General features: G+C 45.4%; 49 protein-coding genes and 2 pseudogenes. 34 read left to right on the top strand and 17 right to left on the bottom strand.

What is annotated here, in order from left to right; translation table 11 throughout:
- The first annotated feature begins 71 nt into the window (after positions 1–71).
- The 17 genes and pseudogenes from CCVT_RS08170 (at position 72) to CCVT_RS08095 (ending at position 18,045) form a co-directional block, all read left to right on the top strand.
- Positions 72–281, top strand: a complete 210-nt coding sequence (locus tag CCVT_RS08170) for a hypothetical protein (RefSeq protein ID WP_009650953.1) — start codon at positions 72–74, stop codon at positions 279–281.
- A gap of 10 nt (positions 282–291) precedes the next feature.
- Positions 292–558, top strand: a pseudogene (locus CCVT_RS09970) (twin-arginine translocation signal domain-containing protein); the annotation flags it as partial.
- Positions 541–3,270, top strand: coding sequence for a formate dehydrogenase subunit alpha (locus CCVT_RS08165; RefSeq protein ID WP_265094884.1), 2,730 nt, complete (start codon positions 541–543; stop codon positions 3,268–3,270). The pseudogene CCVT_RS09970 and the gene CCVT_RS08165, both read left to right, overlap by 18 nt.
- Before the next feature lie 11 nt (positions 3,271–3,281).
- On the top strand, positions 3,282–3,854 hold the full coding sequence (fdh3B, locus tag CCVT_RS08160; protein ID WP_018135987.1) for a formate dehydrogenase FDH3 subunit beta: 573 nt from the start codon (positions 3,282–3,284) through the stop codon (positions 3,852–3,854).
- 150 nt (positions 3,855–4,004) lie between these two features.
- Positions 4,005–5,945: an FTR1 family iron permease gene (locus CCVT_RS08155; RefSeq protein ID WP_018135988.1), complete on the top strand. Its 1,941-nt coding sequence runs from the start codon at positions 4,005–4,007 to the stop codon at positions 5,943–5,945.
- A 20-nt stretch (positions 5,946–5,965) separates the two neighbouring features.
- The gene (locus tag CCVT_RS08150) at positions 5,966–6,487 is read left to right on the top strand and encodes an iron transporter (protein WP_009650791.1); all 522 of its coding nucleotides are present in this window, start codon (positions 5,966–5,968) and stop codon (positions 6,485–6,487) included.
- A gap of 60 nt (positions 6,488–6,547) precedes the next feature.
- The gene (locus tag CCVT_RS08145; protein ID WP_018135989.1) at positions 6,548–7,915 is read left to right on the top strand and encodes a Fe-S-containing protein; all 1,368 of its coding nucleotides are present in this window, start codon (positions 6,548–6,550) and stop codon (positions 7,913–7,915) included.
- Positions 7,912–9,204 (top strand): ABC transporter permease, encoded by a 1,293-nt coding sequence (locus CCVT_RS08140; protein WP_018135990.1) that lies wholly within the window; start codon positions 7,912–7,914, stop codon positions 9,202–9,204. Before CCVT_RS08145 ends, CCVT_RS08140 begins: the two co-directional genes overlap by 4 nt.
- Positions 9,191–10,333: an ABC transporter permease gene (locus tag CCVT_RS08135; protein WP_018135991.1), complete on the top strand. Its 1,143-nt coding sequence runs from the start codon at positions 9,191–9,193 to the stop codon at positions 10,331–10,333. Before CCVT_RS08140 ends, CCVT_RS08135 begins: the two co-directional genes overlap by 14 nt.
- Before the next feature lies 1 nt (position 10,334).
- Positions 10,335–11,009 carry an ABC transporter ATP-binding protein gene (locus CCVT_RS08130; protein WP_018135992.1) on the top strand — a complete coding sequence of 225 codons (675 nt, stop codon included), beginning with the start codon at positions 10,335–10,337 and terminating at the stop codon, positions 11,007–11,009.
- Complete coding sequence (locus tag CCVT_RS08125; protein ID WP_018135993.1) at positions 11,006–11,503, top strand: TlpA family protein disulfide reductase; 498 nt, start codon at positions 11,006–11,008, stop codon at positions 11,501–11,503. Before CCVT_RS08130 ends, CCVT_RS08125 begins: the two co-directional genes overlap by 4 nt.
- Before the next feature lie 9 nt (positions 11,504–11,512).
- On the top strand, positions 11,513–12,085 hold the full coding sequence (locus CCVT_RS08120; RefSeq protein ID WP_018135994.1) for a hypothetical protein: 573 nt from the start codon (positions 11,513–11,515) through the stop codon (positions 12,083–12,085).
- 368 nt (positions 12,086–12,453) lie between these two features.
- A complete protein-coding gene (locus CCVT_RS08115; protein ID WP_018135995.1) occupies positions 12,454–14,331 on the top strand; it encodes a TonB-dependent receptor domain-containing protein in 1,878 nt (625 codons plus the stop codon).
- Positions 14,332–14,496: 165 nt separating this feature from the next.
- Positions 14,497–15,459: an ABC transporter substrate-binding protein gene (locus CCVT_RS08110; RefSeq protein ID WP_018135997.1), complete on the top strand. Its 963-nt coding sequence runs from the start codon at positions 14,497–14,499 to the stop codon at positions 15,457–15,459.
- Complete coding sequence (locus CCVT_RS08105; RefSeq protein ID WP_018135998.1) at positions 15,456–16,253, top strand: ABC transporter permease; 798 nt, start codon at positions 15,456–15,458, stop codon at positions 16,251–16,253. The genes CCVT_RS08110 and CCVT_RS08105 overlap by 4 nt, the downstream gene beginning before the upstream one ends.
- Before the next feature lie 3 nt (positions 16,254–16,256).
- Positions 16,257–16,946, top strand: coding sequence for an ABC transporter ATP-binding protein (locus tag CCVT_RS08100; RefSeq protein ID WP_018135999.1), 690 nt, complete (start codon positions 16,257–16,259; stop codon positions 16,944–16,946).
- Positions 16,939–18,045, top strand: coding sequence for an NnrS family protein (locus CCVT_RS08095; RefSeq protein WP_018136000.1), 1,107 nt, complete (start codon positions 16,939–16,941; stop codon positions 18,043–18,045). The genes CCVT_RS08100 and CCVT_RS08095 overlap by 8 nt, the downstream gene beginning before the upstream one ends.
- Before the next feature lie 7 nt (positions 18,046–18,052).
- Here the strand turns inward: CCVT_RS08095 and CCVT_RS08090 are convergent, their stop codons facing one another.
- From CCVT_RS08090 to CCVT_RS08080, 3 genes are read right to left on the bottom strand one after another with little or no spacing between them, the layout of a single operon-like run.
- Positions 18,053–19,186, bottom strand: coding sequence for an ABC transporter permease (locus tag CCVT_RS08090; RefSeq protein ID WP_018136001.1), 1,134 nt, complete (start codon positions 19,184–19,186; stop codon positions 18,053–18,055).
- Entirely contained in the window at positions 19,187–20,254 is a 1,068-nt protein-coding gene (locus CCVT_RS08085; protein WP_169765140.1) for an ABC transporter ATP-binding protein, read from the bottom strand.
- Entirely contained in the window at positions 20,251–21,195 is a 945-nt protein-coding gene (locus CCVT_RS08080; RefSeq protein ID WP_018136003.1) for an HlyD family secretion protein, read from the bottom strand. The genes CCVT_RS08085 and CCVT_RS08080 overlap by 4 nt, the downstream gene beginning before the upstream one ends.
- Positions 21,196–21,300: 105 nt before the next feature.
- Here CCVT_RS08080 and CCVT_RS08075 point away from each other — a divergent pair, with 105 nt between their 5' ends.
- A complete protein-coding gene (locus tag CCVT_RS08075; RefSeq protein ID WP_018136004.1) occupies positions 21,301–21,774 on the top strand; it encodes a hypothetical protein in 474 nt (157 codons plus the stop codon).
- A gap of 855 nt (positions 21,775–22,629) precedes the next feature.
- Here CCVT_RS08075 and CCVT_RS08070 read toward each other — a convergent pair.
- Positions 22,630–23,847 (bottom strand): saccharopine dehydrogenase family protein, encoded by a 1,218-nt coding sequence (locus CCVT_RS08070; protein ID WP_018136007.1) that lies wholly within the window; start codon positions 23,845–23,847, stop codon positions 22,630–22,632.
- Between the two features lie 94 nt (positions 23,848–23,941).
- On the opposite strand from CCVT_RS08070, the gene CCVT_RS08065 reads away from it, so the two are divergent.
- Positions 23,942–24,667, top strand: coding sequence for a hypothetical protein (locus CCVT_RS08065; protein WP_018136008.1), 726 nt, complete (start codon positions 23,942–23,944; stop codon positions 24,665–24,667).
- Positions 24,668–24,729: 62 nt separating this feature from the next.
- Here the strand turns inward: CCVT_RS08065 and CCVT_RS08060 are convergent, their stop codons facing one another.
- Positions 24,730–25,353 carry a LysE/ArgO family amino acid transporter gene (locus CCVT_RS08060; RefSeq protein ID WP_018136009.1) on the bottom strand — a complete coding sequence of 208 codons (624 nt, stop codon included), beginning with the start codon at positions 25,351–25,353 and terminating at the stop codon, positions 24,730–24,732.
- A gap of 136 nt (positions 25,354–25,489) precedes the next feature.
- Positions 25,490–26,146, bottom strand: coding sequence for a non-canonical purine NTP pyrophosphatase (locus CCVT_RS08055; RefSeq protein ID WP_026175404.1), 657 nt, complete (start codon positions 26,144–26,146; stop codon positions 25,490–25,492).
- Positions 26,147–26,410: 264 nt separating this feature from the next.
- Between CCVT_RS08055 and CCVT_RS08050 the strand changes: the two genes are divergently transcribed.
- Positions 26,411–27,712 (top strand): MFS transporter, encoded by a 1,302-nt coding sequence (locus CCVT_RS08050; protein ID WP_018136010.1) that lies wholly within the window; start codon positions 26,411–26,413, stop codon positions 27,710–27,712.
- Positions 27,709–28,860: an aminoacetone oxidase family FAD-binding enzyme gene (locus CCVT_RS08045; protein ID WP_018136011.1), complete on the top strand. Its 1,152-nt coding sequence runs from the start codon at positions 27,709–27,711 to the stop codon at positions 28,858–28,860. The genes CCVT_RS08050 and CCVT_RS08045 overlap by 4 nt, the downstream gene beginning before the upstream one ends.
- Before the next feature lie 783 nt (positions 28,861–29,643).
- On the opposite strand, the gene CCVT_RS08040 is transcribed toward CCVT_RS08045, so the two are convergent.
- The 4 genes from CCVT_RS08040 to CCVT_RS08025 all read right to left on the bottom strand — a co-directional run bounded on the left by CCVT_RS08040 (position 29,644) and on the right by CCVT_RS08025 (position 32,843).
- Positions 29,644–30,135, bottom strand: coding sequence for a LysE family transporter (locus tag CCVT_RS08040; RefSeq protein ID WP_211205625.1), 492 nt, complete (start codon positions 30,133–30,135; stop codon positions 29,644–29,646).
- A 19-nt stretch (positions 30,136–30,154) separates the two neighbouring features.
- Positions 30,155–30,583: a GNAT family N-acetyltransferase gene (locus CCVT_RS08035; protein WP_018136013.1), complete on the bottom strand. Its 429-nt coding sequence runs from the start codon at positions 30,581–30,583 to the stop codon at positions 30,155–30,157.
- Positions 30,584–30,590: 7 nt separating this feature from the next.
- The gene (locus CCVT_RS08030) at positions 30,591–31,577 is read right to left on the bottom strand and encodes a DUF2156 domain-containing protein (protein ID WP_018136014.1); all 987 of its coding nucleotides are present in this window, start codon (positions 31,575–31,577) and stop codon (positions 30,591–30,593) included.
- 66 nt (positions 31,578–31,643) lie between these two features.
- On the bottom strand, positions 31,644–32,843 hold the full coding sequence (locus CCVT_RS08025) for a molybdopterin molybdotransferase MoeA (protein ID WP_018136015.1): 1,200 nt from the start codon (positions 32,841–32,843) through the stop codon (positions 31,644–31,646).
- Between the two features lie 207 nt (positions 32,844–33,050).
- Between CCVT_RS08025 and yedE the strand changes: the two genes are divergently transcribed.
- Positions 33,051–34,118, top strand: coding sequence for a YedE family putative selenium transporter (gene yedE, locus CCVT_RS08020; RefSeq protein WP_018136016.1), 1,068 nt, complete (start codon positions 33,051–33,053; stop codon positions 34,116–34,118).
- Positions 34,119–34,521: 403 nt separating this feature from the next.
- Here the strand turns inward: yedE and CCVT_RS08015 are convergent, their stop codons facing one another.
- The 4 genes from CCVT_RS08015 to CCVT_RS08000 form a co-directional block, all read right to left on the bottom strand.
- On the bottom strand, positions 34,522–36,171 hold the full coding sequence (locus tag CCVT_RS08015) for an ABC transporter ATP-binding protein/permease (protein WP_018136017.1): 1,650 nt from the start codon (positions 36,169–36,171) through the stop codon (positions 34,522–34,524).
- A 51-nt stretch (positions 36,172–36,222) separates the two neighbouring features.
- A complete protein-coding gene (locus CCVT_RS08010) occupies positions 36,223–38,439 on the bottom strand; it encodes a TonB-dependent siderophore receptor (protein WP_018136018.1) in 2,217 nt (738 codons plus the stop codon).
- 619 nt (positions 38,440–39,058) lie between these two features.
- Positions 39,059–39,493 carry a molybdopterin synthase catalytic subunit gene (locus tag CCVT_RS08005; RefSeq protein WP_018136019.1) on the bottom strand — a complete coding sequence of 145 codons (435 nt, stop codon included), beginning with the start codon at positions 39,491–39,493 and terminating at the stop codon, positions 39,059–39,061.
- A gap of 1 nt (position 39,494) precedes the next feature.
- Entirely contained in the window at positions 39,495–39,722 is a 228-nt protein-coding gene (locus CCVT_RS08000) for a MoaD/ThiS family protein (protein ID WP_018136020.1), read from the bottom strand.
- A 93-nt stretch (positions 39,723–39,815) separates the two neighbouring features.
- Here CCVT_RS08000 and nspC point away from each other — a divergent pair, with 93 nt between their 5' ends.
- The 10 genes and pseudogenes from nspC to CCVT_RS07950 all read left to right on the top strand — a co-directional run bounded on the left by nspC (position 39,816) and on the right by CCVT_RS07950 (position 51,788).
- On the top strand, positions 39,816–40,958 hold the full coding sequence (gene nspC / locus CCVT_RS07995; RefSeq protein ID WP_018136021.1) for a carboxynorspermidine decarboxylase: 1,143 nt from the start codon (positions 39,816–39,818) through the stop codon (positions 40,956–40,958).
- A gap of 165 nt (positions 40,959–41,123) precedes the next feature.
- On the top strand, positions 41,124–42,068 hold the full coding sequence (locus CCVT_RS07990) for a formate dehydrogenase subunit gamma (RefSeq protein ID WP_018136022.1): 945 nt from the start codon (positions 41,124–41,126) through the stop codon (positions 42,066–42,068).
- A gap of 304 nt (positions 42,069–42,372) precedes the next feature.
- Positions 42,373–42,745: pseudogene (locus tag CCVT_RS07985) on the top strand (winged helix-turn-helix domain-containing protein); the annotation flags it as partial.
- Between the two features lie 136 nt (positions 42,746–42,881).
- A complete protein-coding gene (yedF, locus tag CCVT_RS07980; protein WP_018136024.1) occupies positions 42,882–43,484 on the top strand; it encodes a sulfurtransferase-like selenium metabolism protein YedF in 603 nt (200 codons plus the stop codon).
- Positions 43,481–44,521 (top strand): selenide, water dikinase SelD, encoded by a 1,041-nt coding sequence (gene selD / locus CCVT_RS07975; RefSeq protein WP_081605501.1) that lies wholly within the window; start codon positions 43,481–43,483, stop codon positions 44,519–44,521. Before yedF ends, selD begins: the two co-directional genes overlap by 4 nt.
- Positions 44,522–44,603: 82 nt before the next feature.
- Positions 44,604–48,683, top strand: a complete 4,080-nt coding sequence (locus CCVT_RS07970) for an EAL domain-containing protein (protein ID WP_018136026.1) — start codon at positions 44,604–44,606, stop codon at positions 48,681–48,683.
- A complete protein-coding gene (locus tag CCVT_RS07965) occupies positions 48,676–49,536 on the top strand; it encodes an ATP phosphoribosyltransferase regulatory subunit (protein ID WP_018136027.1) in 861 nt (286 codons plus the stop codon). Before CCVT_RS07970 ends, CCVT_RS07965 begins: the two co-directional genes overlap by 8 nt.
- Positions 49,537–49,550: 14 nt before the next feature.
- A complete protein-coding gene (locus CCVT_RS07960) occupies positions 49,551–50,801 on the top strand; it encodes an adenylosuccinate synthase (RefSeq protein WP_018136028.1) in 1,251 nt (416 codons plus the stop codon).
- Between the two features lie 41 nt (positions 50,802–50,842).
- Positions 50,843–51,229 (top strand): flagellar export protein FliJ, encoded by a 387-nt coding sequence (locus CCVT_RS07955; RefSeq protein WP_227898158.1) that lies wholly within the window; start codon positions 50,843–50,845, stop codon positions 51,227–51,229.
- Entirely contained in the window at positions 51,222–51,788 is a 567-nt protein-coding gene (locus CCVT_RS07950; RefSeq protein WP_018136030.1) for a MotE family protein, read from the top strand. The genes CCVT_RS07955 and CCVT_RS07950 overlap by 8 nt, the downstream gene beginning before the upstream one ends.
- Here CCVT_RS07950 and CCVT_RS07945 read toward each other — a convergent pair whose 3' ends face one another.
- Positions 51,789–52,694: a LysR family transcriptional regulator gene (locus tag CCVT_RS07945; RefSeq protein WP_009650901.1), complete on the bottom strand. Its 906-nt coding sequence runs from the start codon at positions 52,692–52,694 to the stop codon at positions 51,789–51,791.
- Positions 52,695–52,820: 126 nt separating this feature from the next.
- Between CCVT_RS07945 and CCVT_RS07940 the strand changes: the two genes are divergently transcribed.
- A complete protein-coding gene (locus CCVT_RS07940) occupies positions 52,821–54,347 on the top strand; it encodes a flavocytochrome c (protein ID WP_009650854.1) in 1,527 nt (508 codons plus the stop codon).
- 209 nt (positions 54,348–54,556) lie between these two features.
- Positions 54,557–56,113 (top strand): flavocytochrome c, encoded by a 1,557-nt coding sequence (locus CCVT_RS07935; protein WP_018136031.1) that lies wholly within the window; start codon positions 54,557–54,559, stop codon positions 56,111–56,113.
- Between the two features lie 24 nt (positions 56,114–56,137).
- Here the strand turns inward: CCVT_RS07935 and CCVT_RS07930 are convergent, their stop codons facing one another.
- Both CCVT_RS07930 and surE read right to left on the bottom strand, forming a co-directional pair.
- Positions 56,138–56,797, bottom strand: coding sequence for a tRNA threonylcarbamoyladenosine dehydratase (locus CCVT_RS07930; RefSeq protein WP_018136032.1), 660 nt, complete (start codon positions 56,795–56,797; stop codon positions 56,138–56,140).
- Positions 56,794–57,564 (bottom strand): 5'/3'-nucleotidase SurE, encoded by a 771-nt coding sequence (surE, locus tag CCVT_RS07925; RefSeq protein WP_018136033.1) that lies wholly within the window; start codon positions 57,562–57,564, stop codon positions 56,794–56,796. The genes CCVT_RS07930 and surE overlap by 4 nt, the downstream gene beginning before the upstream one ends.
- Between the last annotated feature and the right edge of the window lie 107 nt (positions 57,565–57,671).

Below are 57,671 nucleotides of genomic sequence, written 5' to 3'. Positions count from 1 at the left end.
TTTGCCTGCGTTTGCGCTGAAGCGGGATCGAAACGCGCGAGATTTACGTATTTTTAGAAAGGTTGTCCGGAATGAAACAAGACAGACGGGAATTTTTAAAAAAATCCCTAAAAGCTACGACGATAGCTGGTGCTGCCGTTGCCGCGACGTCTCTTGCCGCTACTTCAAAGTCCGCTTTGGAGGCTGATGATAATGGCGTAGTGATCGGCAAGTCGAACAAAAAAGAGGTGCTCTATAGAAAAACACAAGCGTGGGAGCAATATTATAAGGTCGCTTATTAGGAGATAAATTATGAGTGATGCAAGAGTTGCGAGACGTTCGTTTTTAAAACTTGCCGCGCTTGGTGCTGGTAGCGCCGTCGCTTTTGGCAGTGAAAACGAAACTATCAAGAAAAAAGACGAGTTAAATGGGATACCAGATCCGTATCCGGGTTCAAAAACAGTAAGGACGATATGTTCGATATGTTCTGCTGGCTGTGGTATCGAGGCTGAGGTGCATGATGGTGTTTGGGTCCGCCAGGATATGGCTGTGCACCATCCTATCTCACAAGGAAGCCACTGCTGCAAGGGAATCGATCAAATCGATCTAACAAAAAGTAAGCAACGTATAAAATATCCGATGAAAAAAGTAAATGGTAAGTGGGAGCGTATCAGCTGGGAGACTGCCATAAATGAGATCGGCGATAAGATGCTCGAGATCCGTAAAAAACACGGACCAGATTGCGTCGAGTTTTTAGGTTCGGCTAAATTTAACAACGAACAATCATATTATTTTAGAAAATTTGCAGCTTTTTGGGGCACGAACAACAACGATCACGTAGCACGTATCTGACATAGCGCAACAGTCGCCGGTGTGGCGAATACTTGGGGTTATGGCGCGATGACGAATCACTTTGGTGATATGGCTGCGAACTCAAAAGCTATTTTATGTATAGGTGCAAATTCTGCCGTTGCAAATCCTGTCGGAGGTATGAAACACATGCTTCAAGCTCGCGATAGAAATAACGCAAAGATAATCGTTGTAGATCCTATATTTACAAAGACTGCCGCTAAAGCCGATCATTTCGTAAGGCTTAGACCAGGAACCGATATAGCGTTTATATATGGCATGCTTCATCTTATCTTTAAAAACGGCTGGGAGGACAAAGAGGTCATAAGGACTCGCTCTTACGGCATAGACGAGATCAGAAAAGAGGCCGAAAAATGGACTCCTGAAGAGACTAGTAACGTTACTGGTGTTCCCGTAGATCAATTGATAGAAGTTACAAGAATTTTTGCTACAACTAAGCCGGCTACGCTTATTTGGGCTTTGGGTATCACTCAACACTCCGTAGGAAGCTCAAATACCAGAATTTTATCCATCTTGCAGCTAGTGCTAGGAAATATGGGTAAGCCAGGTGGCGGATGTAACATCATCAGAGGACACGACAATGTTCAAGGCTCTACCGATATGGGCAACCTTGCTGATACATTGCCGATGTATTACGGTCTTGCTGATACTGCGTGGAAGCACTACTGCAAAGGCTGGGGCGTTGATTTTGATGAATTCGTAAAACGCTTTGCGGTCTCGACAAAAGAGCCAAAGCAGGGCGGTGCACCGGTAAAAGGCACTAAATTTGAAGAGTATTATTATCACGATCCAAAAAATCCTGAAGATAGAAACTGGCGAAATGAAAAAGGCTGGTCACTATCAAAATGGTGGCAGGGCGTGCTTAAAGAAGAAAAGACTTTCTCCAGCGGCGAGCTAAAGGTTCTTTGGGTGCAAGGAACGGGTCTAACATCTATGGCTCATACGGTCAAAATTCAAGAAGCTCTTAGTAAGCTTGATATGCTTGTTGTTGCAGAGCCGTTTGTCAATGAGATCGCGATCCTTAGCGATAGAAAAGATGGAGTTTATATCTTACCAGTCGCAAGTGCTTTTGAAAACGAGGGTAGCGTAAATGCGACAAATCGTGCAGGTCAGTGGAGGACTCAAGTCGTAAAACCTTTATATGAGAGCAAAGGCGACCATGAGGTCATGTTTGAGTTTGCAAAGAAATTTGGCTTTTATGAAGAGTTTACTAGGGCACTTCGTATGAGGATCGTCGATGGCGAGCCAAAAGAGGTCAATAAAGACTTTGTATGGCCTGACGACGCTACTCGCGAGATAGCTATGACAGGACATTCTATCGGTATGCAAGGACGAACTCCGGAAAGACTAAAGAGGCATCAAGCAAACTGGGAAAATTTCGACCCTGATACGCTTATGGGCATAGGCGGAGAGGTCAAGGGTGAGTATTATTCGCTTCCATGGCCTTGCTGGGATGAAAAACACCCTGGCACCCCAATACTTTATGATATCAGCAAGCCTTATGCTGAGGGCGGAAGTGGCTTTAGAAATCGCTTTGGTTTGGAGCATAACGGAGTTAGCCAGTTGGCTGATGAGAGCGTGACTGTAAAAGACTCTAAGATCAAAGGCGGACACCCTCAGATCACAAAAGATAATATCGAAAAAGTGCTTGGTATCACTCTTACAGAAGAAGAAAGAGCAAAGATCGGAAATAGCTGGAGCGATGATTATAGCGGTATTATCAATGCTAAATGCCGTGAATTTGGTATCGTGCCTTATGGTAACGCAAGAGCGCGTGCGATCGTTTGGGAATTTACAGATCAAATTCCAAAACATCGCGAGCCTATCCACTCTCCGCGCTGGGATCTGGTCAAAAAATATCCTACGTTTGACGATCAAGCGCGAAATTTCCGTGTTGCAAGTAGGTTTATCAGCGAACAGCAAAAAGAGGACTGGAGCAAGGACTTCCCGACTATCATCAGCTCTATGCGCTTAGTAAATTTAAGTGGTGCAGGCATGATCGAGAGGACTAGTAAATATCTATCTGCGATCACGCCTGAGATGTTTGCATATGTAAATCCTGAGCTTGCTATGGATAAAGGCATAAAAGATGGTGACATGATATGGATACATAGCCCGCAAGGCACAAAGATAAAGGTAAAATGCTTCCATAATCATACGGTCACCCCGGATCGTATCTGCTTGCCTTATAACTTTGCTGGTATCATGCAAGGCGTTGATTTATCAGATAGATATCCTGAGGGAACTAAGCCTTATGTTATAGGCGAGAGCTCAAATACCGTCACAAACTACGGCTTTGACCCTGTTACTCAAATTTCAGAATTCAATGCCGGACTTTGCAGGATCGAAAAGGCTGATGAAATGGGCTTTAAGACAAAATTTTTCAATGAATACGGCGAATCTGATCCGCACAATGGCTAAGGAGGTGAACAATGGCAAGAATGAAATTTTTCGTAGATGATAGCAGGTGTATAAGCTGCTTTGCTTGTCAGGTGGCGTGCTCCTCGGCTCATGAGCTTCCAGTTGGTCTTTATCGCCGTAAGGTCATAACATTAAATGACGGTATCGAGGGCAAAGAGGTTTCCACCACTATCGCTTGTCAGCACTGCACTGACGCACCTTGCGAGCAAGTATGTCCGGTGGATTGTTTTTATATCAGGGCTGATGGCATCGTCCTTCATGATAAGCATAAATGTATAGGCTGTGCATACTGCCTATACGCCTGCCCGTTCGGAGCTCCGCAGTTCCCACGCGACGGAGCGTTTGGCATAAAGGGCAAGATGGACAAATGCACCATGTGTGCAGGCGGTCCTGAGCCTACAAATACCCACGAGGAATTCGAGCTATACGGACAAAATCGTATAGCGGAGGGTAAAGTGCCTATGTGTGCGGCTGTATGCTCCACAAATGCACTCCTGGTCGGCGATGCTACGGACGTTTCAAACATTTATAGGAAACGTGTGATGCTCAAGGATGTAGGTATCGTTTCAAATACAGTACAATAATCAAAAAGAGGGCGCCAGCCCTCTTTGCTGCGAAATTTGATCTCTTTTCAAAAACTCTTACTTTATGATAATCATTTTTATTTTGGTTAAAGCCAAAATATGGTATCTTTCCACTCAATTTGTTATTTTAAATTTATTGGATTTGTAAACATGAAAAATTTCATAAAATTCCTACTCATCATGCTGTTGCCTTTATGGCTAAACGCAAAGAATGAAGACTACGCCCAGGTAGCCGAACAGATCAAAACTTCACTCGAAAAAGTCCTAGCCGAATATAAAGCCGGCAACACCCAAGATGCCGTCACTCATACGCAAGAGGCCTACTTTGGCTTGTTTGAAGATGTCGAAGGCGCTATACGTATAAATTTAGGTCAAAAAAAGGCCTACGATATGGAAAAGCAGTTTGGCGAGATCAGAAAGGCTATCAAGGCCGGAGAATCGGTAGATGATGTCACTGCCAGGATAGAAAAGATAAATTCTCAAATCGCCGAAGTCCTACCTGCGATCATAAGCGGACATAGACTTGTAGGAGAGTATTCGGATACTCCCGCTGCACCGGCAAGCAGTGGCTTTGACACGTCCAAATTTGTACCTGAGTGGAGAGTAGCGTTTGAAAGTATGTCAAAGGATATAAATAGCGCTATCGATGCTTATGATAACGATAAAAAAGATGACGCTCAAAGAGATGTGGAGAATGCTAAATTCGTAGATTATCGCAATACAAAACTCGAGATCGCCGTGCGTCAGCATATAGATAACGGCAAAAGCGTAGATGCCGATATACAAAGAAAGATGAGCGAAGCGATAAGCGGCATAAGCAATGGCATCAGCAAAGACGATTTTAAAAGCAAACTAAATGAAGTGATAAAAATAACCTATGATGCGGTAGCTAAACTACCTGCAGATACCGCTAAGATCGCTGCCGTGGATATGAGTAACGAAACCAGCGACGAAACAGATACTCAAACTGATTACACGCCAGTCGTTAAAAATATCAACGATAAAATCGCCGCTGCGATACAAACCTACAAGGCCGGAGACGCTAAAAAGGCGATCGCTGACGTGCAGGATCTATATTTTGACGAGTTTGAGGGCAGTGGTATGGAAAACAGCGTGGGAGCTCGCGATGTAAATTTAAAAACCGCTATCGAGGGAAGCTTCGGTGCTATCCCGGCTTTGATGAAATCAGGTGCGAGCATAGATAAGATAGAAGCCGCCGCAGCTACTATGAGCGATCAGCTAAATACAGCTCTGGGCAAAACCAGCACTCCGACTTCGCCTTGGTTTTTATTCATCTCGGCATTTACTATCATCTTGCGTGAGGGCTTTGAGGCTCTCATCATCGTAGCAGCCGTGGTCGCATACTTAGTAAAAACCGGCAATGACGCCAAAATGGGCAAGGTCGTATATAGCTCAGTCGGCGTAGCAGTCGTTTTAAGTTTTGTCATGGCGTGGATCATGAACCTCATTTTTGGTCAAGCAGCCGGTCAAAAGCGCGAGCTGATGGAAGGCATCGTCATGCTCATAGCCGTAGGACTGCTCTTTTACGTGGGCTTTTGGCTACTATCAAATGCGGGTGCTAAAAAATGGAACGAGTATATCAAGTCTCATGTGACTGAGTCGCTAGCCAATGACTCGGCTATGGCGCTTTGGTGGACGGTATTTTTAGCCGTATTTAGAGAGGGTGCAGAGACAGTGCTCTTTTATCAGTCGCTTATCTTTGATGCCAAAGACAGCAGCGGCTACTCGGCTATCGGTGCTGGTTTCATCGCCGGTCTCGTGATACTGCTAGTCGTATATTTTGTATTTAAGAGATTTTCTATTAAAATTCCTATCAAGCCGTTTTTCGTCTTTACATCAGCGATCATATTTTATATGTCGATCGTCTTTGTCGGTAAGGGCGTGATGGAGCTGGTCGAGGGTAAAATTTTTGTTCCGACTATCATAAACGGACTAGAATTCCCGCAATGGATGGGCGATTGGTTTGGCTTGAAGCCATACTATGAGAGCTTGATACCGCAAATTTTGATGATCACGGCTTTGGTCGTTGGCATAATCATAATGAAAAAAAGAAAAGAAAAAACAAACTAATCTTATCAAAAGGAGAAAGTATGAATAAAATTTTAAGTTCAGCTTTGGCGTTCAGCCTTGCTGCAAGTTTCGCGGTTGCGGGGGAGCACCCTATCGGCGAGCCTGTTGAGGCTAACGGTATGGAGATCGCCGCTGTTTATCTACAACCTATCGATATGGAGCCAAAAGGCGTAGATCTAGCTCCAAGCTTAGCCGACATGCACATGGAGGCTGACATCCACGCTATCGCCGGTAACAAAAACGGCTTTGGTGAGGGCGAGTGGATACCTTATCTAAAGATCAACTACGAGCTAAAAAACCTTGATAACGGCAAAGTCAAAAAAGGAACATTCATGCCTATGGTCGCTAGCGACGGACCTCACTACGGTGCAAACATCAAAATGGATACCGGCGTGGGCAACTATGAGCTGAAATTCCATATCGACAATCCTGAAAAACAAGGCTTTGGTCGCCATGCGGACAAAGAGACAGGTGTTGGTAAATGGTTCGAGCCTTTCACGACAACTTACAAATTCCAATGGACAGGTGGTCCTGTCAAATAATTTTAGGGCGAGCGATCGCCCTTTTCAAACCAAATTTAAGAAAATTCCTAGGGTTTAGTTATGTCAATCTACTTCGTTCAGGTCCTTTCCGCCCTGCTTGGTTTTGTCCTTTTTGCTGCTTTAAACAACAAAGATAAAAGCCTAAAAACCATATTTTTACCGTCATTTTTAGGTATCGTCGCCGGTATCTTGATCTTCAAGGTCGCTAGACATGCGCTAGTCGACGATCGCGTGAAAATGGTGTTTGATTGTATCACGCTTGGATTTTTGTTTTTGAGCCTTTTGTGGATATTTTTTGAGTTTAAACCAGCAAAAATTCTCACGTTTTTTGTATTGGGCGTCGGATACGGGCTAAATTATAGCGCCATCAGCGCGCTATTCCCGCTATTTAGCGGTGAGCTTTTGGACACGCAGTCTGTTATCAGCTTTTTCTTGATGCTTTTTGCGATGCTTTGTGTATTCGTTTTGTTCTTTTTGATATCGAATTTAAAAAGCTCGTTAAAGTCTTTAAATTTAAAAATTTTCAGCCTGCTGGTCTTGGCATGCCTTGTGATAGATAAGCTCTCAAGCGCTGCGCTCGAGCTCATGCGAGCCGGATCTTTGCAGACGCATCCGCAGATGCTCTCTATCGTGGCAAAAGGAATTTACGTCGCCACGTTTTCGGCGTATTTTTATGCTTTTATCATCCTTGTGCTGGCTGTTTTAAATTTCGCCTCTCGTCCTGCTATGACTGATAAAAATGCGGTCGGCTCGATATCTTTTCGCTTTACGAAAGCCGCTAGAGAAAAGATATCGACAAATGTAAATTTTTCCACCGTCATCATCGCCGTGTCGCTTGCATTCTCGCTTTACTACGACCTTTACGCATCTCGCCCGCCTCAAATTTCAGAGCCGGTACTAGTCGAACCACAGGGAGATAAATTTATATTTGATGTGGATATGCTAAAAGACAATGCCTTGCACCGCTTCGCATATATCACGGATGAGGGCAAACAGGTGCGATTTTTCTTGCTAAATCGCTTCCCTGATCGCCCGTCGCCGGTCATCGTCTTTGACTCGTGCATGATCTGCGGCGATATGGGCTATATCAAAAAAGGTGACGATCTCATTTGTATATCGTGCAATGTCAGGATATTTTTGCCGTCAGTGGGCAAAGAGGGCGGCTGCAACCCGATACCTATGCCGTTTACCTTTGACGGTAAGCATGTCATAGTCGATTATGCTACGATAGTCGGCGGCTCGAACTACTTTAGCAAGGTCGTCGAAAGGATGGTCTTAGATCCCGTAAGCCGCAAAAAAGTGAGCAATCTAAGCTCAAGGTCGTATCTATATTACGGCCACACATACTTTTTTGAAAACAACGAGACTCAGGCGAAATTCGAAGCCAATCCTGAAATTTACGTAGATACGAACGGAACACTAAAATGAAAAATATGCAATTAATGCTGATAAAAAGCTCGATCACCGGCTCGAAAGTGCAAAAGACGATGGCGTTTATCACGATACTGCTTGCTACGATCCTTGTTGCTTGCATGCTAAACATCACGCTAAAGATCGGCGATCAAGTCGCGGGTGAGCTTAGGAGCTACGGCTCTAATATCGTGATCTTACCACGCGGCGAGAGCCTAAGCATCGAGATAGAGGGTAAAAATTTCACTCCGCTTAAGTCTCAAAATTTCTTACCCGAGTCAAATCTATATAAGGTAAAAGAGATATTTTGGCGAAACAATATCGTAGCCTTTGCTCCGTTTTTAGATGTGGACGTTAAAGACGCGAGCGGTAGAGCATTCGTGCTTGAGGGGACATATTTTGATAAAAATATCGGGCTTAAAGACGAGCCGGAATTTAGCACGGGCGTTAAGAGCCTTTATAGATTTTGGGGAGTCGAGGGCGCTTGGGTCAAAGATGACAGCGAGGATGAAATTTTAGTCGGCGACGCCTTAGCCAGCCGTGAAAATTTAAAGCTCGGAGATACTTTGAAGCTAAGCGCTAAAAACGGCAGTAAAGAGATCAAGATCGTCGGTATATTAAAAGGAGCCGGCGAAGAGTCGCATAAGCTGCTGGGCTCGCTAAAGCTGGCCGGCGAGCTCTCGGGGCATGTGGGCGAGTATTCAAAGGCTGAAGTATCGGCTATGACCATACCTGAAAACGATCTTTCGCTAAAGGCCAGGCGAAATTTAGATAACCTAGATAGCGCCGAATACGACTTGTGGTATTGCTCGGCTTATGTGAGCTCGATCGCCTATCAGATAGAGGAGGGCATCCCTGACATCAGCGCCAAGGCTAGCCTTCAAGTAAGTGACGCAGAGAGCAATATCGTAAAGAAGATCCAAAGCCTGATGGGCATTGTGAGCATTTTGGCGCTCGTGGTTTCTGCCATCGGCATAACCTCTTTGATGACTAGCGAAATTTACCGCCGTAAAAAAGAGATAGGCCTTTTAAAAGCCATAGGCGCCAGCAATTTTGAAATTTACACGCTTTTTGCGAGCGAGAGCTTGGTGGTAGCGTTTGTAGCCGGTATCTGCGGTGCGTTTTTAGGATACGCGCTAAGCTACGTGATGGCTTATACGATATTTGCTCACGGCATCGGCATCGCATGGATCGTGCTTCCTATAAGCGTAGCCTTTGCGTTGCTCATTTCAGTCGTCGGCTCGCTCATACCGATGAGGAGCGTCGTAAAATTATTACCGGCGGAGGTGCTATATGACCGTAAATAGCAAATTCTTTTTCAATATTATTTATAAAAGCTTAAGGAACGGCTCATCTCGCGTGATGGTCATCGTAGTCTCGATACTTCTTGGCGCTTGCGTGTGCGGTGCGTTCATCAACGTATATCTTGACATCGACTCTAAGGTCTCGCGCGAGCTAAAAACGTATGGAGCAAATATGATCTTCGCTCCGGCAGATATAGCCGCTACTGATGATATGAACGAGACGGAATATAGCTCGATGATAGCTAAGATCCCATCTGATAAGCTGCTTGGAGATAGCGGATATATCTTCACTCAGGCAAACATCGGACCGACAAACGCCATCATCATGGGGGCTAAATTTAGCAAACTTAAGGTCGTGAAACCGTTTTTGGAGGTTCGCGACGGAGATATGATAAATATCGATTTTGACGATAAAAACGTCTTGATAGGTGTCGACCTGGCAAGACAGGCGGGCTTTAAAGTAGGCGACAATATAGAGATAAGAGCTATCGGTGCAAACGACAGCCAAAACGTAAAGATCAAAGGTATAGTAGCAAGCGGTGATAAAGAGGACGCACTGCTCATCACCTCTTTGGCGCTGGCTCAGAAGATAGCTAATAAACAAGGTGAGATAAACTACGGTGAGGCTGTCGTGTTGGGAAATTTTGACGAGATAAGCGCTATCTCGAAAAACATAAGCAACGCCGATATCGCAGCAAAACCGGTCGCAAAGGTCTCAAAATCAGAAGGCTTCATATTAGAAAAAATCAAGCTTTTGATGGCGTTAGTGAGCCTTGTTATCTTGCTCATCACGTCGATGTGCGTAAATACGACGCTAAGTGCGATCCTGCTCTCTCGTTCACGCGAGATAGCGCTACTTAGAGCCATAGGTGCGAGTAAAAGAGATGTGCTCAAGCTCTTTGGCTGCGAGACTTTCGCCACGGCTTTCGTTTCGGCGCTCATAGGCGCATTTTTGGGCTACTTGCTGGCTCAAATTTTAGGATACGCGATATTTGATTCGAGTATCGATTTTAGAATTTTGAGTATCCCTACAGCCGTCATCATATCGCTCATTTTTGCTACGATCGCAGCATTTTACCCGATAAAAAGGGCGCTTGATAACAAGATGGCAGATACATTAAGAGGAGAATAGTATGTCAAATGCATTGGAACTTAAACATATTTGTAAGAAATTTGGCGACGTAAGCGCGCTTGATGATATAAATTTCGAGGTCAAAAAAGGCGAGTGGGTCAGCGTGATGGGCCCAAGCGGTAGCGGTAAGAGCACGCTTGTAAATATACTCTCTTTGATGGATACGCCAACAAGCGGCGTTTATATGCTAGGCGGTGATGACGTGAGCAACCTAAACGCCGAAGATACGCTTAAATTTAGACGTGAAAAGATCGGGCTTATATTTCAGCAGTTTCACTTGGTGCCCTATCTTAGTGCGCTTGAAAATGTGATGATAGCGCAGTATTATCATAGTAGTGTCGATGAAGACGACGCTAAAAAGGCACTCGAAGCGGTCGGTCTGGCTCATCGCTTGACGCATAGACCAAGCCAACTAAGCGGCGGCGAGCAGCAACGCCTTTGTATCGCACGCTCGCTCATAAACGATCCTGAAATTTTGATAGCCGACGAGCCTACGGGCAACCTCGACGAAGCGAACGAAAAGGTCGTGCTGGAGCTATTTTGCAAGCTAAGAGAGCAGGGCAAAACGATACTTCTTGTCACGCACAACCCCGAGCTTGGCGAATACGGCGACAAGATCGTCTATCTAAGATACGGTAAGCTTGAAAATATCCGCACTCTAAAAAGAGACGCATGATGAAATTTTGGTTTAAAATTTTTATTTTTGCGGCGCTGATATTTGCAGGATGTGCAAAAGAGTATGAGAAACATCACATAATGCTAAACGATCCAAAAGGCATAGATACGCAGTTTTTCCCTAGTCAGCAGCGCCTGAAAATGGGCGATAAACCCTATATGCTTTTCTTTTTCGGTACGGATTGCGGAGTTTGTAAAAAGCAGATCCCGGACCTTAACGAGCTATATAAAATTTATGGTAACAAGATGGAATTTATCGGGGTTTTAGGCCCTAGTAAAGGCTTTGACAAAGATATGGCTCTGCTAAAGGAGCATGGCATAGAGTTTAAGACTACAAGCGATAAAGTCTCGGTCGATTATTTCAGCAAAGCCGTAGGCGGTGTCATGGGAGTACCCGTTGTGTATTTTTTCGATAAAAGTGGTAAAATGTCTGGTAAATTCATCGGACTTACACCAAAGAGCGTATTGGAGAGTGCTATAAAGTCCGCTTTATAAGGAGCTTTTATGAAAACTTTACTCGTCATATTTGCTGCGATTTTGTTTGCAGGATGCGCTTCTAACGCCCCGACTATCTCCTCAAGGACCAGCGCACCGATTTTTATAACTATGAAAGACGTTAATGCCAGTGTCTTTGTAAATTTTAAAAATACCGCGACCGGTGAGGACGTAAATTCTGAAATAATAGCCGAATTCGTAAAAAACGGCTTCGTCTCTACGTCAAATATGGCAAAGGCCGATTTTGTAGTGCTTGGCGACGTTCAGGGCTTTGATCGCTTGATAAGGCGCGATTTTGACTCCAGGTTTTACATGGGATACGGCTTTGGCAGGCGACCGTTTGGGATGTTTGGCTACTCTTTTGGCTTTCCGTTTGATGACGATGACTTCGTGACTAACAGCTACTTTTACACCATGCAAGCAAGCGTCTTGATACGCCAAAAGGGATATCCTGATAAAAGTACGAACATCACGCTCTATCAAGGTGGCAATACCTATTCCAAGAGCTACATTTGGCCGTATTTTAAAGAGCGTCTGGCTAGGCAGATCGTCGGATTTTTCTACAATACCCAGCAAAGGTAGCTAAATTTTAAAGGCTCTGTTATAATACATTGACACTTGCTTCGCTTCTGCTTTGCAGTTGCGAACGAAGTGAAGCAAAAACCCTGCTTGCTCCGCAAAGCACCGAACATATAGCACGATTTTCGCGTTCAGCCTGTGGCTTCTCTGAAAATCGGCGGCGATAGCGTCGCTTCACAAGGTTTGACTTCGCTCTTGAAAGTTAAAAATCAATGAAATATTGTAACAGAGCCATTTTAAAAATCAACACTGTGGCAAAAAGCTAAATTCGAATATTATTTAGGATAAAAATCATCTTGATTATTGTCAATCGTTTTTAAATGATTTAATGATATACTTTCTCATATTCAATTTAAAATTTAAGGCCAAACATGAGAAATATCTTATTTTCAGGCGCGATCGCGGTATCGCTTTTGGGTGCTGATAATATAGCTTCCAGCGCGGTCATAGCCCCCATAAAAGAGTTTGCTCCACCGCCTTTGATCACTCCAAATATCGCTCAAAGCGCATTCTTGGAAAATCAATTCGACAAAGCCGATCGAAGCAGATACTACTTCGTTACGAACAAGCTCGACGAATCTATGGATAAATTTCACCTAAGCTCGGGCATATATGGCGGCAGCTTTTACGGCTCGGCATTATATCGTTACAGAGGAGCGAATTTTTATACGATCTTAAACGCTCACTATACCAAAGCTAATGACTACAAAGACGGTGACGGCGATAAAGTCGGCCTTGGCTATAAGCGCTACGGGCAAAATTTCATCGTAGGTTACTTGCCAAACGATATCAGCGAGATCAGAGCTACGTTTTTGCACGACAGGATAGATGACGACAAGCAGCCACAGCACCAAATGGACGCGGTAAAGACCGAGCGATACGCGACGAAGCTTGATGCGAGGATCGGCGATGAGGCTCTTGGCAATACGCTAAATTTAGAATTCATGTATAGGCAAGTCGAGCGAGAGGCAAACAACTACGCCCTTCGCAACTCCTCGTCAAAGGCTCGCGTCGAGATAAAGCGTAAAATTTTTGATTTCGGTGCGAAATACGACACGGATATTAGCGACTTTCATAACCTCGCAGGCTTTAAGATAACCCGCGACAGACACGAGGGTAAGCGCTATACTCTGACAAACGCGGGCTTTGTGCATACGGGAAATAGATTTCCAAAAATCGATACTAAAATTTATCAAATTTATGACACCATAAGCTACGATCTAAACGAGCAAAATAGGCTGAGCTTCGGGCTTGATTACGTTTGGAACAAGAGCGAGACAAAAAGCCTTGACGAGGTTTTCGTGATGCCGGGCATGCCTGCTGCGATGTCAAATAACCTAAACACCACGAGGAAGCTTTGGCGAAGCATTTACAGCAAGGACTTTGATGGCAGCATAGATCACGACGGACTAAGCGGAGCGCTCAAGTATGAATTTAAGCCTAACGAAAAAGATAGCTATTCGCTTGCCTTAGAGAGCCTTTATCGAGTGCCTTCAAACATGGAGCGCTTCAACGCGCTATTTGGAGCGGGCGATAACGGCTGGATATCAAATCCTTTCTTAAAGCCGGAGCGTCACAACCGCGTGAAGGCCGACTTTAAATTTGCGAGCGAGGCCTATAAGAGCTATCTAAATTCCATGTATGGCGAGGATTCGTTCGCTTTAAAGGGATACCTCATAGCAGACGATGCAAACGACCTCGTGATATATGACCGCAGACACGGGGCTGCGAGCACACCGACCGTAAATAGGAATGCCGTCACTTCGCGCAACGTCGATGCCAGACTCTATCTTGCAAATTTGGGCGCCGAGCTAAATTTCGCTAGAAATTTCGGAGCTAAATTTAACGCGTATTATAGCTATGGACAAAACAAAACCGACGACAGACCTCTTTATCAGATGAGACCGTTTGAGGCCAATTTGCAGCTTGATTACCGCGACTACGCCAGCTTTGGCAGCTTCAACCTAGGCACGGCGCTACGATACGTAGCCAAGCAAACCAGAGGAGACTTTGATAAGAGCACGGGCTTTGGCATCGATCTAAAAGAGGCGGCGAAGTCCTTTACGACGATGGATATTTATAGCGGGATCGAGTTTAAGAATAGGGTCGGTATCAGGCTTGGCGTGAATAATATCTTTGATAAAAAATACGCCGAGTTTATCAGCGGTGCGCATGTAGGCGCGCTCGCTCCGAATTTAGTAAATGCACCGGGAAGGACGTTTTGGCTGAATGTGCATGCTAGTTTTTGATGGTCAAATTTTATGAAACGATTTGCACTACGCAAATCTGGCTTTTGAGAGAAAACCAAGCTCACGGCAGATTTTCGTGCCTAGTGTTCGCAACTGCCATCTTTGCCACTTTGCGTAGTGTATAAGATCTAAAACGAAGTTCAAAATTTAATAAAGGAGAAACAAATGAAAAGAAGAGAATTCTTAGCATTAAACGCTGCGCTTGGTGCGAGTGCTTTTGCTCCGAGCTTGTTTGCCAAAGAGAGCTTTGAGATGTGGGGAGCGCCCGCGATCCCAAGCGTCATAATGGCGGTCGCCAGCCAGCAAGGAGAGCTCGCCAAAAGCCATGACGTGAGCCTTAAAATTTGGCGTAGCCCTGACCAGCTGCGCGCCGGCGTGGCTAACGGCACGATCAAAGTCACGATGGCACCATCTAACGTAGGCGTAAATTTAGCCAACCAAGGGCTAAATTTTGCCATGTTAAACATCCTCACGACAGGGCTTTTAAACATCCTCGTAAAAGACGAAAAGATAAAAAGCCTCGAGGATCTAGTCGGCAAGAAATTCGTCATGCTGTTTAAAAACGATATGCCAGACCTCATCGTCCAAGCCCTATGCAAGAAGCGCGGGCTTGACTTTAATAAGCTAAATATCACCTACGCTCAGACTCCGCCGGAGGCTATCGGTATGTTTTTGCAAAAGGACTTTGACGCGGTGCTTTCGGTCGAGCCGATGAGCTCTGCTGCCATACTTCGTGGTAAAAAAAGCGGCATAGAGGTGATAAGAAGCTTCGAGCTGCCTAAGGTTTGGGGCGAGACATTCAATACAAAGCCTTTCATACCGCAAGCCGGCATCATCGTAAATTTAGAATTTTACGAGCAAAACCGCCCGCTTTTTGATACGCTTGATAGCGATCTTAAAAACGCTTTGGCTTGGATACTTGCTAACAAGCAAAGTGCCGCAGAGATCGGCGCAAACTACCTGCCAGCCCCGGTACCGGCTCTTGCAAACAGCTTTGAGCGGTCAAACCTCACCGTCATCAAAGCAAGCGAAATTTCAGACGAGCTGATGAGCTTTTTTGAAATTTTATTCGAGCTAAATCCAAAAGTGCTTGGCGGCAAAATGGCTGAAAAGAGGCTCTTTTTATGATACTAATCGACGGCATCAAGGCTCCTCGCGCCGCTATTTGGCGAGTGGTGGATTATCTGCTTTCAGGCCTTAGCGGGCTTGGTGTCATCTGCCTGGCTATCGCGCTTTGGCAGCTTGGCTCGCAAATTTTCGGGGAGTTTTTGTTGCCGTCTCCAAAGGTCGTTTTCGTGCGGGCGTATGAAATTTTAGCCGACTATAAAAGCAGCGATATCCCCGTGACGCTCTTTCGCGCGGTCGTTGGCGTCGGGGTTTCGTGCGTAGTAGGCATCACGCTGGGGCTCATCGCCGGATACTACAAGAGCTTTGCGGCGTTTTTAAAGCCCTTCATCACGATACTTTTATCGATGCCGCCGATCATTTGGGTCGTGCTCGCGCTGTTTTGGTTCAGCTTTGGTAATGTAAGTACCATTTTTACGATCATAATCACCAGCATACCGCTAACTTTCGCTAGTTCGATGGTCGGCATGATGAGCGTGAACGAGCAGCTTAAAGAGATGTTTGACGCATACGATCTTGGGATTTTAAAAAAGATCCGCCATCTTTATCTACCTCATCTTACCAGCTACATCATCAGCTCGCTAAGCGTGGCGGTCGGTATGGGCGTAAAGATCGTCATCATGGCCGAGCTGCTTGGCGCTAGCGACGGTGTGGGCTCAAAGATCGCAGACGCCAGAGTGATGCTAGATACTCCAAGCGTGATGGCTTACGTAGTGCTCGTCATTACGCTTGTGATGCTTTTTGAGTATCTCATCATCGAGCCGCTTAAAATTTTACTGATGCCGTGGAAGAGGTGAGATATGCTGGAGCTTAAAAATTTGGAGTATGAAATTTTAAGAGACCGCGTCGTGCGAGACTTCAGCCTTGAAGTAGGGCGAGGCCATGCAGTGACGCTCTTTGGCCCAAGCGGCTGTGGCAAGACCACGATACTACGGCTGATCGCCGGTCTAAACGACGCTAAACGGGGCAGAATTTCAAACGATTTTAAAAAGACGACCTATCTTTTTCAGGAAAATCGCCTGCTTGAGTGGAGAAACGCCCTTGAAAACATCAAGCTAGTCGCCGACGATGTGAGCGATGATGAAATTTACGCATTTTTGGCAAAATTCGGACTCTCAAAAAGAGACGCACTAAAATACCCCGACGAGCTGAGCGGCGGCATGAGGGCGCGCGTGAGCTTTGTAAGAGCGCTTGTAACGAAGCCTGATTTGCTGCTGATGGACGAGCCTTTTTCGGGACTGGACGCTGATATGAGAGAGATAATGATCGATGAAATTTTATCTCGCAAAGAGCGAGGCATGAGCGTCGTGCTCGTTACTCACGATAGATTTGAGGCTGTTAGGCTAAGCGATGAGATATATTTTTTAAGTCAAAAAGGCGCAAACGTGGAGCAAATTTTACGTATCGATACACCGGCTTGTGAGCGCGATTTTGATTTTATAAGCCGCATGGCTACTGAAAATTTTGGCTCAAGGATATATTTTGATTAACGATTTTTTCACTCATCCTATGCGGATATTTTTTCTAAGTAGCGTATTTTGCGTGGTGCTTGGCTGTCTTAGCTTTTTTGTAGCGGGGGACTTCGTCAGCTTTCATAAATTTGCCTTTTTGGGGCTCGTTTGCCCTTTGGCATACGGCGGGTTTTTATTTACGGCCGTGCCTGACTGGACGAATTTCCCGGGCGACCTTAAAAAGCACAGCGTGGCTATGTTCACGCTCTTTGTCCTCTCGCTTGTAGCGATGTTTCTTGATCTGAAATTTGGCTATTTTTTCATGGGCTGCTTTTGGCTTTATCTTACTGTATTTAGCCTCGTGCTCATCATCCGCGATAGAAACGATCAAAATTTCAGCGTCGCTAGCATCTTGATCGTATTTTGTGCGTTTGATTTTTTATACGTTTTTAGCGGCGATGAGAAATTTTTAAACGCTCAGATCCACCTAAATATGATCGCTATCTTGGTGGTGAGCTTTCGCGTGAGTATCGTGATGGCAAAGGAAGCTTTCAAGCTGGAGCCTGACATGAACGAGGCGGTGTTTGCGCCGAGCTTCGTTTATAAAAATTTAGCCATCAGCGCATTTGTTTTGCTTATCGCTGCGCTCTTGCTGGACGCTTTGAGCCAGATAGTGGGCTTTTTGGCTCTTGGATGTGGGTTTATCTTGCTGGCGCGCCTTAGCGAGTGGCATCATCTTTGCCTTTTGAGGCATCATTTCGTGATATTTTATTATCTGATCAGCCTTTTTTCAGGGGTTGGTTATGTCTGGCTGGGAGCTAGCGAAATTTTGGATCTGGCCCTTAGCAGCAACGCCACCCATCTCATCGCGCTTTGCGTCGTCATGGGCGTCATCATGCTTATATTCAATGTCGCAGGGCTTCGTCATAGCGGTCAAGAGCTCGTATTTTTGCGTCTTTCGCGCCTAGGCCTCGTGCTACTTTTTGCTGCAGGCATCTCGCGCTCGGTGCTAGCGATCTTTAGCGATAAATTTTACATCGGCGTACCTGCGGTTTTGTTTGCCGTCTCTTTCGTGCTTTGGGCGATAAATTTTTACGCGATATTTAGAGACAATGAATTTACCGAAGATCCGGAGTAAAGGGCGGTCAATCCAGCGTCCTTTTGTATCTCCAAAGCGAGATAGCCGTGCTGGCGCACAAAAAGGCGAAAATCGCCGCGATGTCGTAGCTAAATTCCATCGCGGAGGCGTTTTTGAGCCAGATACCGCGAATGATACGTAAAAAATGCGTGAGCGGAAAAATTTCGCCAAGCGCCTGCGCCCAAAGCGGCATGCCGTAAAACGGAAACATAAATCCCGAAAGCAAAAGCGAAGGCATAAAGAAAAAATAAGTCATCTGCATGGCTTGGAGCTGATTTTTCGCGAGCGTGCTAAATGTGAAGCCAACGCCAAGATTTGCGAGCATCAGCAGCGTCGCAGCGACGAAAAGCGAGCCCCAGTCCGCGATAGGCGGCAGTCCGAAAAGGTATCTGGCGATGAGAAATATCGCGTAAATTTGCCCGTAAGCGATAAAAAGATAGGGTAAAATTTTGCCAGTCATCACTTCAAGCGGGCGTAGCGGCGTGGCGAGGAGATTTTCCATCGTGCCGCGCTCATACTCCCTGGTCATCGAGATCGAGGTGAGCAAGATAGTCGTGAGTGTGAGCAGTATGCCTACAAGCCCGGGCACGATCTGATAGCGCGTTAGTAGCTCCGGGTTGTAGCGCGTATGCACGATTAGCTCGAATTCGCCCTTATCTGCACTTTGGCTCGCGGCCGAGTTAAATTTATCCCTCGCTAGAGCCTGAGCGAGCGCGATGTCTAGCGCCTGCGCGACCTGTGCCGAGGCGGAGGGGTCGGCTCCGTCGATGCTGATGAGTAGTCTTGGACGCTCGTCTCGCATGAGCGCGCGCTCTAAATTTGGCGGGAAATAGACGATAAACTGCACCGCGCCCATTTTCATCAAATTTTGCGCGTATCCTTCGTCGGCGCCGATGTATTTTAGTGCGAAATACTGCGTGTTTTCAAGCGCTTTCGTCATCGAGCGCACGAGCTCGCCGCCGCCGCTTGTGATGAGCGCGGTCGGCATGTGGCGCGGGTTTGTATTTATCGCGTAGCCAAAGAGTAGCATTAGCAGCAGCGGCATCGCCACTATCATCGCCAGAGTGCCTTTGTCTCGTAAAATTTGGCGAAATTCCTTTTTTATCATCGCTGCGGTGCGTGAGAGTGAAAACGCCTTCATCTAGTACCTACCGTCGCTACTGGCGCTCAAAAGATGCATGAAAACGTCTTCGAGGCTGGTTTTTATCCTGCGTAAATTTAGCCCCGTTGCGTTAAAATCCGCCATCGCTTTTTGTAGCCCGTCAGCGTCGTTTGCCACGATGTGATAGCTACTGCCAAAGACCGAGATGTCCTTCGCATAAGGCTCGTTTTTCAGCAAATTTGCAAATTTTGCCGCGTCCTTGCCGCTAAGCTCCCAGACGTCAAGCTCACTACTTGCTATGATCTCCTCCTCGCTGCCCCTGGCTAAAATTTTGCCGTAAGCGATGTAGATGAGCTCGACGCAGCGCTCGGCCTCGTCCATGTAGTGCGTCGAAACCAGCACCGTGATGCCGCCGTTTGCCAGGCGATGTATGATGTCCCAAAACTCGCGCCTGGCCTTTGGATCCACGCCCGCCGTGGGCTCGTCAAGCAGTAGTAGCTTTGGTCTGTGGATGAGACACATAGCAAGGGCAAGCCGCTGCTTCCAGCCGCCTGAAAGTGCGCCTGCAAGCTGGTTTGCTCTTTTTTCCAGTCCCATTTGCTCTAAAATTTCGCTCACCGCGCCCTTGATGTCAGCCATGCCAAAGAGCCGCGTGATAAATTCTAGATTTTGCCTGACGGTCAGGTCGTCGTACCAGCCAAATTTTTGCGTCATGTAGCCCGTGTTTAGGCGGATGAGCTCGGAGTCTCGCCGAAAGTCAAAGCCAAGACACTGCCCCTCGCCGCCATCTGCGCTCAAAAGCCCGCAAAGCATCCTGATCGTGGTCGTCTTGCCACTGCCGTTTGGCCCTAAAAAGCCGCAGACCGAGCCCTTTTTCACGCAGATATCGACGTTGTCGATTATGATACGTTTGCCAAATCTCTTTGACAGTCCTCTAACATCGATCGCAAATTCGTCTGAAATTTGAGTGCGCTCTCTCGGCTGGGTCGGCTGGGTCGGCTGGGTCGGCTGGGTCGGCTGGGTCGGCTGGGTCGGCTGGGTCGGCTGGGTCGGCTGGGTCGGCTGGGTCGGCTGGGTCGATGCGATGTAATGTAACATCTCTTTCATCTTAACCTAACTTCGACCGGCTGAGAAGGGTGTAAAAACTCGCTTGGCTCGTCCGGTACAGCCTCGATGCGGTATGTCAGCGTATTTTGCTGGTTTTGGGTGTAGATGACCGGCGGGGTGTATTCGGGCTGGGTGGCGACGTGACTGATGGTGGCGCTAAATTTCGGGCAGTTTTGGCAAGAAAGCTCCACTTTTTGCCCCTCTTTTAGTGTAGGCAGCACCGAGACTGGCACGAAAAACCTGACTTTTAGCTCATTTGGCGGTAGCAGCGAGAGTACGGGATGGGCGTTGCTCGCCCACTCGCCCTCTTTGTAAAACACGCGCTCTATTAGCCCGCTCTCATTAGCGGCGAGCCTCGTTTTGCTAAGCTCGTATTCGCAGCTTTGCACGTTAGCCTCGGCAGCTTTTATCTTTGCTTCGAGGCTTTTTATTTGATTGATACGCGCAGGTAAATTTGCCACTTCAAGGCTTGCGCCGAGCTGTTTTACGAGCGCGTTTTGGCGGTTGAATTCCGCCTTTGCGGTGTCAAATTCTTTTTGCGAGATGGAGCTTTGCTTTTTTAACGTGACGGCTCTTTTGTAGTTTTGCTCCGCCACCCAAAGCCCGCTTTTTGCCTCGGCGATCTGCGCACGGATCGTCTCTAGCTCCTGCTCGCGCTTGCCTAAATTTAGGTCGGCGAGCTCGGCTTTTAGCGCGTTTAAATTTTCATTTGCGGCGCTTAGATTTGCTGTTTGTGCGGTGTTTTCGAGCTCGAAAAGCAGCTCGCCCACCTTTACGTGCTGGCCCTCTTTGACGTTTATTTTTACGATACGGCCGCTGGTGGAGGGCGCTAAGTACCGATAATCGCCCTCCAAATAGCCGCTAAAATACTCGCTTTCATTTCCGTTTCCGCAGCCTGCAAGCAGCAAGCACAGGCATAAAATTTTAAAATTTACGCTCATATTTAGGCCTTTTAAAATGATGTAATAATTATATCGTTTTTAGTGCGGCGTTTGGGCTTTGGCGCTAAATTTAAGGTATAATCAGCGAAAAAATAAAGGAAAAATATGCGGATAAACGAGAATAAAAAGGGCGCAATGGCCGTGCTGGTGCTGTCTGTGGCGCTATTTGCGGCGGGATGTGCGGGGTATTTTTACTACCAGCTTGCGGGATCTGGCATTTTTACGATGATAATGGGACTGCTTTGCGCGGCGTTTTGTGTGAGAAAGATAGCTCAGGTCAGTTTTTTGCAGATCGACGATGATGGGTTTGGCGTGCAAAAAGGCGCGAAATTTACTAAATTTTATTTTAAAGATATAGAGGAGATCAGCGTCAAAACGATCGATGCCAAACGCAAGATCGATGTTTTAAACGTCAAATTTAAGCGCACGAAACTAGATCGAGACGCTGCCTACGGGCTTATACAACCTATCGGCGACAATGACGCCGTGATCTTAGACAAATACGAGCTTTCAAAGAGTGAGATTTTTAGGGAGTTGAAGGAGAGGTTTGAAAATATGAATAATATCAAGAAAAAATAAAATCAGAAAAAGAATAAAAATTTCAATTTTATTTTTGGATTATTCTTTAAAATTTCTTATGGTTATTAAAATGTCTCCATTATATTTTCTAGCCGATGATATCACTCCATTGTCGTGCAATATAACACGTTCCTCTTTTGATATACTTGGATATAAATGAGATGGATAATAGTCACAGTAATAGCTTAGCTCTTTTATGATGTATGGCATAAATCTTAAATTTTTGATGATAGTGTTTTCGGTTAAAAAAAGCAATAATGCAGTAAATACGATTGCTCCCAAAAGACGCCCATAGAATTCATTTTTTATGAGATTTTTAAATTTATATGGCGCGAAAAAGCTTATAAATCTATTTGATACAGGGATGATGTATTCTACTAATGGTAAAGCTAAACTTGCTATGAGACATAAAAACATTATAAAAAAGCATAAAAGTAATAATGCTATCGGTATATAAAATACGATAATCGTTAGTATTTCGGTTGTTAGCGGAAAGTCTTTTGGTGGCAATCCTATTATTTCAGCTATTAAATTTTGTGATAATGTTTTTGATAAAAAAATAGGTAAAAGCATTTAAAAGAATTATTAATGTTCTTCCAACCCAGTGAGGCCAAAATTTTTTAATTAAAGGTATAGCGCATAGTAAAAATCCCATACAAAAACAAGTAAGGCTCATAAAGGTAAAAGGCATTAGTATGGTTTTGTGTTCTGGAAATTTGATATTTATAAAACTAGTAATTATAAGGAGAGTAATGCCTATGATATAAAGCTTTATTTCAGTGTTGGTATTTATAAATTTTTCTAAAATATTTTTTAACGACATATACTCTCTTTCTTGATTTATAAATTTAAAATTTACTCCACCTCATACCTCTCCCCCGGCTTCATCTCGATGATCTCCCACGGTAAGCCCTGTTTATTTAGCTCGTCCATAAACGGCTTCGCGTCAAAATTCTCCATATTAAACACGCCTTTGTCGCTCCACACGCCCTTTGCAACCATCATCGCTCCGATCATCGCAGGCACGCCCGTCGTGTAGCTCACCGCCTGCGCGCCCGTTTCGGCGTAACACGCTTCGTGGTCGCAAACGTTGTAGATATACACTTGTCTCTCTTTGCTGTCTTTTACACCGCGGATCACGCAGCCTATATTGGTTTTGCCTTTCGTGCGAGCCCCCAGCGATGCAGGGTCGGGCAGCAGCGTTTTAAGAAACTGGATCGGCACTATCTTTACACCGTTATGCTCGACCTCGTCGATGCGTAGCATGCCGACGTTTTCGAGGCATTTCATGTGCGTGAGATAGCTCTGCCCAAATGTCATAAAAAAGCGGATCCGCCTTAGCCCCTTGATGTTTTTCACGAGACTTTCGAGCTCCTCGTGATAGAGCAGGTAGCTGTCTTTGACGCCCACTTTTGGGTAGTTCCATTTAAACGAAATCTCCATCGGCTCGGTCTCGATCCAGCCCTTTTCACGCTCCCAGTAGCGACCTTTTGCGCTGACTTCGCGCAGGTTAATCTCGGGGTTGAAATTTGTTGCAAACGCGTAGCCGTGATCGCCCGCGTTGCAGTCTAGGATGTCGATCTCGTGGATCTCGTCAAAGAGATTTTGCTGTGCGTAGGCGCAAAATACGTTTGTCACGCCTGGATCAAACCCGCTACCAAGCAGCGCCATAGTGCCAGCCGCCTTGAAGTCCGCGTCCTTTGCCCATTGCAACTTGTATTCAAATTTCGCGGTATCTGGGTGCTCGTAGTTTGCGGTGTCGATGTAGGCGATGCCTGCTCTCACGCACGCGTCCATCAGTGTTAGGTCTTGATACGGCAGTGCGACGTTTAGCAGTAGCTGCGCGCCCGTTTCGCGGATCAAATTTACCACTGCATCCGTGTCGTCAGCATCGATCTGCGCGGTTGCGATTTCAACGCCAAGTCGCTCTTTTATAAATTTTGCGATCGCATCGCACTTGCTTTTTGTGCGACTTGCGAGAGTGATTTTGGTGAAAACATCCGCGTTCATCGCGCATTTTACGGTAGCGACCTGACTCACGCCACCCGCTCCGATTATCAAAATATTTGCCATTTTTGCTCCTTAAATTTTTGCGAGATTATAGCAAATTTGCCCTAAAACTTGATTTTTACAAGGTATAATTATGGCTAAAATTTAAGGAGCCTTTATGAATTTCAAAATTTCCGTTCTTTGCGCCATTTTAGCGGCAGTTTTTGGCGGTTGCGGCTGGGTTATGGACGATCTGGCGGGACGTGATCCTAGCGAGCCGGCCGAGTGGATAGGCTATATCGAAAACAACGGCTCAAAAGAGCAGATGGGCTTTATCGCGCTATATACGGCGTATTCACAGGGGCAGTCTTCACAAGGAGAGCTCGTTGGAAAGGCGTTTTTAAAGAAAAATAGTGTCATGAAATTTTTGGGGCATATATATTCGCTGGCACCCGATAAAAGCAGCATCATTATAAATTTAGATACGCATAAAAACGTCGTGCCGCCAAATAAAGACGATATGGCGGAGCTTCGTGCGGCAAAGAGCTTTAAATTTTACGACATCGGTCTAGGCATAATCGAGTCCATCGTCTATGCCTCAAATAGCGATAAATCCGTCTGTGCAGCGTTTTTGGCAAACGAAAAAGTGAGTGCAAAAAGCGTGACGAACTACTACATTAGTGACGATAAAAAAGAGTATTTTACGACCGATATAAGCGCGACGATAGCCGCAAAAGATGGCGTTGATATAAAGACTGCGACCTTTTTGACGCCAAATTTAACGAGTGAAACTGACAAAAAGGACTTTGAAAACGTAAAATCAAGCAAAGAAAAGCTTTTTGAAAGCGATACTAGAAAGCAGGGCAGGATACTTTTTATGCTTTGCGATGAAAGGGCGCAGTAAAATTTAAAATCGCTAGCGATTTAACCCGCGCTACTTGTTTAAAGGCAGGTTTTGGACTAAATTTATAAATTTTCTATCACAAATTTCACGAGCAGTGCGCCAATGTAAAACATTATCGCCGCTGTCACCAGATCTAAAATACGCCATGTTTTGGGGCTTTTAAAAAGTACAGATGCTGCCTTTGCGCCGTATCCAAGTGCGAAAAACCACGCAAAAGACGCTACTACCGCGCCTAAAAGGAAAAACGCCTTTTGCGATGCCGGGATAGTCGCGGCGATACCACCCACGATGACGACGGTATCGATATAAACGTGCGGGTTTAGTAGCGTAATGGCAAGTGTTTTGGCTAGCGTCGTTTTTAGCGTGGCTCTTGCTTTTTGTACGTTTAAATTTATTTCACTCTGTGCCTTGAACGCCGATCTTAATGCGAGTGCGCCGTAAGCGAACAAAAATATAGCGCCCAAAACAGCGATGATGATGCTAAAAATTTTACTGCGCCCAAGCGTTTCGCCCACACCATACACGCCCATGCTAAGTAGCACCGTGTCGCACAGTGCGCACGTCAAACAGATGGCAAAGATATGATTTTTGCTTAAAGATTGCTTTAAGACGAATATGTTTTGCGCGCCGATAGCGATGATGAGACTAGCTCCCAGCAAAAAGCCACGTAGTAAGATTTCGCTCATTTTATCTCCAAATTCTCGCGGTAGTGTTTAGACGCATCAAAGTTGCCGTTTGCCTATGCCCATAGCTCGCACACTTGCTTTATTTACGTTTGCCATCAGCGACTTGATGTCTCGCGCCTTGAAGGCTTTTGCGCGCTCAAAATTTAAATTTGGCTCTGCTTGTGGCCGCCAGGTCGGCTGATTCAAATTTTTGCCGCAAATTTTTAAGTATAAATTTTGCTAAATTCAGCCCCTTTGAGCGGTGAGAGATTTTGAGCTTTGTCTCGTCGTCAAGCTCGCCAAGCGTCTTATCAAAGCCTTCCGGGATAAAAAGCGCATCGTAGCCAAAGCCGTTTTCTCCGCGCTCGGCCGCTATCGCAGTGCCGTGCATGAAGCCATGCGTGCTAAACTCGCCAAATTTTGACGCGACCGCGATACAGGCGGTGTAGTGGGCCTTTGAGCTGCTTAAATTCAGCTCTTTTAGTCGCGCTATGAGCTTTGCTCGGTTGCTGGCGTCGCTCGCACCCGCACCGCTAAAACGCGCCGAAAATATACCGGGCTCGCCGCCAAGCGCATCCACGCAAATGCCGCTGTCATCGCTAAGCGTGATGAACTCGTCTTGCAAATTCAGCTCGCAAATTTTGCTATAAATCGCGCGCGCCTTGATGAGTGCGTTTTGCTGAAACGTCGTGCCGTCCTCGATGATCTCAAACGGCTCGCAGATCTCGCTTAGAGCGTGGATGTCGTAGCCTTTTAAGAAGTCTTTGATTTCTTTGACTTTGCCTTGATTACTCGTTGCCAAAACTATTTTCATTTTTGAAATTCCCCATATCGGCTGAATTTTGAATAAAATTTATACGCTCGCGGCGGTCACGTATAGCCCATACGCTCCCTTGCCAGCGCATAAATTTTATCCAAACTACACACAATCTGTTTGGAATAAATTCCCAGCCATCTTACGCAAAATTCATCTAAAATTTTGCATGATTCTACCCTAAACCCGTTTAAAAACATAAGTGTTTTAAATTTAAATTAGCGTTTTGATGATAAAATTTGCACTCTTAGCAAAAGGAAATTCATGTTAAAAAGCGTTTTGCCGTTATCATTTATAGTTGGCAGCAGATTTTTTGGTATCTTTATCGTTCTGCCGGTACTTAGCCTTTATGCGCTGAATTTAAAGGGCGCAAATGAGTTTTTGATCGGGCTTTTGATCGGTGCGTATGCGATCATGCAAATGATCTTTCAGGTGCCTTTTGGCACGCTATCTGACAAGATCGGACGCAAAAAGACCCTGACAGTAGGCCTTTGTATCTTTATCGTCGGCTCATTTATTTGTGCAGGCGCTCAGGATATCTACACGATGATAGCCGGGCGGCTGCTTCAGGGCGTGGGTGCGATAGGCGCGGTGGCTACGGCGATGATAAGCGACTATACCAAGGAGGAGATCAGGTCGCGAGCGATGGCGATCATGGGCGCTTTCATAGGGCTTAGCTTCGCACTTTCTATGGTACTAAGCCCGATCTTAAGCGAGAGATTCGGCCTCGATAGCCTGTTTTATATAAGCGCCGCTCTTAGCGTGTTTTGCATCTTGCTGCTTTATATGGTCGTGCCAAGCGAGCCTATATTCGTCCATCACGACGAGAAAGTCCCGCTTAAAAAGCTTATCTTCCAAAAAGATCTGATGCTTATGAATGTCACCAGCATGATGCAAAAGATGCTCACTAGTGTCGCATTTTTGGCAATCCCTATCGTGCTTGTCAAGGAGCTTGGCTATGAACAGGCGCATCTGTGGAGGGTCTATGCCGTAAGCACGGGTTTTGGCTTTGTGGCGATGGGGCTTGGAGGTTTTTTAGGCGATGGCAAGGGCCTTAGTAAGGGTATTTTGATCGTTGGAGTGGCGCTTTTTATCATTTCTTACGGCGTTTTTGCGGTCAGTGGCACTGCTGGCATTTTTATCGTTGGCATAGTGATATTTTTTATAGGTTTTAACCTGCACGAGCCGATAATGCAGTCTTGCGCGACGAAATTTGCCAAGTCAAATCAAAAAGGTGCGGCCCTTGGCGTGTTTAATTCGTTTGGGTATTTTGGCAGTTTCATGGGTGGGGTGATCGGCGGACACATACTTCACGAGCACGATTTCAAGGTACTGGCGGTGATTTGCATCGTGCTTTGTGCGGTGTGGTTCGTGCTACTTTTTAGGCTAAAAGATCCGCGTGCGTTTAAAAATATCTATTTTGACGCCTCAAACGCGCCTGATCTTAGGCTTCTTGACGGTGTCAGGGGTATCGTAGAGTGCTACAAATCCGGTAAAAACCAAGTCGTGAAATTTGACAACACCATAATAGACGAAGCACACATAAGAGATATCTTAAAAGCGTGATATACGATGTTTTGATCATCGGAGGCGGAGCGGCCGGGCTCTTTGCGGCTGCGAATTTACGTGGTAAAAGCATCGCGATCCTCGAGAAAAACGCTACCACCGGCAAAAAGATCGTCGCAAGTGGTGGCGGACGCTGCAACATCACAAACCGCCACATCAGCGCAGAAAACTACGTGGGCGATTACGAATTTATCTCAAATATCTTGAAAAATCTAAAATTTAGCGACGTGTTGAAATTTTTTAACGAGCTGAAATTTAGCGAGCAAAAGCAAAGCCAGTTTTTCTGCGATAGCGGCTCGCGTGACGTTTTGGGCGTGCTTTTAAAGCGCGCCAGACAAAGCGGGGCGGAAATTTTTTATGGCATGCAAGTGGTGGCGGTATCTCAAAGTCAAAATTTAAGCGAAATTTTCGAGATTTTGACCGCTAGCGGTGAGAAATTTCACGCTAAAAACGTCGTCGTCGCAAGTGGAGGTGCGAGCTACAAATCGCTTGGAGCAAGCGACATCGCGCTTAAAATCGCGTCAAATTTTGGGCTCAAATTTAGCCCGTTTGTCCCCGCGCTCGTGGGATTTACCGTGCAAAGAAGCGAATTTTGGTTTAAAAATCTAAGCGGCGTTTGCTTTGGCGCGCTGGTGCGCGTGGCGGGGCGCGAGCTCGCTGGCGACGTGCTTTTCACGCACAAGGGCATCAGCGGACCTGCGATGCTAAACGCCTCTCTTTTTTGGCAAAGGGGTGCGATGAACGTGAATTTTGCGCCCAAATTTGACCCGCGAAACCTGCGTGGCACGAAGAAGCAAATCTCGACGCTCTTGCCATTGCCACGGCGTTTCACGCTTGGGTTTTTGCAAGCGATCGGCGTGCGTGACGGTGCGTTTGACGAGCTTAGCGAAGCGCAAAAGAGCGAGGTCTTGCGGCTTTTTGACTACGGCTTCGCGCCAGCCGGGACGCTTGGCTTTGAGCGGGCTGAGGTCAGTCGCGGTGGGGTCGATACGAGCGGGCTTAGCGCGAATTTAGAGTGCAAAAGCGTGCGCGGGCTTTATTTCATTGGCGAGGCGCTAGACGCGACCGGGATGCTTGGCGGATACAATCTGCATTTTGCCTTTGCAAGTGCGCTCACTGCGGCACGAGATATAAATTTAAAGCCTTAGTTCAAGAGGCGTTGATTTTTAAAATTTTAAAGGCTCTATTCTGACGAAGTATTGATTTTTAACTTTCAAGAGCAGGAGAATGCGAGCAGCATCCCTGTAAAAACCTTGTTAGCGAGCTTATCACCGCCGATTTTTCACTTCGCTATCGCTCGTGACGCTCTGCTGCAGTTGTGAGACGAAGTTGAAGCAAAACTACGCTACGAAGCAGAAGCCACAAGCTGAACGCGGTCTGCTTGCAGTCGTGAGTGCAACGAAACGAAAAATTAGGGAAGCCCGTAGGGGCTGAGTAGTTTTTTGCTAAGCAAAAAGATTTCCTTGAAACGCTGTTCTACTCGAATACTGTTCACATTCTCCTGTGCTAGGTCACTCCTGAAGCGAGTAAGGTTTTTCTGCTTTGCGTTGCTCGCAGCCCAAAGGGACGCTTCACTTCGTTCGCAACTGCAAAGCAGAGGCGTAGCGGGTATCAATAACTTTACTATAACAAAGCCAAATTTTAAATGTTTTGGCGTAGTCAAATCTTATGAAACGACGCTATCGCCATTGCTCTACAAATAATTTTACACGGTCGCTTCGCTTTCATTAGAAATGCCATTTGGGGTTTTAAAACAAAATAGATAAAAATAGCCTTATAAAAGCTGTGGTAAATTCTCTTATAGCTGCCTTTGTAGCGCGCTTTGAAGCAGTTTTAGCCCAAGTAGCCTTAGTAGTACGCCGGCTAGCTTGTCTATATAAGCGCCGCCTTGCCAAAGGCTGTCCGCACGCGCCTACCGGAAAGCGCCAAAACTATCGTCGCATCCCACAAAATACGAGCAGGCTCATCCACACTCCAAGTGCGACGCTTAACGCGAGGCTCACATTTGTCGTCAGGACGACCGAAAATAGGCTCAGACAAAAGATGATACTTTTTGGATTTGACAGACCCGAGAAAAGCCCCGGCGCAAATTCTTTCGCGAACGAGTTTTGCACTTTGCCGCTAGTCTCAAAGTCCGCTATAAACGCATATTCCTCGCGCTTTGCTCTTAACGCGCGATATGCGGCGCTTAGTAAAAACGCTCCGCCAAGTAGTTTTAGCACGCTTATTGGCACAAGCGAGCGAGCGATCACTGAGCCCACGCCGATGATACAAAGCACTAAGTATAGGACGTTTGCCGTGGCGATACCAAGCGCGGTGGCGATGGCGACCGATCTTTTGTTTCGAAGTGAGCTTCTGACCATAAACAAAAAATCAGGTCCGGGGCTGATGAGCGCCAGAAAATGCGCTGTTATGACGGTCAATACGATCGGTAAATTTTATTTATTTTGAGGCGATTTTGCTAAATTTCATCTCTATCCCGTCGCAACCGTCGTCGTAGTATCTTGGTAAAATTTTGCCTTTCTTAAAGCCAAAGCTTTCGTATAAATTTATCGCTTTTTGATTGTCGGTGCGCACTTCTAGCCTAAGCGTGTCAAATTTAGCTGTGACGGCTGCTAAAAGGGCTTTGCCGATGCCTTTGCAGCGGGCTTTTGGGCTGACGGCTAGCGAGTAGATGCGCGGGATATTAAGATAGGCAAAGACTAGGATGTAGCCTAAAATTTCGCCGTTTTGCCTAAAAACGAGGAGCAAATTTTTGCGTGCATGATAGATGAAGCTGCGCTTTGAAAGTGGGCTATTGAATTTATCAAAGACCTCATTTTCAAGGCGGCTAAGCTCGCTGGCGTCGCCTAAATTTGCCCGTTCTATCATCTAAATTTCACTTTTGAAAGATCGTGTATTTTATATCAAGGCGCTCGGGGCGGTAGCTCATCTTGACCTTTTTTAGGTTTTCAAAGCCCATATCATCGCCCACATTTATAAATTCGCAGCCGTATTCGCTCTTTAAAATTTTGCTAAATTCCCTGAAAATAAACTGCGCGCAGCCTAAGACCTCAAAATTCGTCTTTTCCAGGATGACGCTCGCTACGCCCTCGTTGATACGCTCACCGACCGTAAAGCCCTGCATCACGCCGTCGATGTAAAGCACGATGCCGATGAGCTCCAGCTTGTCGTAGTGATCCAGCATGCGTTTTATCGCGGCGTGCTCTTGATAGATACCCTCCATAAAGGCGTCGGCTTGCTCTTTTGGCATGTATTTCATGCGTTCCTTAGCCCATTTGTTTGAAAGCTCGATGATCTCGTCCTTGTGCTTTTCGGGTGCGAGCGTTTGGATGCTGAAATTTGGGTATGTGTTTTTAAATTTATTGATCTCGGTGCGCTTGGTGTGATAGGAGTTGCCTTTTAGCTCGATCAGGTTTTCGGCCTTATAAATGTAGTCTGCCAGCCGCTTTTCAAACAAATAATCCTCGAAAACGTCAAAGATATTGGCACTCTCGTCGATCGAGACGGCAAATTTCTCCAAAATACACTCCGCGACGTAGTCGATGTGCGAGAAATGCCGCGAGCTGTTGTTTTGATTCATTATCTCAAAGCACTTTTCTATCGCGGTTTTTAGGTTTTTGAGCCTACCGATAGGCGGAAGTAGCATGCTTAGCTCACTGCCGCTCATCGCAAACAGACAAAAGCACTCGCTCACGATCGCGTAAAATCCGCTGACGTTTGATAGCCAGATGTAGTTTGCGGCGAAGGTATAGTCGCTGATATCGACCTCTAGCTCCTCGCCAAGCTCGCAGAGGTATTTTTCCATTATTTCTTTTGAATCGATGTCGAATTTATAAAGGGCGTTTTCGCCGATTACGAGCATTTTCTTTCCTTGTAGTGAAATTTCGGCGTTATTTTACTGCGATTTTTGCAAATTTGAGTTAAAAATTCAGACCATTTTCAGCACTTCGACCACTTCGCCTTTGGCGAGGAGGTCCTTCTCCTGCGGGATGATTAAAAGCGCGGCGTCGTTTAGCAGGTTATTTACGATCGCTGAGCTGCCAAGCCTCTTGCCGTTTAAATTTACGAAATTTTTGCCCTCTCGGCTCGTTAAATTTACCGCCGTAAATTCCAGAAATGGCGAGCGTTTTTTGTAATCCTCGTCCATGATCGCCGTGATCCTGTGCTGCTCTCGCCCCAGCCACGCCTCCACCAGCACCCGCACATAAAGCGCGCACGTCACCATCGCCGTGTAGGGAAAGCCCGGCAGCGCAAAGACGTATCGCTCGCCAGCTTTTGCGACCTTGATGTGCCGCCCGGGTTTGATCGCTGCGCCCGTGATGATGAGCGTGAAATTTTCGCCCAGTGCGCCCTTTACGAAGTCGTAGTCGCCCATGCTCACCCCGCCCGTGGTGACGAGGATGTCGGCGGTTTTTAGGGCGTTTAGCATCGCCGTTTTGACCGCGTCCGCTTCGTCGCGAACGATCTCGCACAGCATTGGCTCGGCGCCCATTTTACGCACTATTGCAGCGATGCCGATGTGGTTTGAGCTGTGGATCTGCGCGGCGTTTAGTAGCGGCTCGCCAAGGTCTTTTATCTCGCTTCCCGTGGCTAATATCGCGACCTTTGGGCGCACGAAAACGCTGATGTGAAACAGCCCGAGCTCGGCTAAAAGTGCGATCTCGCCGTAGTTTAGGCGAGTGCCGCGCTTTATCAAAATTTCACCCTTTTTGTAGCTTTCCCCGACCTCGCGCACGGCAAAGCCCTTTTTGACGGGGATTTTGATGATGATCTTGTCGCCCGCGACCTCCACGTTTTCGACCGGGACGAGCGTGTCAGTGCCCTCGCTCATCAGCGAGCCAGTGAAGGTCTTTACGCACTCTCCGTGCCCTACGATGATGCCCTTGTCGCTACCTGCTGGTAGGTCGGCTAGCGGTGTGAGCTCACTCAAACCTTCGCTCCAAGCAAAGGCGTATCCGTCCATCGCCGAAGTCGCATGCGCTGGGTAGTTGTCCGCCGCGATGACGTCAAATGCGATGTGGCGGTCAAGCGCTTCGGTGATAGTGACCTTTTCTACGCGCTCCCACGGCGTTATCGTGCTTTTTAGCGTTTGTAGCGTCTCTTCGTAGGTTGGGAAATTTTGCTTCATTTTCTCTCCTAAATTTTTGGCTATTTTAGCATTTTTGCATTAAACCCTATTGATGATTTAGATGCGGGCTAAATTTGAGGCTTGTGTTATGATTTTTCGTCGCTAGTCCGTCAAAATGGCGCTCGATTTATTACTTTTTTATTTTTGGCGTATTAAAATATCGTTTAAGAAATCAGGTTGATTTTACTTCATTTTTAGGAAAATTTCATGAATTCTACAAAATGGTATGTGATCTCGGGCGGTGCGCTCGGAGTGCTTGGTGCGTTTTTGGTTTTTGCTGGAAACCCCGGCAATATGGGCGTTTGCGCGGCTTGCTTTTTGCGCGACATCACGGGTGCGCTGGGCTTTCATAGAGCCGGCGTCGTGCAGTATGTGCGCCCCGAGATCATCGGGCTCATTTTAGGCGGCTTTTTAGCGAGTCTTTTTTGGACGAAAGAGTTTGCGCCAAGCACGGGTTCATCGCCTTTTACGCGCTTTTTTCTGGGTGTTTTTGCGATGATTGGTTGTCTAGTTTTTCTTGGCTGCCCGTGGAGAGCGTTTTTGCGTCTGGGCGGGGGCGATATGACGGCGATAGCGGGCTTTTTGGGGCTATTTGCGGGCGTGGCGATCGGCGTTTTGCTCAAAAAGCGCGGCTATGAGCTAAGCGAGGGCGAAAGGGCGAATTTTGCCATTGGTATCTTGCCTGCGGTGATCGGCGTTTTGCTGCTTTTGGCACTTGTGTTTGGGCTTAAAATCGGTGAAAACGGGGCGCTATTTACCTCCGCAAAAGGCCCAGGAGCTCAGCACGCGGCGGTGTGGGTCTCGCTCATGGCTGGCGTGATCGTAGGTGGGCTCATGCATAAGAGCAAATTTTGCAGCGTTGGCGCGTTTGGCAGGCTTTTTAGGAAGGATTTTTCGATGTTTAGCGGTATCGTTAGCATCATCCTTTTTGCCAGCATCGCAAATTTAGCGCTCGGGCAGTATAAATTTGGCTTTGAAGGTCAGCCTATCGCGCACAACGACTTTGTTTGGAACTTCCTAGGCATGGTGCTCGCGGGACTTTGTTTTAGCCTGAGCGAGGGGTGTCCTGGCAAGCATCTGGTGCAAATAGGCACGGGCAATCTAAGCTCCGTGATCTTCATCATCGGCATGATGGCCGGTGCTGCGATCGCGCATAACTTTTTACTAGCAAGCAGCGGAGCAGGCATCACTGCTACGGCTCCGTGGACGGTGGCGGCAGGGTTTATTTTTGCTCTATATGTCGGGGTTTTCAACCGCAGAATTCCCAATGCTTAATTCCCCAGCTCGGGTAGATTTTAATTAAAATTTTATCTCCTTGCTGCAATCACGGACGATAAGTCCGCTCATTTGCAAGGAGTAAAATTTTAAATAAACTATATACAATCTGTCTGGAATAGTTTTGAAATTTGCTCCAGAATTTACCACAAATGACGGATTTTAATTTTGATTTCGCTCCCCACGTCAGTCACGTATAGAGCATACGCTTCTTCGTGGGGACAAAATCAAAAGTCAAACTACGCTGATTGTGTCTTGAATATTCTTAAATTCTGCCTATCAATGTCTGGAATATTTTTAAATTTTACTTGTGCGGACTACGGACGATAAGTCTGCTCATTTGCAAAAGGCTTTTTCAAGCGAAGTCAATTTACGAGGCGATAGTTCGTGCTGAATTTAGTCATTATTTGATCTTGATCGCCTCGTCAAATATATCTTTGAGCTCTTCTTGGTGCAGTATCGCCAGTACGCCAAGCTCGTTAAAATCGGCCTTTAAATTTATCAAAAGCTCGCGCGCAGAAGGCGAGTCAAGAGCCGAAGTCGCCTCGTCCATAAACAAAATTTTAGGCTCGTGAAAATAGATCCTCGCAAAACCTACGCGCTGAGCTTCGCCGCCGCTTAAAATTTTGGCGTAGTCTTTACGCTCGTTTAGATCGCTTTTAAATTTCGCCAGTCCCACGCGCTCTAAAATCCGCTCGAATTTCGCGTCCTCATCGCTTGGATCTTGCGGGTAGGCAATGAGCGCTTTTAGACTCATCTTGGCTAGATACGGCTTTTGCGGTAGGAACATCACGCCATCGCGCGGCATCGCCACCAGGCCGTTACCAAACTCCCAGATGCCAGCCAGATACCTAAATACGCTGCTTTTGCCGGCTCCGCTTTTGCCGCTTAGCACGAGCCATTTACCAGGCGTGAGCGTGAAATTTAGACCGCTAGTGAGCACTTTTTGATTTGGCGTCCTCACCTCTAAATTTTCACATTTGACGCTATTTTGAGTGTGATTAAATTCTAAAATTTTATGGCTTTGCTGCGTGGCGTGAGTGAATTTATAGATCCTCTCCACGCTCGCCGCGCAGGTCATGATCTGCTTGTAATAGTCCATAAACCACGCCAAGCCGTCTTGGACGCTATAAAACGCCGAGCGCGCCTGCATCATATCGCCAAAGCTCATCGTACGCGCGAAATATAGCGGCAGCGACGCAAATATCGGGATCAGGTTCGTGATCTTTAGATAGCTGGCAGAGAAGCACTCGAGGCGAAATTCCGTATTCATTATGACGCGCCAGTTTTTCACGATGTCTAAAAAGCCGCCTCTAAAGCGCTCTTTTTCCGCTTTGCTGCCCTTTAAAAACGCGACTGCTTCGGCATTTTCACGAGTGATGAGTAAATTTGCACGATAGTTCGCCTCGACTTGTTGCTTTTCATAGTTGAGGCCTTTTAAATTTTTACCGATGAGGTGCGTTATAAGCGAGCAAACGAGCGTGTAGATGACGGCGATATAGACTAAAAAGCCGCTCATCGTTATGTCGTATCCAAAGAGGGTGAAATTTACGACCTTTGACGCCTCCCACAAGATCGCGGTAAAGGCGACCAGCTTTGAGAGGTTGTAGACTAGGGACTTGACTAAATTTATGCTCATATCAGCTAGAAGTAGGCTGTCCTCGGCGATACGCTGGTCCGGGTTATCAAAGCTTTCGTTTTGTGAGAGACGGTAAAAATTCGCATTTTGCAGCCAGAGATTTTCCATTTTATCGCTTAGACTCTCTCGCCATGAGATCACGAGCAGCTTTTTAAACCAGCTGCCAAGCACTATGAAAAGCACGATAAATGCGGTATAAATGAGAAATTCGCCCACAAGTGGCAAGATGAGCTCTTTTTGAAAGTTACTCAAGGCGTCGTAAAATTTCTTGTCCCAGGCGTTCATGAGGGTGGCGACCTTGACGATAGCGAGGCTAAAGCCAAGCGTTAGAGCGAGCATGAGCCACGCTTTTATCGCGTCTTTTTTAAACCAATACCAGCTTATGATCTCGAAAAAATGCTTTAATGTATCCAAAATTTGACCCTGAATTTAGCTTTGGGATTTTACAACCCCAAAGCTAAAATTTTAGTAAGTGTAGTTAAGCGTAAGCATGAAATTTCGCGGATCGCCGTAATAGTTATTTTGTCCAGCAAGTCTATTTTGGGTATTTTTAAAGTATTTTTTATCCGTTATATTTCTAACCGCCAAGTTGATGTTGAAATTTTTATTTATGTAATAATTAACATTTGCGTCCCAAAGCGTGTAAGCCTTTTGTGCTGGCACATAGTTAGAATACGTTGTGTTGTATTGACTAGCTGTTTTGCTTTGGTATCTTATGCCAGTTCCTAGCACTACCTTTTGCTGACTTGCGATAGGTATTTCATAGCTTGTATAGAGTTTTAGTAGATGCCTAGGTATGTATTTTTTAGCATCTGCGCCTTTTGAGTAGTCCGTTCTAGCATTATTTTGCTCTGTCTCCATATATACGCTTTTATTAAAGGTATATCCGGTAAATACATTCCAGTGTTCATTGATCGCGCCTTGTATCTCCGCATCGATACCACGACTTCTTATTTTGCCTTCGGCTATTGAGTAGTCTGTGTTTATCGGATCAACTGCTGGTCTATTTTTTTGTATGACTTGGAAAAACGCAAGGCTGGTATTTAACGCTCCGTCAAGAAATTCTCCTTTTAATCCGGTTTCTAAGTTGTAGCCAACATACGGATCAAGTAGTTTTCTATCGCGAGTTTCATTTGTTTGTGGTTTAAAGATTTCAGCGTAGCTAACATACCAAGATAAATTTTTCGTAAAGTCCCAAACTAAACCAGCATAAGGTGTAAAGTGAGTATTTTTTGGTGAGTTTCGCTTGCCTGAATATAAAGGGTAAAATTTATAGTCGTGCTGATATCTGTCATACTCCACTCTAGCATATCGCCCGCCGATCAATAGATGCCACGTATCCGTAAAATTATATCGTGTGCCTAGGCTTAGGGCACGCTGATTGATTTTTGTGGTTTGCGTGTAGTCTTCTGCCAGTATGCCTCTATTATCCCAGTCTGGCTCAGGTATAGCCGACATACTCCAATTGTAAATTCCTATGCCATAAACGCTTAAAGCTTGATTTGGAGTCCATTTTCTGTTAGTTACAAATTTTTCATGAGACATAGAGCCATTGATAAAAAAGTCATGCTTTTGCCCGAAAAGCTCATATTTACCGTCAAATCCTGCTTGTAAATTAAACTCTTTCGAGTCGTTGTCATACTTTATGCGTCTTATAGTATGCGAATTCGTTCCGTTGTAGGCACTGCCATTGCCGCCCATCGCTCCAAATTTTGTCATACCTTCGCTATCTGTATAGTTTGCTCTGATGTAGGCTTTAAGATCATCGTTAAATTGATGTGAAAGTTCGCTATATACATTAAATTTTTCATATATTGTTTTATCCCAGTTTGACCCGAAGTAACTCTTGCGGTCTAAATTTAGCCTATTGCCATCTTTGTCAAAGAAAGGTATTCCATAAATATCGCGAACGCCTCTTGTTTTCTGCCACAAAAAGCCAACCGTTAAAAGCGTTTTATCGGTGATATCAAATTCAAGTGATCCGTTGATCGCCTCTCTATATCCATTTTTATAGTTTTTAAATGAGCCGGTTTTGCCTAAAATACCTATCAAGCGTCCTCTTATGGTGCTGTCTTTGTTTAGACCATTTGTAATATCAAACATGCCACGATAGTTATCCCAACTACCCATACTTAAGCTAGTATTAAAACCAAATTCGCCGCTTGGACGTTTGCGGACTAAATTTACCGTTCCACCCGGTTCACCATTGCTTTGTGTAAGCCCTGCAACACCACGTAACACTTCTATCCTATCGTAAAATTCAAGATCGGTAAATTCCTTTGTTTGTCCGACTGGGCCAAAAACAGAGGTTGAAACAGAAGAGGCGAGACCATCTTCTTGGATATTATCAATATAAAATCCGCGAGAGACGATCCTGTCTGTACCGGCATCGTTATTTAAAGATACTCCTGTTGCGTAGCTTGAAAGCGCATCTTCGGCTTTGTTTAAATTCATGTCTTTTATGATTTGATTTGACACGACGCTGACAGATTGCGGTGTCTCGCGGATACTTAAATTTAGCCCCGTTGCGGTGCTCATATTGCCCGTTGTGTATGAGCCAGTGCCTTCCGTCGTAGAGAGGTTGCCGTAAGTCGTTACCTCGCTTAAATTTACATCATCGGTAGCTAAAGCGAAATTTGACATCAGGCAAATCGACAGTGCTAAGGATAATTTGTATTTCATATTTCCTCCTTTGATTTTAATAATGATTATTGACGGAATTATATTATTCCCAAATTAAATTTCAATAAAAAATTAACTTTAAATTTACACTAGATGGTAAAATAGCTTAAAAAGGCGATTGAAGCTTCGTTTTTAAAAATTTTGAAATGATGAAAAATGATAAATTCATGTCATCTTGATAATTTAAAATTTATGAATATGTTATTTTATATAAAGGCTTCTGTTACAATATTTCATTGATTTTCAGCTTTCAAAGCAGGAGAATGCGAACAGCATTCGAGTAAAAACCTTGTGAAGCGACGCTATCGCCGCCGATTTTTACTTCGTGCTACGCACTCGTAACGAGACTTCGCTACGAGGACAGGGAGGCGGTAGCTGGCCGCGGTCTGCTTGCAGTTGCGAGTGGCGAGTGCAACGAAGCAAAAAATCGTGCTATATGTTCGGCTACTCGCTCCCGCATAAACGCTGTTTGCGTCTGTGCTAGGTCGCTCCTGGAGTGAGCAAGGTTTTTGCTTCACTTCGTTCGCAACTGCAAAGCAGAAGCAAAGCAAGTGTCAATGATTTATTATAACAGAGCCATTAAATTTAAAGCCAGCTTGGCGGGCTTAGCTTTGCTGCTTTAGGCTAAGATCCCAGCCCCTTTTATCATGTGGCTGCGCTCTTTGGCGTAAATTCGCTCGCCGCCCACGACGTCGTATTTCCAGATGGGCGCGTTTGCTTTGAAGTCCTCGACAAAGTCGTTTATGAGCGCGAGTGCGACCTTTCGCTGCGGGCTCACGACCCCTGCGACATAGGAGCTCGTATGCACTGCCACATCGCCCTTTGAGTGAGCAAAGAGCACCCACGCGCCTTGCGCCGCCGCCTTTTGCTCCCAGCCTTTTAGCCACTTCTCTAAAATGGGCTCATAGATGTCAAAGCTTAGCGCGCTGATGCCGTCCTCTTCGCGCACGATACCCACAAAAGTGATGAGCGCGCCGCAGTTTTTATCTTTAAATTCGTCGTACCAGCGGTTCGTGATCGCTTTTACATCGAGGCTTCCTTCGTAAATTTCCATTTTAGCCTCCGCAAACCGGCGGCAAGATCGAAATTTTATCCCCGTCTTTCAGCGGTGTCTCGAGTGACGTCACCACTTCGTCATTCACGGCTACGGCACAGATTTGCAGCCACTCTTTGAGATCAAGCTCGTTAAAGCCTTTGAGTGCATCTTTTAGCTCGCCTAAATTTGACGCCTCAAGCTTGATATTTTCAAATTTTATCGGTCCTAAAAACTCGACTTCGACCATAAATTTACCCTCATTATTAAAAATTTTTCTTGATTTTACTTAAAAAAAAATTTAGATATACTTATTTTCTATTTTTATGAGAGAAAGTGGATAATGAACGAAATTTTAAACGATATCAAAACCCCGGCTTACGTTTGCGAGGAGGCGAAACTTCGCGCAAATTTAGAGCTTTTAAAGCACGTCAAAGACGAGAGCGGGGCTAAAATTTTAGTCGCCCTCAAGGGCTTTGCGCTAAGCGGCGTGATGGATATGATCAGCCGTTATCTCGACGGAGCGACGGCTAGCGGGCTATATGAGGCGAAATTTGCAAAGGATTTCATAAAAGGCGAGATACACACCTATTCGCCGGCGTTTAAGGACGAAGAGATAGATGAGATTTTAAGCCTTTCAAGGCACGTAGTCTTCAACTCGCTAAATCAATGGCGTAAATTTAAAGACAAAGCCCTTGCTAGCGGCGTCTCGTGCGGGCTTCGCATAAATCCCGGAAGCTCGGCCTCGCCGACAGACGCGTATAATCCTTGCGCGAGATTTAGCCGTCTTGGCATCACGAGGGCGAATTTAGACAAATTCGACAGTCTTGATGGTATCGAGGGGCTACATTTTCACGCACTTTGCGAGGAGAGTGCGGAGAGTCTGGAGACCGTATTGATGAGCTTTGAGGAGAAATTCGGCTCTGAAATTTCAAAGATGAAATGGGTAAATTTTGGCGGCGGACATCACATCACAAGGGCCGATTATAACGTCCAGCTTTTGATAAATTTGATCAAAAATTTCCGCGAGAGATATGGCGTAGAGGTTTATTTGGAGCCCGGTGAAGCGGTAGGCTGGCAGACCGGATTTTTGATAGCTAGCGTGCTTGACATCGTGGAAAACGAGAAAAATATCGCGATCCTTGACACCTCGGCCGAAGCGCATATGCCAGATACGATCTTGATGCCCTATCGTCCGGCGGTGCGTGGCGAAAGCAGGAGCGGTAAATTTAGTTACCGATTTGGCGGAAATACCTGCCTAGCCGGCGATATCGTAGGGCAAGATGCCGGAAATGCGGACTATAAATTTAACGAGCCTCTAAAGATCGGCGACAAGGTCATCTTTGAGGATCAGATACACTACACGATCGTGAAAAACACAACTTTTAACGGTATAAAACTGCCTGATCTGCTACTTTTGAAGGAAAATGGCGAGATCGAAATTTTAAGAAAATTCGGCTACGACGAATACAAAAGGCGAAATTAAGTTTAAATTAAATTTACAAAGTAACATTTTTTACTAAAGATTTACTTGTGGTAACATCTGATATAATACGCAAGATTTGTCGAGTTCGGTCAGCGCAAGATCATGTAATGCAAAGACATTAAATAATCTCCGACTTGAAAGATCGCTATTTACAAAGGACAGAGTATGAGAGTATTTTTTGCTTTTATCTCCTGTATGATGAGCCTTTTTGCCCATGAAATGCCAACGGGAACTAACCAGTACGACAGCAATGTCTGGGCGGCGGCGAGGATCGAGAATATCAAGCCTTATGAAGACGGGCTTGGGCCGATTTTTACTTTTATTCAGGGGAACGACTACTTCGCTTACGGCGTTGTAATGCTTATTTTGGCGGTTATTTGTGCATTTACCTTGCATTTTTTGATAATCGGACCAAAGCACTTCAGCCACGACGGCAAAAAGGTTTACGCCTTTAGCATGATAGAAAGGATCGCTCACGGTATGGCTGCGATCTCGTGGATAGTGCTCGTGCCGACTGGTATCATAATGATGTGGGGTAGCACATTTGGCGGTGGAACTTTTGTTGATACTATGCAAAATTTACACGTTTTTGCTACGGTTTTGTTTGCGATCTCTATCAGCCCGATGCTACTTCTTTGGACTAGAAGGATGCTGCCGACTATATATGACATCAGATGGATGCTGATCGTAGGCGGCTATCTTTCAAAGAAAAAGCGCCCTGTGCCAGCAGGTAAATTTAACGCCGGACAAAAGGCGTGGTACTGGGTAGCGATACCTGGCGGCTTGGTCATGATAGCAACCGGTGCGGCTATGTATTTTCTTGATTTTTCGACGCCAAACGTTTCTACTTGGGTTGGAACGGCGCAGATAAATATCCTTCGATGGAGCGTTTTGATCCACAATGTGCTTGGCATCGTGTGTGCGGTCTTTTTCCTGGTGCATATCTACATGGCGGCTATCGCGATCCATGGGGCTATTTGGTCGATGATCAACGGCTACAAGGAAGAAGAAGAAGTTTATGTGCTTCACCACTACTGGTATCAAGAGCTTATAGCTAAAAATAAGATCCCGGTATCAGACTACGAAAAAGTCTATAACAAACTAAGCTAAATTCCAGGCTTCGTCTATACGGGCGAAGCCTTTCTTTTTTATCGTTTTTATTTAAAAATTTTTACTATCTTAATCGCGTAGTTCAAACTCTAGAAGCGACGATTTACAAGATAGCTTCATCTTTATCACAGATACTGCTTTGCTCGAATGCTGCTTATTTTTTAGATATCGATCACCCCTGAAGCGAGTGAAATTTGCGAAGCTGTCATGATAAAATATCGATATTTTCGTGTAAAAGAGCTAAAATTTATAAAAAATGGCGTAAAATTCGCTCTAGATTGTCGTATACCTTTTATTTTCGGACAAAGGGGAGAAAATGATAGTAAAGACGAAGACCTGGATAGAAAACAGCGAAGGGGGAGCTGCTGTTTGGAAAGGGCAAAACGCAGGTGCTTGAAGTCATAGCGCAAGTTGGCTCCATAGCCAAAGCAGCTGAAATTTTGGGCATGAACTACAAAAAATGCTGGACGCATCTAAAAATTTTGGCTCAAAATTTAGACGAAGAGCTGGTAAACACGAAGCGAGGAGGCAAAGAGGACGCCGGCACTACGCTAAATCCTCGTGCTTATGAGCTTATAAACGCTTATAAACAGCTTCAGTATGATATTGAAGAGTATGCAAATAAGCGCTTTAAGGAGCTGTTTTTGGATAAGCAAAAAGCCAAAGCAAACGAATAAAACGACTAGTCAAAGCCGCTAAATTTTCATCATTTAGCGCCATTACTAGCGCCAAAAAAGAGCAAAATTTAAAATTTTTTTGGATATAATCACGGCAAGTTTCAAGGTTTGAAAAACGAAAACATAAAGGAAAAACATGCAACTAGACTGCAGAAATTTGGCTTGTCCAGAGCCTGTCATCAAAACCAAAAACGCTATCGGCGGACTAAAAGAGGGCGAAGAGCTTGAAATTTTACTAAATTCCGTGGCTTCTTTTGAAAACGTCTCGAAATTCCTGGCCTCACAAGGACAAAATTTCAAACGAGAAGAGCTTGGTGGCGGCGAATACGTCATCAAGGCTATTAAAAGCGGCGAAATAAACGAACAGATCGACGCTAGCAAATATGTCTGCGAGCCGATCGGTAAAAACGCTAAAAAGGTCATATATCTAAACGAGGATCGCGCCGGCAGCGGAGCCGTAGGCGAGGTGCTACTATCAAAATTTTTAGGCGGATTTGCTCAGATCGACAACAAACCTTACGCCGTAGTCTGCGTGAATACGGCCGTCAAAATGACTACCGACAGATCTCATCCTAGCTTCAAGCCGCTTCGCGACCTTGAAAGCCTCGGAGTCAAGATATTTTCTTGCGGTAGCTGCTTGGAGGCTTACGGGCTTGTCGATAAACTAAGCATTGGCGAGATGACCAACGCTTATGAAGTGGCTGAAATTTTAAGCAAATATGACGAGATAAAGTTGTGATTTACACGAACAAAAAGCTGACAAAATTCGTCCGCGCTGCGGGTTGAGCTGCCAAACTTGACCCGGCGGGTCTACACAAAAGTATTGGCGGACTGAATTTGTCGCACCCGGATCTACTCACCAGGACCGATACCAACGAAGATGCGAGCGTTTTTAAACTGACTGACGACCTCGCACTCGTGCAAACGCTTGACTTCATCACTCCGGTCGTTGACGATCCGTATCTTTATGGACAGATCGCCGCGGCAAACTCGCTAAGCGATGTATTCGCGATGGGCGCACAGGTCATAAACGCGCTAAATATCGTGGGCTTTGACAGTTGCAACCTTGATGATGAAATTTTAAGCCAGATCATGCAAGGCGGGCTTAGCAAAGTGCGCGAGTGCGGTGGCGTCATCGTCGGTGGTCACAGTATCGCTACACCGGAGATGTACTACGGACTTAGCGTCACAGGCCAAGTGCATCCTAAGAAATTTTGGGCTAACTATACCTCTAAGGCTGGCGATACGCTCATTCTTACAAAGCCGCTTGGCATGGGAGCTTTAAGTACCGCGATAAAGGCCGATATGCTAAATTTAGAGCAGATAAAAGAGGCTGCGGGGTATATGTCTCAGCTAAATTTTTATGCCGTGGGCGCGATGGAAGGCATAAGAGTAAATGCCGCGACTGATGTCACGGGGTTTGGCTTTTTGGGGCATCTTAGCGAAATGGGGCGAGATGATATAAGCTTTGAAATTTTTACTCGTGATGTACCTATTTTAGCCAGTGCACGCGAAGTCGCGTCGATAGGGCTACTACCAGCTGGAAGCTATAAAAACCTAGAATTTTGCGCTAAATTTTTAAACATAGACGCAAATGACGCCGATATACTGCTATTTGACGCGCAAACTTCGGGCGGTCTGCTTCTGGCCGTAGACGCAAACGATACCCAAAAAGCGCTAAAGCGCCTAAAAGAGGCAGGATACGAGATGACCAGCGTAGTCGGCACCGTAAATGAGCGCAAACTCGGTCAAAATCTCATAAATTTAAAGCCTTAAAAACCCCTATAAGCTAAAACAAGCAAAATTTCGCTAAAATCCTCGCTTAAAGCTTAAGTTTAACAACAAGGTTTCGGAGTCTATGCTACAAAATAAAAAAAGCAGACCTAGCTCTTGGATAATCAAAAATTTTCACGCTAAAAATTTACTCGCTTTACTCGCCTTTTTAGCCCTCGCATCGTTTATATATAGCGCTGCAAAAAGCGACGTCAGATACGAGGTGAGCACCCTAAATTCAAACATCCAAAGCTCTATTAGGCGAAATTTAGATATCATCCAAAACGACCTTTACGTAAGGGCTCAAAAGATAGATAGCGGTCTTTTGAGCGAAGAAGCAGCCATGAGCGATGCGAGCTTGAGCGAACTATACAATGCCGTTTATATCGTAGATGCGAACTCCACTCTGCGTTACTCGCGCGAATTTACAGGCGCTCACGAGCTTAAAAATTTCGATCTTCCTTGGCTCGATGCGCTTGCTAAAAAGCCTTTCATGGTCTCTAGCCGCGCGTATAAGGGCGGACGAGCCGAGGCGATATATGCGGCTTTTAGATTGGATCACGGCAAAAGATTGATCGTGGAGTTAAATTTAAAACTTTTAAGCGTCAGTATAAGCAACGCCATCAGTCAAAGCAGCGATATCGCCTTTTTGTGTGATAAAAACGGCAACCTCTTAAGCGATGAATTCAGTAGATTTTTCAAACGAAGTAAATACATAAAATATCTTAGTCTAGGAGATGAATTTGGCGAGAGCAAGACGATATTTTCGCCAACGGATATGAGCCTTGAAGTGATCGATTATATGAAGGATTATGAAATTTTCGTCATCACCGGCTCTACTAAAAATAATGAAATTTTAGCTCAATGCCTACTTTTGGCCGTATCGATATTTTGTTTCGCGGCTTTTGTGCTGCTTTGGATCAAGGACACGGCATTTACTAAAAAAAATATATCGGCCCCGCTGCAAGACATACTGGAGTTTTTAAGAAATCGGAGCAAAAAGGCAGATACTAAATTTGCCGTAAGCGAGCTTGAGGAGATAAATGAAAGCGTAGAAGCGCTTTATGAAAAGATAGACGAGGCGAATTTAGCCCTTGAGAGCTACAAAAGCAGGTTTGGCTATGTGTTCGAGCAGGGCTCTTTAAATATCCTGGTCTACGACGCATACACGGGCGATATAGTCGATGTCAGCAGCAACCTACTAAAAGCAACCGGCTACACGCGCGAACAGATACTAAATTTAAATATAAAAGACCTCGTGTATTCTAGCTTCAGCGATATGGTCTATTACAGAAGAGAGGCCATCGAAAACGGCAAGCCCTTTAAGCTAAAAGCCGTGTTCAAAAACGGGCAGATAAGAGACATAAGCGTCATGGACTCGCCCATAGAGCTAAAGGGACAAAGGCTAAATTTCGTCGTTGCCAAAGACATCACTGACGAGCAAAACGCGAGCAGGAACGACGAGATCATCAAAAACTATATGTTCGTCTCTCCTAGCGTCATCATGATCGCCCAAAAAGACGAGCCTTTCATCATCACTCAAAGCACAAATAACGCAAATTTGGTATTTAACATAAAAGATGACGTGCCTATCGATCTAAGAGCGCTTGTCTGCGGCGAGAATCTCAATGAATTTATAAATGCCATAGAGGTCGCCAAAAAGCTCTTCGTGATGGGAGATGGTAGCAAAGAGACGCTTGATTTTATCGTAAAAATGACCGGCAGAGGCGGCCAAAAGACGCCTTTTAAGGTTTATGTGAAATTTATCCTAAACGAGGAGAACGAATTTGACAAGATCGTCTACTCTTTTAGCGATCTAAGCGATCTTGCAAAGCTTCAAGAAAGATACGACGCCGATCAAAAAAGCTTTAAAAACATACTCTGGGCGAGCGAAGCAGTCGTCTTTTCATGGAGTAAAACAAGCGGTGTCATGCAGGTAGACGATGGATTTGCAAAGATGCTAGGCTTTAACGACGCAAACGAGCTTGGAGTGCTTGATTTCAAGCGTTTTAAGGCCTTGCTGGCAGGTAGCTACGCGAGTTTCGAGCAGCTTTTTGAAGGCATGAGGTTTGATGAGAGCGTCTATTTTGGCGAGTTGAAATTTCACGCTAAGGATAAAAGCGCAGTTTATATCGGCGTGAGGGCGCGGGCTTTAGAATTTGACGAAAACGGCGAAGCGTGTCTGATCAAGGGTGCGTTTAAAAATTTGACTCAGCAAAATCAAGCCCTCATCTATCAAGATCTGCTTTGCAAGCTGTTTTCTTACGCCAAAGAGGGCGTGGCTACTTTAAGCGCCGATCTTAAGATCATAGACGCGAACGACGCGTTTTGTCAGATGTGCGGCTACGAGAGAGATGAAATTTTAGCCAAAGACGTAGCTTTCATAAAGCCCGGTCTAAGCGGCCTCACGCAGGATATGACGAAGGCGGCCAAAGGCGGCTTTTGGCAGAGTAAAATTTTAAATAAAAACAAAAACGGCGAGAATAGATTCGAGCTGGCGCGCCTAGCACCGCTAAATGACGTGCAAGGAGGGCTTTTTTGCTACGTTTTGCTGGTCTCAAATATAAACGATATCGAGTCAAATCAAGACTACCTCGAATACATCGCCTATCACGATCCGCTCACCAGACTGCCAAATAGAATTTTATTCACGCGCAAGCTTGAGGACATGATAGGCAAAAACGACAAGCATATCGCGATCGCCTATCTTGATATGGACGGATTTAAGGGTATAAACGACACATACGGTCATCAGGCCGGAGATAAATTTTTGACTGAAATTTCAAGCGGCATCGATAGGCTCTTTGACGAGAGGGATATGTTTGCGCGTATCGGTGGAGACGAGTTTGTGGCCATCATCGTCTATAAAAACGCGGGCGAAGTTTATGAGATCGTGCAAAATATGCTACGCATCGCCTCAAGCGAGGTCTGGTATGAAAACGTGAAGCTTCAAATCAGTGCGAGCATAGGCGTTAGTATGGCAAGCTTAGCGCAAACAAGCGCTGAAAACCTACTCGAGCAAGCAGACTGGGCGATGTATCAAGCAAAGCTTGGCGGGAAAAATCGATACTATGTGTTTGACGCGAGCAAGGATAGGAATTTTAAAAACCAATACGAAGAGGCCTCAAAGATACTAAAAGCGCTTAGAGACGATGAAATTTTCCTCGAATATCAGCCCGAGATCGACATCAAAATGGGCAAAATTTTAAGCTACGAGGCACTCATCAGGTGGCAAAGCGAGGGGCGCGTCATCTATCCGGACGACTTTTTGCCACTTATCAAAAAGCAATACATCATCGACGATATCGCGCTTTTTTCTATCAAAAAGGCGCTTGAAGCGCAAATTTTATGGAGCAAAAACGGCAAAGACGCCAAAGCTTGCGTGAATTTAAATATCGAGCAGCTTTGTTCGGATGAATTTTTCGCGAAATTTAAAGAGCTGGCAAATGCCGATAAAAGGCTAAATTTTGGCGAGCTCGTCATCGATATAGTCGACGCTAACGCTGTAAAAGACCTACAGCCGGCTCAAAAGGCGCTGCAAAGATACAAGCGCTTTGGCGTGCGTTTCGTGCTTGATGACTTTGCGTCGCATTCGAGCTCTTTTGAAGCCCTCGGGATGCTTAAAGTCGAGCGTTTTAAGGTAGATAAACAGCTCTCGCGTCAGGCCTTTGACTCTAAGGCTTCGATAATGACGCTACGCATGATAAAGCAGATCTCGGATGTTTTTGGTCTTAAGGCGACGATCAAGAACATCGAGGATAAAAAGACGCTTGAAATTTTATGCGGATTTGGGTTTGAGTGCTTTCAGGGTAACTTTTTCACAAAGCCGCTTAGACTGGACGAGGCGCTAAGGTATGAATTTAAGGGCATTGATGGGCTAGATCTAAAGCGTCATATCGATGATGCGCAGTTTGAGCGACTAAAAGAGTGCGTAGAGCTAAAAGAGTGCGCTCTTGAGATCGTCTCGTGGCTGCAAAACGAGGAAAATTTAAACGAGGACATAAAAGACGAGATAGTTAAAAAGATACGAAGTCAAAATCCATACGAGCGAATTTGCGCTTTGTTAAAGCGGGCTTTAAGCGCTCAAAGCAAAGACGAGGCGCTTAGGCTAGCAAACGAAGCAAACGCGATGTGCGATGAAATTTTAAAGGATATGAATGAGTGAAAATATACAAAATTTAAACGTTTATGAGCATGAGATCCCGGTGGGTAGTCGGCTTTATTTTGGCAAAAGCGCGAAGCTAAAAAGGCGCATCGAGCAAAAGGCGAGCGAAATTTTAGAAAACGAGGGCTTTAGCGAGATAGTGACGCCGTTTTTCTCGTATCATCAGCACCTTAGCGTCAATGCCACGCAGCTGCTGCGCTTCAGCGATAGTGCAAACCACCAAATAAGCCTGCGTGCCGATAGCACCGTCGATGTCGTGCGTATCGTGCTAAGGAGGCTAAAGGGCGACATCAACAAAAGATGGTTTTACATCCAGCCGGTTTTCCGCTATCCAAGCTCGGAGATCTATCAGATCGGAGCCGAGCTGATCGGTGAAAGCGACGTTTCAAAGAGCGTAAAGATCGTCGCGCAGCTACTGGAGGAGCTGAAATTTGAAGCGTTTTTGCAGCTTAGCAATATAGAGATCCCGCGTGCGGTGTGCAAAATTTTAAATTTGCCGATCGAAATTTTTGAAAAGGGGCAGATAGAGCAAATTTTAGCTCAAGATGTCGCTTGGCTGAGCCGTTTGGCGTTATTAAAGACCCCTGGCGAGCTTAGCGAGATGATACCTCTCGTGCCAGGTGAGTTGAAAGCGCCGCTTGAAAGTTTAAAAGAGCTTGCAAATTCGTTGAAATATAAAAATTTAAGAATAGTTCCGCTATATTACTCGAAAATGAGATATTACGATAAGCTGTTTTTTAGATTTTTAAGCGCCAACGCCATATTGGCAGGCGGCGGAAACTATGAGATAGACGGCATTTCAAGCAGTGGCTTTGCGGTTTATACCGATGCGTTGATAGAACAATCAAATTAATCTAAGGATACAAGATGAGGAAAGCGGATTTAGTAGTAGGCGTTCAATGGGGCGATGAAGGCAAGGGCAAGATAGTCGATATGCTGGGGCTTAACTACGATATGATCTGTCGTTCGCAAGGCGGTCATAACGCGGGTCATACGATATGGGTCGATGGCGTGAGATATGCTATGCACCTCATACCAAGCGGAATTTTACACAAAAATATCGTAAACGTCATCGGTAACGGCGTCGTCGTCAGTCCTGATGTTTTGATAGACGAGATGGCGCAGTTTGACCATCTTGAGGGCAGATTTTATATAAGCGACAGGGCGCATTTGAATTTGACTCATCACGGCTTGATAGATCAGGCCAAAGAGCGTCTAAAAGGCGATAAAGCCATCGGGACTACAGGCAAAGGCATAGGGCCTACGTATGCGGATAAAATAAGTCGCAGCGGTCATAGAGTGGGCGAACTGCTCGAGCCTGAGAGGCTTTGCGAGGCCTTGATGAGCGACTTTGAGATGAACAAAAGCCTATTTAACGCGCTTGGAGTGAAGATCCCAAATCACGACGAGCTTTTAGAGGAGCTGAAACGATACAAAGAGGCGCTGGCTCCGTATATCACGAATACTACAAGGCTCGTTTGGAAGGCACTTGACGATGGTAAGAAAGTGCTGCTAGAAGGCGCTCAAGGCACATTGCTTGACATCGATCACGGCACGTATCCATACGTCACCAGCTCAAATACCATAAGTGCCGGCGCTTGCACCGGACTTGGACTAAACCCAAAAGAGATAGGCGAAGTCATCGGCGTCATCAAAGCCTATACGACTCGCGTGGGTTTTGGGCCGTTCCCTACCGAGGATAAGGGTAGCGACGGAGATAAAATGTGTGAGGTCGGTAAAGAATTTGGCACTACGACAGGTAGGCGCAGGAGATGCGGCTGGTTTGATGCAGTCAGCGTAAAATACGCTTCAAGACTCGATGCGGTCGATAAATACGCGCTAATGAAGCTTGACGTGCTAGACGGCTTTGAGGTGGTTAAAATTTGCAAAGCCTATCAATACAACGGCGAGACGATAGACTACGTCCCGACCGATCTTGAAAATGTCACTCCGATCTACGAGGATCTCGAGGGCTGGGATAGTGTCAAAGGCGTGACAAGGTATGACGACCTGCCAAAAAATGCCAAACACTACATAGAGCGCATCGAAGAGCTGACTGGTGTAAAGGTGGGACTGATATCGACAAGCCCTGAAAGAAGTGATACTATCATTAGATGAAGAGCAAATTTTCCAGCGTCGTCCGCGTCAAAAAGCAGATGATGGACAAAATCGAAGTGAGACTCGTCGCATCGCGGCTAAATGTGCGAAGGCTGGAGGCTAGCCTCAAGGCGGTTCGAGGCAAGCTAGATGAGTTTGATCTGCCAAAAAGCGGCAATGCAAACGATCTAAAAGGGGATTTGGAGCTTTTAAAGATTATGCGAGATGAGCTTGCTTCATATAAAGAGCAGCTCGAGCTTGCCAAAAAAGAGGTGGCTCACTTCGAGCATCAGTATAAAAACGCGAATTTAGAGTATGAGAAGATGAAATACCTTGAAAAAGAGGACTTCAAGCGTGAGATAAAGCGTATCGAAAGAGCCGAGTCCTTAGCGCTTGATGAGTTTGCGGTCATAAAATTTGCCACCAAAGATAAGGCCGTAGATGCGTAGATTGCTTGCATTTTTGCTTGTTTTAAATTTTGCTTTTGCGTATGATGTTCCGGTTGATTGCACGCAAATTTTTGAAGCCAGGAAAGATGAAATTCTAAAAGAGCTCGAGGTCATCGACGAGCAGCGTCAAGCGCTGGAAGCGTTTCGTGCCAGCGCGCAAGCAGCCTACGAAGAGGGGCTAAAAAAGCTCGCTCAAAAAGAAGCCGACATAAACGCGACCATGAAAACGCTGGAGCAAAAGCGTAAAGAGATAGACGATCAAGTGGCTAAAAACGATAAAATTTTGACCCAGCTTCGCACGATGACGACCGATAAAGTCAATGAGTCCTACTCCAAAATGAAAGATCAAGCCGCCGCGGACGTGCTCTCACAGATGAGCCGCGCACAGGCCGCTAGCATCATGTATGCGCTAGAGCCAAAGAAAATTTCGACCGTCATGGCAAAAATGGATCCCAAAACCGCCTCCGAGATCACGACTTTGCTGACTAAGGGGCCGCCATTTAACGATGATAACGAGTCTAGCATAGATACACCGGCCGGTAGCCTCAATATACGCTGATCATCCCTTTTGCAGGGCGATATCTAAAAATTCTTTCTCGATACGCGAAAGCTTTTTGTCTTTTTTATACGCCAGTACGAGCGTTCTTTTAAGCAGTGGTTCATCGATATCAAAAGTAATTATGTCGGCTTTTCTGCTTTCTTTTATTGATTGAGGTAACATGAAAGATATGCCGATATTTGAGGCTATCATGTCGCTTGTAATGTCTAGCGTGTCACTCTCGCAAAAAATATTTGGTAAAAAGTCAAAATTCTTAAAAATTTCATTATATGTTGGACAGGTTTTATGTACCTGATTTGGTATTATAAATTTTTCGTTTCTTAAATTCGTTATAGAAATTTTCTTGTTTTTATCTATTAAAGTTTTGAAATTTTGTACGAGCGGGTGTGATTTAGACATCGCCAAAACCATGTTTTGCTCTTTTATAGCCTTATATTTAAGTCCGTCTAAATTTGTCGGCAAAACTAAAAATCCGATATCGATATCGCCATCAAGTAACATCTTTTTGACTTCTAATGTCGAATTTACTTGTTTTATTTTGATATTTGCACTTAGAAATTTTTTATAAATTTTGGGCAAAATATCCGACATTAGAGCGTAAGCGAACTGAGAAATGCCTATATTGATGCTATTTATCGTTTTTATATTGGAATATTTATTTAATTGAGTCATCAAATCGTTATAAATTTCAAGTATGGATTTCGTTTTTTTATAATACATTTCTCCTGCATCGGTAAGGCTTATAGGAGACTGTGAACGATTAAATAATGTCACACCAAGCTGCTTTTCTAAACTTAAAATGCTTTTGCTAAGTGTCGGCTGAGAAATTTTAAGCTTTCTTGCAGCCTTTGTAAAGCTCTTTTCCTCGGCTACTTTTATCACTATTTGCATTTGTTTAAAATTCATTTTTTTATCCTTTCGTGCATCATAGCTAAAAAGCTATCAAGATATGATAAATTCGCATTTGACATAAAGTAAAATTTGAATTATTATCCATGTAAATTTATCTTTTTATATCTTAAAGGAGTAGTCATGTCAAGTATCTCTAGGAGAAATTTCGTCAAAATGAGTGTGGCTGGTGCGGGTATGCTTGCATTAAGCGGGCTAGATACACAAGCGGCATTAAATCAAAAAGACGTCAAATTTGATGAAGAATTCGACGTTGTTATTGTTGGCTCCGGTTTTGCAGGGCTTGCTGCGGCAATATCGGCCGCTAAGAGAGGTAAAAACGTATTAGTGGTCGAAAAAATGGGGCGAGTCGGTGGCAACTCTGTAATAAATGGTGGCCAAATCGCTGTGCATAATAACGATCTTCAAAAACGTGATGGGATTAAAGATAGTAAAGAGCTATTCGTGAAAGATATTTTAAGTGCCGGTAAGGTAAACCATCCCTCTCTTGTAAACGTTTTAGTCGATAGAGATATGGATACTTTTAAATTTGCCGTAGAAAATGGAGCTAAATTTTCGGATAAGCTTTATTTTGCGGGAGGACATAGTGTGGCAAGGTCGTATCATACCGAAAATGAAAGTGGTTCTGGTATCATACAGCCTTTTGCAAATGTCATAAAAGATATGCCAAACGCACAGATAAGAACCAGAACTAAATTTGATAAATTTATTATCGATGAAAGTGGCAAGATCATAGGCGTAGCCATAAGAGAAAATTATAAATTCGATGCCAAACTTTTCCACGACGATACGCAAAATTTAGAAGGAGACAAGAAATTTATAAAAGTAAAAAACGGTGTTATCCTAGCAAGTGGTGGATTTTCAAATGATAAAATTTTTAGGCAAGTTCAAAATCCTGCGATAGTGCCGACTACCGATAGCACAAATCACCCGGGATCTAGTGCAGGAGCGATGATAGAAGGGTTTAAGTTGGGAGCTATGCCGATTTTGGTAGGTCAAATTTTATATAGCCATGTAAAATGTCCCGATGAAAAAGGTAATGGCATAGGAAGCCCGTTTGCTTCGGGTTGCTTTACTTATGGTATGTCGGTAAATGCAAAAACGGGCAAGCGATATGTAAATGAGCTTGCCTCAAGAAGGATCGTTAGCGAAGCGATGTTTAATGTGATAGGTAGCGATGAAAATTATCCTATACACATAATGGATAGTGATGGTGCAGCTATGCTAAAAGATGGCGTTTTAGAAAGAACTATGCAAAGTGGTATCGTAAAGAAATTCGATACGCTTGAAGCTTTGGCGAAAAATTATAAGATTGAAGTTCAGCCATTTTTGAATGAGGTTGAGAGGTATAATAGTTTTGTAAAAAGCGGCAAAGATGATGACTTTAAAAAACCAATAGAGATAACAAAAGGTATTACGATAACCAAGCCGCCATTTTACGCTATGCGCGGTACTCCTAAGCTTCACAGCACGATGGGCGGATTAACGATCAATGAAAAAGCTCAAGTTTTAGGTTTTGATAATAAACCTATAGATGGTCTTTATGCAGCCGGTGAAGTCACGGGTGGAGTTTGGGGACTTAGCAGACTCGGAAATATCGGCACGCTAAGCTGCCTAGCCTTTGGTATGATAGCTGGAGAAAATATATAACAAGAGGCGTAAATCGCCTCTTGATAATTAACCGTCCAAACAATAAAACATACTGATCATCCCTTTTGCAGTGCAATATCTAAAAATTCTTTCTCGATACGCGAAAGCTTTTTATCTTTTTTATACGCGATAAATTTAAACCATTTTTAACATTTGAGTGCTAGACTTAGCTTTAAATTTGATACAAATTTTCTCATAAGGAGCGGATTATGAAACGAAGCGATGTTTCAAGGCGTGATGTGCTAAAGATGAGCCTCGTAGGTGCCGGTGCGATAGCACTTGGCAGCGTGCAGGCCGGAGCGATAGAGAGTGCAAAGGACGTGAAATTCGACGAAGAATACGATGTCATCGTCATAGGCTCGGGCTTTGCAGGTTCGATGGCGACGCTTCAGGCTTTAAAGCGCGGCTTAAAAGTGCTGATGGTCGAGAAAATGGGGCGTGCAGGCGGAAATTCCGTCATCAACGCTGGAAATATGTGCGTGCCAAACAGCGAATTTCAAAAAGCTGCGGGCATAAAGGATAGCAAAGAGGTTTTCATCGCCGACTGCCTAAAAGACGGGCTAAATTTAAACCATGTCGATTTGCTGAGCGTGATCTATGAGCGCGCCAACGACGCTTTTGAATACCTAAAAAGCATCGGCGTCGAGTTCTCGGGCAAGGTGATCTCATCTAGCGGCCACTCGCTAAAGCGAGCCGTGCAGGCTAAAAACTCCAGCGGCTCGGGCTACATCCAGCCGATGCACAAGCTGATAGAAGAAAACGCGAACGCGACCGTGAAAAAGCGAACGAAATTCGATGATTTCATTGTGGATGACAGCGGCCGCGTCGTAGGCATAGTGGCTAGGGAAAACTATAAATTTGAAAATAACGCGGCAAGCGACGATAAGGAAAACAAAAGCGGCGACGTAAAGCGCTTCGGTGCGAAAAAGGGCGTCATTTTAGCCGCCGGCGGATACAGCTCGGATAAGTGGTTTCGCGCGCAACAAGTGCCGTATCTAAAGACAAACATCGATACCGTGAGCCAACCGGGAGCCACCGCAGGAGCGCTCATAGCCGCTATGAAGCTTGGTGCAAATCCCTTGCAGCTTAGCTGGATACAGCTAAATCCCTACACCAACCCGACAGAAAAGGGCTTTGGCACCTCGGCACTCTTTACGAACCACTGCAGCAACGACTACGGACTAAGTGTCGATGCGAAAACGGGCAAGCGCTTCATGAACGAGCACGCAGGGCGCAAGATCAAATGCGACGCGATATTTAAAGTGATGGCTGAGAGCGAGAAAAACGACAACTATCCCGTAAACATCTGCGATCAAGCCGCAGTCGATATAAACAGCCCTGCCTATACCTCAAAAGGCGTAGAGGCGGGCTCGATAAAGAAATTTGACACGCTCGAAGAGCTCGCCAAAGCCTACAACATCCCGGTCGAACCGTTTTTAAAGACCGTCAAGGACTTCAACGAATACGTAAAAGCGGGCAAAGATCCGGAATTTGGCAAGCCGCTTAAAAAAGATGACGTGCAGGGCATCGACGTTTCAAAACCGCCGTTTTACGCCAGCCTAAGCACGCCAAAGATTTTATACTGCATGGGCGGCGTGGAGATAAACACCAAGGCGCAGGTCATCTCGGCAACTACGCAAGAGCCGATCGCGGGGCTTTACGCGGCGGGCGAGATCACCGGCGGCGTGCATGGAGCTAGCAGGCTTGGCACGATGAGTATGGCTGATTGTATGGTGTTTGGCATGGTCGCAGGGGAGAATATCTAAATTTAGTTTGGCTTGAGACCGGTCTCAAGCCAAATTTAAAATTTTCCTCACCGCAAGGCTGGCTAAATTTAGCCCGAAGCACGCGGTCACGCCCATGAAGCTGCCAAGCGGCTTGCAAAGCGGCGCTTCGGTCGAAAATACCACCTCAAAATCCCCCTTAAAGCCCGATCTTTTAAGCTCGTAGCGGTATTTCCTGGCGAGTGGATCGACCGAGGTCTTCCACACGCTAGCGATCTTGATCTTGGCAGGATCGATCCTCTTAGCCCCGCCCATTGAGGCTATGAATTTTGACGTATCTACGGCGTTTGCCAGCGCGATCTTTGCACTCATATCATCGATCGCATCGATGACGACGTCAAATTCATCAAAGCTAAATTTTGCTATGAATTCAGGTGTCATCAGCTCTTTTACGGCATGCACGCACTCATATCTTTTTGCAAATTCGCCGACCTTGACCGCACCTACGGCCTCGCTATAAATTTGGCGATTTTGATTTGTCACGTCAAATACGTCTTTATCGATTGCCGTTATCTCGCCCACGCCGCTTCTAGCAAGCGCGTCCATGCACATGCCGCCCACACCGCCTACACCGCAAACTAGCACCTTTGCGCGTTTTAGTCTGTCAAAATTTTCATCACCAAACAGCCAGCGCACGCGTGTGTATCTATCGATGGCATCGTTCATTGAAAGCTCTTTTTTAAATTTTCCAGGCTCGCATGCGCCGTCATGTCAAGCTGTATAGGCGTGAGGCTGGCAAAGCCGTCGTTTATCACGCTGATGTCGCTTATCTGCTCCTCTTCGTAGTCAAGTGCGGCGTTGCCCAGCCAGTAATACTCGACTCCGCGCGGGTTGCGATTTAGCGTCGCGTGAGTGGCGTAGCAGCGACGACCGGCAGGCGCTACCTTGTATCCTTTGAAGTCTCTGGCCGCCACGGCCGGGATATTGACGTTTAAAAACTGCCTTTGCGGCAGGCAAATTTCACCCTCCAGTACGCGCGGAACGATAAATTTCACGATCTGGCAAGCTAAAGAAAAGCCAAGCTCTTCGATGGAGTTGTTTTTATAAAATTGCGAGAAAGCGATGCTCTTTATGCCCTGTAAAACGCCCTCCATCGCCGCTCCGCAAGTGCCCGAATAGGTGATGTCCTCGCCTAAATTTGCGCCGTGATTTATGCCCGAGATCACGAGATCGGGCTTTTTTTGATAGAGTGCGTGGAGTGCCAAATAGACGCAGTCGCTGGGCGTAGCGTCGTCAAGCTTGAAAAAGTTGTCGTCGATCTTGATGAAGCGAAGCGGCTTTGTGAGCGTGAGGGAGTGAGCGCAGGCTGATTTTTCGGAGCTTGGAGCGACTATCGTCACATTTACGTCAGGGATCTGCCTTAGTGCACCGGCAAGCTCGTGAAGCCCCTTAGCCTCGAAACCATCGTCGTTTGTGATTAAAATTTCTTTCAAATTCCGCCTTTAAATTTTTGGGGATTTTAGCACAGCTTTTGTTAGGTCTGGGTAAAACAAGGCAAAAACGTAGCTAGAGCCGATTTTTAGAATTTAAAGAAAATTTG

It is taken from the genome of Campylobacter curvus, assembly GCF_013372125.1.
GTDB classification, from domain to species: Bacteria; Campylobacterota; Campylobacteria; order Campylobacterales; family Campylobacteraceae; genus Campylobacter_A; species Campylobacter_A curvus.
Note: the sequence above shows the minus strand (reverse complement) of the source record. Positions and strands in the feature narration are given on the sequence as shown.

Bases quoted from the DNA above. Each gene is read 5' to 3' on its own strand.
- CCVT_RS08170 (WP_009650953.1), top strand. From the start codon at position 72: ATGAAACAAGACAGACGGGAATTTTTAAAAAAATCCCTAAAAGCTACG.
- fdh3B (WP_018135987.1), top strand. From the start codon at position 3,282: ATGGCAAGAATGAAATTTTTCGTAGATGATAGCAGGTGTATAAGCTGC.
- CCVT_RS08155 (WP_018135988.1), top strand. From the start codon at position 4,005: ATGAAAAATTTCATAAAATTCCTACTCATCATGCTGTTGCCTTTATGG.
- CCVT_RS08150 (WP_009650791.1), top strand. From the start codon at position 5,966: ATGAATAAAATTTTAAGTTCAGCTTTGGCGTTCAGCCTTGCTGCAAGT.
- CCVT_RS08145 (WP_018135989.1), top strand. From the start codon at position 6,548: ATGTCAATCTACTTCGTTCAGGTCCTTTCCGCCCTGCTTGGTTTTGTC.
- CCVT_RS08140 (WP_018135990.1), top strand. From the start codon at position 7,912: ATGAAAAATATGCAATTAATGCTGATAAAAAGCTCGATCACCGGCTCG.
- CCVT_RS08135 (WP_018135991.1), top strand. From the start codon at position 9,191: ATGACCGTAAATAGCAAATTCTTTTTCAATATTATTTATAAAAGCTTA.
- CCVT_RS08130 (WP_018135992.1), top strand. From the start codon at position 10,335: ATGTCAAATGCATTGGAACTTAAACATATTTGTAAGAAATTTGGCGAC.
- CCVT_RS08125 (WP_018135993.1), top strand. From the start codon at position 11,006: ATGATGAAATTTTGGTTTAAAATTTTTATTTTTGCGGCGCTGATATTT.
- CCVT_RS08120 (WP_018135994.1), top strand. From the start codon at position 11,513: ATGAAAACTTTACTCGTCATATTTGCTGCGATTTTGTTTGCAGGATGC.
- CCVT_RS08115 (WP_018135995.1), top strand. From the start codon at position 12,454: ATGAGAAATATCTTATTTTCAGGCGCGATCGCGGTATCGCTTTTGGGT.
- CCVT_RS08110 (WP_018135997.1), top strand. From the start codon at position 14,497: ATGAAAAGAAGAGAATTCTTAGCATTAAACGCTGCGCTTGGTGCGAGT.
- CCVT_RS08105 (WP_018135998.1), top strand. From the start codon at position 15,456: ATGATACTAATCGACGGCATCAAGGCTCCTCGCGCCGCTATTTGGCGA.
- CCVT_RS08100 (WP_018135999.1), top strand. From the start codon at position 16,257: ATGCTGGAGCTTAAAAATTTGGAGTATGAAATTTTAAGAGACCGCGTC.
- CCVT_RS08090 (WP_018136001.1), bottom strand. From the start codon at position 19,186: ATGAAGGCGTTTTCACTCTCACGCACCGCAGCGATGATAAAAAAGGAA.
- CCVT_RS08085 (WP_169765140.1), bottom strand. From the start codon at position 20,254: ATGAAAGAGATGTTACATTACATCGCATCGACCCAGCCGACCCAGCCG.
- CCVT_RS08080 (WP_018136003.1), bottom strand. From the start codon at position 21,195: ATGAGCGTAAATTTTAAAATTTTATGCCTGTGCTTGCTGCTTGCAGGC.
- CCVT_RS08075 (WP_018136004.1), top strand. From the start codon at position 21,301: ATGCGGATAAACGAGAATAAAAAGGGCGCAATGGCCGTGCTGGTGCTG.
- CCVT_RS08070 (WP_018136007.1), bottom strand. From the start codon at position 23,847: ATGGCAAATATTTTGATAATCGGAGCGGGTGGCGTGAGTCAGGTCGCT.
- CCVT_RS08065 (WP_018136008.1), top strand. From the start codon at position 23,942: ATGAATTTCAAAATTTCCGTTCTTTGCGCCATTTTAGCGGCAGTTTTT.
- CCVT_RS08060 (WP_018136009.1), bottom strand. From the start codon at position 25,353: ATGAGCGAAATCTTACTACGTGGCTTTTTGCTGGGAGCTAGTCTCATC.
- CCVT_RS08055 (WP_026175404.1), bottom strand. From the start codon at position 26,146: ATGAAAATAGTTTTGGCAACGAGTAATCAAGGCAAAGTCAAAGAAATC.
- CCVT_RS08050 (WP_018136010.1), top strand. From the start codon at position 26,411: ATGTTAAAAAGCGTTTTGCCGTTATCATTTATAGTTGGCAGCAGATTT.
- CCVT_RS08035 (WP_018136013.1), bottom strand. From the start codon at position 30,583: ATGATAGAACGGGCAAATTTAGGCGACGCCAGCGAGCTTAGCCGCCTT.
- CCVT_RS08030 (WP_018136014.1), bottom strand. From the start codon at position 31,577: ATGCTCGTAATCGGCGAAAACGCCCTTTATAAATTCGACATCGATTCA.
- CCVT_RS08025 (WP_018136015.1), bottom strand. From the start codon at position 32,843: ATGAAGCAAAATTTCCCAACCTACGAAGAGACGCTACAAACGCTAAAA.
- yedE (WP_018136016.1), top strand. From the start codon at position 33,051: ATGAATTCTACAAAATGGTATGTGATCTCGGGCGGTGCGCTCGGAGTG.
- CCVT_RS08010 (WP_018136018.1), bottom strand. From the start codon at position 38,439: ATGAAATACAAATTATCCTTAGCACTGTCGATTTGCCTGATGTCAAAT.
- CCVT_RS08005 (WP_018136019.1), bottom strand. From the start codon at position 39,493: ATGGAAATTTACGAAGGAAGCCTCGATGTAAAAGCGATCACGAACCGC.
- CCVT_RS08000 (WP_018136020.1), bottom strand. From the start codon at position 39,722: ATGGTCGAAGTCGAGTTTTTAGGACCGATAAAATTTGAAAATATCAAG.
- nspC (WP_018136021.1), top strand. From the start codon at position 39,816: ATGAACGAAATTTTAAACGATATCAAAACCCCGGCTTACGTTTGCGAG.
- CCVT_RS07990 (WP_018136022.1), top strand. From the start codon at position 41,124: ATGAGAGTATTTTTTGCTTTTATCTCCTGTATGATGAGCCTTTTTGCC.
- yedF (WP_018136024.1), top strand. From the start codon at position 42,882: ATGCAACTAGACTGCAGAAATTTGGCTTGTCCAGAGCCTGTCATCAAA.
- CCVT_RS07970 (WP_018136026.1), top strand. From the start codon at position 44,604: ATGCTACAAAATAAAAAAAGCAGACCTAGCTCTTGGATAATCAAAAAT.
- CCVT_RS07965 (WP_018136027.1), top strand. From the start codon at position 48,676: ATGAGTGAAAATATACAAAATTTAAACGTTTATGAGCATGAGATCCCG.
- CCVT_RS07960 (WP_018136028.1), top strand. From the start codon at position 49,551: ATGAGGAAAGCGGATTTAGTAGTAGGCGTTCAATGGGGCGATGAAGGC.
- CCVT_RS07955 (WP_227898158.1), top strand. From the start codon at position 50,843: ATGGACAAAATCGAAGTGAGACTCGTCGCATCGCGGCTAAATGTGCGA.
- CCVT_RS07950 (WP_018136030.1), top strand. From the start codon at position 51,222: ATGCGTAGATTGCTTGCATTTTTGCTTGTTTTAAATTTTGCTTTTGCG.
- CCVT_RS07945 (WP_009650901.1), bottom strand. From the start codon at position 52,694: ATGAATTTTAAACAAATGCAAATAGTGATAAAAGTAGCCGAGGAAAAG.
- CCVT_RS07940 (WP_009650854.1), top strand. From the start codon at position 52,821: ATGTCAAGTATCTCTAGGAGAAATTTCGTCAAAATGAGTGTGGCTGGT.
- CCVT_RS07935 (WP_018136031.1), top strand. From the start codon at position 54,557: ATGAAACGAAGCGATGTTTCAAGGCGTGATGTGCTAAAGATGAGCCTC.
- CCVT_RS07930 (WP_018136032.1), bottom strand. From the start codon at position 56,797: ATGAACGATGCCATCGATAGATACACACGCGTGCGCTGGCTGTTTGGT.